Origin of the sequence: Streptomyces prunicolor NBRC 13075, from assembly GCF_000367365.1 — a bacterium.
Classification (GTDB): Bacteria; Actinomycetota; Actinomycetes; order Streptomycetales; family Streptomycetaceae; genus Streptomyces; species Streptomyces prunicolor.
The window spans coordinates 57672-113765 of record NZ_BARF01000091.1; the positions used below are offsets into that span (position 1 = coordinate 57672).

Below are 56094 nucleotides of genomic sequence, written 5' to 3' on the forward strand. Positions count from 1 at the left end.
GCCGCCTGGATCCCGCTTGTCTGCGCGGGACCGGTGGGGAAGAGCCGCGCGAGTCGGGCAGCCCTGCCCCTCAGTTCAGGTTTCCTACTCACTCACGCCCCCGAGTTGGATTTCCAAACCCACCCACATGCGCACCACACTCGTTCGCACCACACTCATGCGCACCACACTCAAGCGATACGCCCTCACGCGAGACGCCCTCACCCCGTGCTCAATCAACGACGTCCTCCCTGATGCGCTGAGCCCCCCGCAGCCGCGCGGGTGCTGCCCGCCGGTTCTCGGCGACCTCTTCCTCGGTGGGAAGTTCGGCACCGCGCGTCAGGAGCTTGAGCCGGGGCTGGTACTGCTCGGGCACGACAGGCAGCCCAGGAGGCGCAGTGTTGGCGGCGCCGACCGCGAACACCTGCTTGACCAGGCGGTCTTCGAGCGAGTGGTACGACAGGACGGCGATCCGGCCGCCCACGGCAAGGGACTTCACGGCGGCGGGGATCGCGCTCTCCAGGACGGACAGTTCGCCGTTGACCTCGATGCGCAGCGCCTGGAAGGTGCGCTTGGCCGGGTTGCCGCCGGTGCGCTTGGCGGCCTGGGGCAGCGAGTCGCGGATCAGCTCGACGAGTCGCGCGCTGTTGCTGAACGGCTCCTTGTCGCGCTCCCGTACGACCGCGGAGACGATCCGCTTGGCCTGCTTCTCCTCGCCGTACGCCCGCAGGATGCGGACGAGTTCACCGGGCGCGTAGGTGTTGAGGACCTCGGCGGCGCTGATGCCGGTCGTCTGGTCCATGCGCATGTCGAGGGGCGCGTCCTGGGCGTAGGCGAAGCCGCGGTCGGCCTCGTCGAGTTGCATGGAGGAGACGCCGAGGTCGAACAGAACGCCCTCCACGCGCGCGAGGCCGAGCCGCTCCAGCACGTCGGGCAACTCGTCGTAGACGGCGTGCACAAGGGTGGCGCGGTCGCCGAAGGGGGCGAGGCGCTCGCCGGAGAGGCGCAGGGCCTCCTTGTCGCGGTCGAGGGCGACGAGACGGGCCTCGGGGAACTGGGTCAGCAGGGCCTCACTGTGCCCGCCGAGGCCGAGCGTGCAGTCGACGACCACCGCGCCCGGCCGCTCCAGCGCGGGGGCCAACATGTCCAGGCACCGCTGGAGCATCACCGGGACGTGTCGACTCTGGCTCAAGGGGCCCTCTCAGATCCGGCACGGACCCTACGCACCGCCGGGTTCCCGCCCGCTGGTGAAAGGGAAGCCTGCCGGCGCCGAAAGCGTCAGCCGACCGGGAGCGGGAGGAGGCCGAGCCGTACGTACGCGCCGCGCACGTGTCGTTCAAGCTGGGGGAGAATCCGGAAAGTCGCCGGGGTCTCCGCGAAAAGTCCAGCAGGGAGAGCCTCGCCTCCCGCTCCGCGCAACTTTAGTCCACGCTGCCTCACGGTCAATCAACCGGCCTGCGCGTCGCGGGCCCGGGTGCGTGTGAAGCGTCAAAACGGGAAGAATCACCCGGACGGGTGCACCCCCGCCACCCGTGTGGGTTACCTCACAAGAGGACGCAATGACGCTCTTTTTCCCATCCCGCACCAAGACCGCACCGCCGGTGACCAGTACCGTCATAGGTATGACGACCTCCGCATCCGTACCCACAGAGTCCGAAGGCGCCATAGCCGACGGCGGGACCGTGACGGACCGCCTCGTCGAGGCCAACGCGCGATACGCCGCCGCCTTCACCGATCCCGGGATGGACGCCCATCCCGTCCTGCAGGTGGCCGTGGTGGCCTGCATGGACGCCCGCCTCGACCTGCACGCCGCGCTCGGCCTGGAGCTCGGCGACTGCCACACGATCCGCAACGCGGGCGGTGTGGTCACCGACGACGTGATCCGCTCCCTCACCATCAGCCAGCGGGCGCTCGGCACCCGCAGTGTCGTGCTCATCCACCACACCGGCTGCGGTCTGGAGTCCCTCACCGAGGAGTTCCGGCACGACCTGGAGATGGAGGTCGGCCAGCGCCCCGCCTGGGCGGTGGAGGCCTTCCGGGACGTGGAACAGGACGTACGGCAGTCCATGCAGCGTGTGCGCACCTCGCCGTTCCTGCTGCACACTGATGATGTGCGCGGCTTCGTCTTCGACGTGAAGTCGGGTCTGCTGCGCGAGATCGACCCCGCCTGACGCACCCGCCCGCCCCGAAACTTCGAAAAGTTCGCCCCTCGGACCGCGCAAAAGGTCGTAAGACCCGACAAAGCGAAGGCAGTTGTCCACAGGCGAGTGACACGAACCGGTAACGGCAACAAGAATGCGGGTGTGGCGTCACGCGGAACTTTTCCCGCGTGCCGTCCGTGTTTCGGGGTGGGCCGGTCCGCAGTGCGCGCGTCGGCCCATGGAAAGAACGGGCCGAGGAGGGCCGGGTGACGACCTATGACGATCGAGCGAGCCTTACAGATCTGACCGCCACTGTGGAGCGTGTCCGCAGTTCGGTGGAAGGAGTGATCGAGGGCAAGCCCGAGGTCGTACGGCTTTCGCTGACCGTGCTGCTCGCCGAGGGACATCTTCTGATCGAGGACGTTCCGGGTGTGGGCAAGACAATGCTGGCCAAGGCGCTGGCCCGGTCGATCGACTGTTCGGTGCGGCGAATCCAGTTCACGCCCGACCTGCTGCCCTCGGACATCACCGGTGTGTCCATCTGGGACCAGCAGCAGCGGGACTTCGAGTTCAAACCGGGCGCCATCTTCGCCCAGATCGTGATCGGCGACGAGATCAACCGCGCCTCGCCGAAGACCCAGTCCGCGCTCCTGGAGTCCATGGAGGAGCGGCAGGTCACCATCGACGGCCAGACCTACGAGCTGCCCAGCCCTTTCATGGTGGTCGCCACGCAGAACCCGGTCGAGATGGAGGGCACCTATCCGCTGCCCGAGGCCCAGCGCGACCGCTTCATGGCCCGGGTCTCCATCGGCTATCCCAGCGCGGAGGCCGAGCTCCAGATGCTGGACATCCACGGCGGGGCGAGCCCGCTGGACGACCTCCAGCCGGTGGCGCACGCGCACGACATCGTCAAGCTGGTCGAGGCGGTCCGCGGCGTCCACGTCGCCGACCCGGTGCGCAGGTACGCGGTGGAGCTGGTCTCCGCCACGCGCAACCACCCCGACCTCAGACTCGGCGCCTCCCCGCGCGCGACGCTGCACCTGCTGCGCGCGGCGAAGGCATCCGCAGCCCTGAGCGGCCGTGAGTACGCGCTGCCGGACGACATCCAGGCGCTCGCGGTCGCGATCCTCGCGCACCGCCTGCTGCCCACCGCCCAGGCCCAGCTGAACCGTCGTACGGCGGAGCAGGTCGTCCAGGAGATCCTCCAGCGCACCCCCGTGCCCGCGGCGCCGGCCCCGCAGAGCGGCCTGGGCCTCGGTGGGTACGGCCAGCAGCCGCCCCGGAGGCTGTGATGACCACCGGGGAGGCGGAGACCGACCGGGACGAGAAGGGCGGTGTCCGTACGGCCCTGGCCGGGCTGACGACCCGTGGACGCTCCTTCCTGGCCGCCGGTATCGCCGCCGCGGTCTGCGCGTACGTCCTGGGGCAGAGCGATCTGCTCCGGGTCGGGCTGCTGCTGGCCGTGCTGCCCCTGGTCTGCGCGACCGTGCTCTACCGCACCCGCTACCGAGTGGCCGGCAGCCGTCGGCTCTCCCCCGCGCGCGTGCCCGCCGGCAGCGAGGCCCGCGTCCATCTGCGGATGGACAACGTCTCGCGGCTGCCCACGGGCCTGCTGATGCTCCAGGACCGGGTGCCGTACGTGCTCGGCCCGCGTCCCCGGTTCGTCCTGGACCGGGTCGAGGCGGGCGGCCGACGCGAGGTGTCCTACCGGGTCCGCTCGGACCTGCGCGGCCGCTACCCCCTGGGCCCGCTCCAGCTCCGCCTGACGGACCCCTTCGGGATGTGCGAACTGACCCGCTCCTTCTCGACCTTCGACACCCTCACCGTCATCCCGCGCGTGGAGGCCCTCCCCCCGGTCCGCCTCAGCGGCGAGGCCAAGGGCTACGGCGACGGCCGCAACCGCTCGCTGGCCCTGGCGGGCGAGGACGACGTGATCCCGCGCGGGTACCGCTACGGCGACGACCTGCGCCGCGTGCACTGGCGCTCCACCGCGCGCTACGGCGAGCTGATGGTGCGCCGCGAGGAGCAGCCCCAGCGCGCCCGCTGCACGGTCCTGCTCGACACCCGGGGCATCGCCTTCGCGGGCCAAGGGCCGGACTCGGCCTTCGAGTGGGCAGTCTCCGGCGCCGCCTCCGTACTGGTGCACATGTTGGAACGGGGCTTCTCCGTACGGCTGTTGAGCGACACCGGCAACTCGGTGCCGGGCCAGGACGCCGATGGGTTCGCGGGTGCGAGCCAGGAGTCGGCGGACGCGGCCGGGCTGATGATGGACACCCTCGCGGTGATCGACCACTCGGACGGCGCGGGCCTGTCCCGGGCCTACGACGTCCTGCGCAGCGGGAACGAAGGGCTTCTGGTGGCCTTCTTCGGCGACCTCGACGAGGAACAGGCGGCGATCGTCGCCCGGATGCGGCAGCGCAGCGGGGGCGCCCTCGCCTTCGTACTGGACAGCGAGGGCTGGGCGCGCGAGTCGACCGACGTGGCCGGTCCCGGTGACGAGCGCGAGGAGCGGCTGCGGTTGCTGCGCGACGCGGGCTGGACCGCCGTGGGCGTACCGCGCGGCGCGTCCCTGACGGAGCTGTGGCAAATGGCGGACCGGGAGCGCAACGGCATCACCGCGACCGGCCTCGGGGAGGGATGGGCATGAGCGGGCGGGCACGACTGGCGATCTGCGCCTGGGTGGCCACACTGCTGGCGTCCTGCGCCCTGCTGCCGCTGGTCTCCCCGGCGACCTGGATCGTCCAGGCCGCCTTCATGCTGGCGATCCAGACCGGCGTGGGCGCGGCGACCCGGCGGGTGCCGCTGGCCCGGCCGCTGACCGTCGCCGCGCAGGCGCTGGTCACGCTGCTGATGCTGACCCTGGTCTTCGCGCACACGCAGGCCCTCGCCGGGTTCGTCCCCGGCCCCGAGGCCTTCCAGCACTTCGCCGACCTGCTGCAGCAGGGCTCCGACGATGTCTCCCGGTACGCGATCCCGGCCCCGCTGCACGACGGCATCCGGCTGATGCTCATCGGCGGTGTCCTGGTGATCGGCCTCGCGGTGGACACGCTCGCGGTCACCTTCCGCAGCGCGGCGCCGGCCGGACTGCCGCTGCTCGCGCTGTACTCGGTCGCCGCCGGACTGTCCGAGAGCAGCGTCAGCTGGCTGTGGTTCCTGCTCGCCGCCGCCGGTTATCTGATGCTGCTGCTGGCCGAGGGCCGGGACCGGCTCGCCCAGTGGGGCCGGGTCTTCGGCGGGGCGCCCCGTACGACCGGGGGCCCGGAGTCCGCGGGACCGCTCGCCCCGGTGCGCACCGGGCGGCGGATCGGCGCGGTCGCGATGGCCATCGCCCTGTTGCCGCTGCCCACCATCTCGGGCGGCCTGCTGGACGCCGCCGGGACGGGCGTGGGCGCGGGCACCGGAGGCGGCGGCACGATCTCCGCGGTCAACCCGCTGGTCTCGCTGCGCGACAGCCTGAACGTGGACGAGAACCGCCAGGTCCTGTCTGTGCGAACCTCCCCGAACGACGACGTCTCGGACCTGTATCTGCGGATCGTGTCCCTGGACGACTTCGACGGCACCACCTGGAAGCCGTCCCAGCGGCACATCCAGAGTGTGCCGAGCAAGTTCCCCACCCCGACCGGCCTCGGCGAGGACGTCAAGCGCTCGGAGATCACGACCCGGATCTCGGCCGCCGACTGGTACGCCCAGGACTGGCTGCCGATGCCGTATCCGCCCAGCGGCGTGAACATCGACGGCAGTTGGCGCTACGAGCCCGTGGGCATGACGGTCGTGGGCGACCACGGCCAGAACACGCGTGGGGCGAGCTACACGGTCACCAGCCTGGACGTACAGCCGACCGCGGAGCAGCTGGCCGCCGCACCGCAGGCGTCGTCGGCCATGCGGAACCAGTACACGAAGGTGCCCAAGTCGCTGCCCGCGGTGGTGGCCGACACCGCCCGCAAGGTCACCGCGGGCTCGACCAGTCACTACGAGCAGGCGGTCAAGCTCCAGGACTACTTCGCGGTGTCCGGCGGCTTCCAGTACGACACCCAGGTGGACGTCGGCACCGGCCGCGACGCGATCGCCAAGTTCCTGCGGGACAAGCAGGGCTTCTGCGTCCACTTCTCCTTCGCGATGGCGGCGATGGCCCGCACCCTGGGCATTCCGGCCCGGGTCGCGGTGGGCTTCGCGCCCGGCACCCCGGAGGCGGACGGCACGGTGTCGGTGGGCCTGAAGGACGCGCACGCCTGGCCCGAGCTGTACTTCGAGGGCGTGGGCTGGACCCGCTTCGAGCCGACCCCCAACCGGGGCTCGGTGCCGTCGTACACCCAGTCGACCACGCCCGGCAGTGACGTCCCGGACCCGGCCGTCCCCTCGACCTCGACGAGCACGGCGCCCTCCACGGCCCCCTCGGCGAGCGAGAGCTGCACGGCCCAGCAGCGGAAGCTGGACGGCTGCACGAGCCAGGCCCCGGCACTCGCCACGGGCGGTGGGCCGCGGGGTCCCTGGTGGTACGCGCAGATGGTGGCGCTGGGCCTGGGCGCACTTCTGCTGCTGACGATCCCGTTCGCGCCGATGCTGTGGCGGACCCGGATGCGTTCCGTACGGCTGGGAGCGCACGGTCGTACGGAGGCGGACGCGGCCATCCACACGCTGGCCGTGTGGGAGGAACTGACCGATACCGCCTGGGACTTCGGGATCTCGCCCGACGAGTCGCTGACCCCGCGCAAGGCGGCGGCCCGGATCGTGAGACTCGGGCATCTCGACCCACCGTCCGCCGCTTCGGTGCACCGCGTGGCGGACGCCGTGGAGCAGGTCCTGTACGCCCCTCGGCCGCAGCTGGCGGCGGGGCTCGCGAAGGACGTCCGGCGGGTCGTCGTCGGGTTCCAGGACACGGCCGGCCGCTCCACGCGGCTGCGCGCACTGGTCGCCCCGCGCTCGACCGTCCGGGTGGTGTGGGCGCTGTCGGCCTGGTGGATGTCGGTGACGACACGGGCGGCGGAGCTGCGGCCGACCCTGCGCAAGCCGTCCGGACAGCAGGGCTAGCGGGCACGGCCCGGAGAGCACAGCAGGCATACGGGAGGGGGTGACCACCGAATCGGTGGTCACCCCCTCACTCGTGTCTTGAGGAGCGCCGCGTGTTCTGCTTCCGCGGGGCCGGTGCTGCTACTGGCCGCCGCCCTGTTGCTCGTCGCGGCGGCGCTGCCAGCGCTGCTCGATACGATCCATCACCGAGCGCCGCTGCCGTCCCTGATGGCGGGCGTGCGGTGCGCCCGCGGCGGGCTGTTCGCCAGGCTTGGGGGCTTTGCGCCAGCCGGTCACGACGAGCACCGCACAGCCCAGCATGACGAGGAACCCCATCACGCTGACCCAAATCTGCTTGGCGACCATTCCTGTCATGAGGAGCGCAATACCCACGAGGAAGCCGGCCATCGCCTGGTAGACCCGTCGCCGGGTGTACGTGCGCAGCCCGCTTCCCTCAAGCGCTGTCGCGAACTTGGGATCTTCGGCGTACAGCGCTCGCTCCATCTGCTCGAGCATTCGCTGCTCGTGCTCCGAGAGCGGCACGGAGTCCTCCTCATCGTGCAGTCGCCGGGGCGACCCGGGGGGTCCCTTCAGGATAGGCAGGGAATCGCCCCCGTGAAACCCGCCCCTCTACGCCAATTGACCAACCGGAATCCGCCATGGCCGTTCCGGCTCGCTGAAGCTTCCATTCCCCAGCGGCCGTCCCGTCATGCCGACCGGTCTCCCTCGATCATACGGCGCCGGGCCCCCGATCGGGGGGCCTGTGGCGTACTCCATGTGCTGTCGAGCCCCTGATCAGGGGTCCGGCACGGGAGGTCACTCACGCCTCGCCGGCACCCCGCGTCTCGCCGAGCACATGAAGCTGCGTGGCCACGGAGTGGAACGCCGTGAGCTCGGCCACCGCGGCCTCCAGTTTCAGCAGCGCGTCCAGGGCGCCGGGCTCGGTGTCCACGAGCACTCCGGGGACCAGGTCGGCGAAGACCCGCACCCCGTGCACGGCGCCGACGTCCAGGCCGGCGCCCTCGACGAACCCGGCGAGCTGCTCGGCGGTGAAACGGTGCGGGACGGGGTCGGCGGCGCCCCAGCGGCCGTTCGGGTCGTCGAGGGCCTGCCTGGCCTCCTTGAAGTGCCCGGCGAGGGCGCGCGCGAGCACCGCACCGCCGAGCCCGGCGGCGAGCAGGCTGAGGACGCCCTCGGGGCGCAGCGCGGCCACCACGGTGCGGACGCCCTCGGCGGGGTCGTCCACGTACTCCAGGACGCCGTGGCACAGCACCGCGTCGTAGCCGCCGCGCTCGACCACGTCGAAGAGGCCGTGCGCGTCGCCCTGGACGCCCTGCACGCGGTCGGCGACACCGGCCTCGGCGGCGCGGCGCTCCAGCGCGAACAGCGCGTTCGGGCTGGGGTCGACGACGGTGACGCGGTGCCCGAGGCGGGCGACGGGCACCGCGAAGTTGCCGCTGCCGCCTCCGGTGTCGAGGACGTCCAGCGCGTCTCGACCCGTGGCCTTGACCCGGCGGTCGAGGGCGTCCTGAAGGACGTCCCAGACCACGGCGGTACGGAGGGAGGCGCGGGGGCGGCTCGGGTCCGACACGGCAGTTGACTCCTCGGCGCGGCACCGCCTGTGCACGGCGGAGCGAACGGGCTGCCTCCCCGGCCCGGGTGCGGGCGGAGGGAAGGCTTCAGGCGCCCTCCACCCTATTGCCTCCGGTGCCGTACCTGGTCATGTGTCGCGCGCGGCGACCACCGGGGGCTCACCCGGCGCGGTCCCCCGGCCGCTCCGGGTCCTGGCGGGGCTGGGGCAGGACCGGCTGGAGGACGAGCATCCGCTCGACCAGGCGCAGGAACATCGCCACGTCGCGTATGAGGTCGTCGGCGTCCCGGCGGGTCGCCGCGCCCTGGATGCCCGCCTCGGCCCGCGCGCGGCGCCGGGCGCCGGAGGCGAACAGGGCGCTCCACTCGGTGAGTTCGGGCGCGATCTCGGGGAGCACTTCCCAGGCGCTGCGGATACGGCCGCGACGCCGGGCCGTGGGCTCCGGCTGGACCCGCGCGGCGAGTACCGCGGCGGCGGTGCGCAGGGCGGCCAGGTGGGCCGTCGCGTAGCGCTCGTTCGACGTTTCGAGGACTGCTGCCTCGTCCAGTCCCGCACGGGCCTGGGCGAGGAGGTCGAGGGCGGCTGGCGGGGCCGTGGCCCGGCGGAGCACGGGGTGCACGTCGCTCGCCGGGCCGGTCAGTGAGGGGGCAGGGCCGGCGGCGCGGCGCCGGCGGGCGGCGGCTGCGGACGGGTGGGCCATGACGAACCTCCTGTCGTCGTGTGACGGCACGCCCAGTCAGGTAGTGCCGTATGTGCCCATCGTGAGGTATGGCACTGACAATCCGTTCTGACCTGCGCTTTTGCTTCGATCGAAGGTTCGGGTTACTTTTTGCACTGACCAGTCAGTTCAAAAGAATCCGGCAACAGGGGATGGGGAACCGTGGGTGGGGTCGGTGTCACGGCCGAGGACTTCGGGGTCGAGGGGCCGCGCGGCTGGGCGTTCCGGGGGATCTCCCTGGACGCCGGGCCCGGCTCGCTGATCGCCGTCGAGGGGCCGTCCGGGTCCGGGCGTACGAGCCTGCTGCTCGCGCTCACCGGGCGGATGAAGGCGTCCGAAGGAACCGCCTCCGTGGGCGAGTTCACGCTGCCGAAGCAGTCGGCGGCCGTACGCCGGGTCAGCGCCCTGGCGAATGTCGCCGGGGTCACCGACCTCGAACCGGCGCTGACCGTCGGCGAGCATCTGCGCGAACGGGCGCTGCTGCAACGGCGGTTCGGGGGCTCCGTGCGCGGGCTGCTGCGGCCGAGGACAGAGCGGGCCGTCGAGGCGGGGCTGCGCATCGAGCGGGCCCTGACCGCGGCCGGTCTCGACCGCGAGGCGCTGCCCAAGGGGTCCCGCACCGCCGTACGGGATCTGGAACGGTCGCAGGAGGTGCGGCTGTCCATCGCGCTGGCGCTCGTCGGGCGGCCCGCGCTGCTCGGCGTGGACGACGTCGACCTCAAGCTCTCGGATGCCGAACGGGCCGAGATCTGGGGCCTGTTGAGGTTCCTCGCCGATTCCGGAACGACTGTCGTAGCGGTGTCCACCGAGGGGACGGAGAAGGCCGATGCACGCGCCACGACTGGCCGCGCTTGAGCTCAGGCGCTTCGGCAGGGGGAAGCTGCCGCGCGCCGCGCTCGTCGCCCTCCTGCTGCTGCCACTGCTGTACGGCGCCCTGTACCTGTGGTCCTTCTGGGACCCGTACGGCCGCCTGGACCGCATCCCCGTGGCGCTTGTCAACGACGACAAGGGGGCCACCGCCGACGGGAAGAAGCTCACCGCGGGCGCGAGCATCACCGAGGGGCTGCGGGACAGCAAGACGTTCGACTGGCACGAGGTGAGCGCGGCCACCGCGCGGAAGGGCGTCGAGGACGGCACGTACTACCTGTCGTTGACGATGCCGGCCGACTTCAGTGCGCGGATCGCCTCCAGTGCGGGCGACTCCCCGGAGACGGGCGCGCTCCAGGTGCGGACGAACGACGCGAACAACTACATCGTCGGGCAGATCTCCCGGACGGTGTTCAGCGAGGTGCGGACGGCCGCGTCCACCAAGGCCTCGCGGAGCTTCCTGGACCGGATCTTCGTCTCGTTCTCCGACATCCACGGCCAGACCGTGAAGGCGGCCGACGGCGCCGACAAGCTCACGGGTGGCATCGGGACGGCCGAGGAGGGCTCCAAGGATCTCGCCGACGGTCTGAAGGACGCCAAGAAGGGCAGCGGCAAGCTCTCCAAGGGCCTCAAGAAGCTCGACACGGGCGCGGGTGACCTGGCGGACGGCTCGGCGCGGGTCGCGGCCGGGACGCAGACCCTCGCGGACACGGTCGACGGGGTCGCCGACAAGGTGGGGCCCTTCCTGAAGGACAACGAGAAGACCATCGGGGACACGGCCCAGTTGGTCGCCGACTCGGCCAAGACCATCCGCGCCAACCTGGGCACCCTGGTGAAGACGGCTCCGGTCGCCGCCAAGGGCGCGCACGCGGCCTCGAACACCCTGGACGAGGTCTACAAGGCGCGCTGCGAAACCGTCGTCCTGAAGGATGACGCCTGCCCCGACCTGAAGAAGGCCGCTCAGGCCGCCTCGGACGTCGCGAAGGTCGCCGACGACGTGAACAGCCTGGTCGCCGACCAGAACGGCGACCTGAAGAAGCTCGACGCCAACCTCGGCACGCTCCAGACACAGGCCCAGGCACTCGCCGACCATGCCCCGCACCTCTCCGAGGACCTCGACGACGCGGTGGCCAGGATCGACAGGCTGAACGACGGCGCCGGGAAGGTCGCCGCGGGCGCCAAGACCCTGCACACCGGGCTCGGCACGGCGAAGACCGGCGCCGCCGCCCTGGACACCGGCGTCGGCAAGCTGACGACGGGTGCCGTGGACCTCAACGGCGGCCTGTACAAGCTCGTCGACGGCTCCGGGAAGCTCGCCGGCGGTCTGCACGACGGCGCCGCGCAGATCCCGGACTACGACAAGCAGGACCGCGACCAGCGCACAGGGGTCATGGCCGACCCGGTCCAACTCGCCACCCAGGACCTGCACAAGGCGCCCAACTACGGCACCGGATTCGCCCCGTACTTCATCCCGCTGTCCCTGTGGGTGGGCGCGATGGTGGCCTACATGCTGATCGCGCCCATGAACCGGCGCGCACTCGCCGCCGGTGCCTCGGCCTGGCGGATCGCGCTCGCGGGCTGGCTGCCGGTGGTCGCGGTCGGGGTGCTCCAGACGGTGGCCCTGATGGCCGTACTGCACTGGGCGATCGGCCTGGAGATGGCACGCGCGGCCGGCACGATCGGCTTCCTGTTCCTGGTGACGGCGTGCTTCGCGGCCATCGTGCAGTGGCTGAACGCACGCTTCGGGGCAGCCGGCCGGATCCTCGTACTCGCCCTGCTGATGCTCCAGTTGACGTCGGCGGGCGGCACCTATCCGGTGCAGACCAGCCCGGGCTTCTTCAACGCGATCCACCCCTTCCTGCCGATGAGTTACGTCGTCGAGGCGCTACGGAGGCTCATCACCGGCGGTGGCCTCGGACCCGTGTGGCACGCGTGCGTGGTGCTCGTCGCCTTCACCGCGGGGGCGCTCGCGCTGACCGCGCTGTCGGCCCGCCGCCGCCAGGTGTGGACGCTGGACCGGCTGCACCCGGAGCTGAGCCTGTGACCGCGCCCAGGACCCGGGCACCCGTGCCCGCGACGGAAGCCGGGCCTGTGACAATCAGGCCCATGGAAAGCAGCAGCACCCCGTCGGGCGGCAGCACGCGCCGCGAGGCCACCCGGCAGAAGCTCTACGAGGCGGCCGTCACGCTCATCGCCGAACAGGGCTTCTCCGCCACCACGGTGGACGAGATCGCCGAGCGTGCCGGAGTGGCGAAGGGCACCGTCTACTACAACTTCGCCAGCAAGTCCGTCCTCTTCGAGGAGCTGCTGCGGCACGGCGTGGGCCTCCTCACCGCCTCCCTCAGGGAGGCCGCCGAGCAGACGGAGCGGGACGGCGGCAGCAAGGTCGACGCCCTGGACGCGATGATCCGCGCGGGCCTCGGCTTCATCGCCCGCTACCCGTCCTTCACCCAGCTCTACGTGGCCGAGCTGTATCGCACCAACCGCGCCTGGCAGTCCACGCTCATGGTGGTGCGGCAGCAGGTGAACGCGGCCATCGAGGACGTGCTGCACGCGGGCGTGGCGAACGGCGAGTTCAGCCCCGAGATCGATGTCCGGCTGACGGCGGCGGCGCTGGTCGGGATGGTCCTGGTGGCCGCCCTGGACTGGCAGTCGTTCCAGCCTGAGCGCTCCCTGGACGACGTCCACTCGGCGCTGTCCCGGCTGCTCCAGGGCCGGGTGAGCGGAGACCGCTGAGCACACACAGAAGCGCCGGTCCGTTGTGGCCGCGTCCCCCGCGGGCCACCTCGAACCGGCGCTCCCTTGTGCTCCCCCGTACGTTCCCCCTGTTGGAACCCCCGTTGGTCGGTCCAGGGTTCCCCCGTGCCTCGCTTCCGCCGAAGGTTCGGCGGAAGGAGCGGCCAAGGGCGCGGGCTCCGTTCCGCCGCCCCGTGTCGGCGGTACCGGAGCCGCGCCCCTTTCCGTGCCCCTACTCTCTCGTTCGCGCAGGTCGCACCCCATCCGCGCGCGTACTCATCTCACTCCCTAGGTACGGATACTCAGCCGTACGCACTCAGGCCCAGGACGCCGTGTTGCCGAGTGGTTACTATCGCCTCCGTGTCCGTACTCCCCCTGGTCTTCACCAGCGGCTGGGCCAGCGGCGTCAACGCGTACGCGGTGGTGCTGCTGCTCGGGATCTTCGGCGCGACCGGAGTGACCGACGCGGTCCCCGAGTCGCTGCAACGCCCTGAGGTCCTCATCACAGCGGGCGTCCTGTTCCTGTGCGAGGCGGTCGCCGACAAGATCCCCTACGTCGACTCGGTGTGGGACTCCGTGCACACGGTGATCCGGCCGGCCGCCGGGGCGTGGGTCGGGGCGGTGCTCGCCGGGCACAGCGGTTCGATGAACGATGTGGTGGCGGGCCTGATCGGCGGTTCGTCGGCGCTGGCCAGCCATACCGTCAAGGCCGGGACGCGGATGGCGATCAACACCTCGCCGGAGCCGTTCAGCAACGTGATCATGAGCTTCGCGGAGGATCTCGGGGTCGGCGGGATCGTCTCGTTCGCGATGTTCCATCCCCAGGCGGCGGCGATCATCGCGGCCGTGCTGCTGGTGGCCGGGCTCACGGTCCTGTTCTTCCTGATCTCGCGGATCCGGCGCTTCCTGCGCCGCCGGGCCCGGCGCCGGGAGGAGAAACGGCTCGCCGCGCAGGTGGGACACCCGCCCGGCCGGCCACCGGACCCGCCACCGTGGTGACAGCCCGTGGCCGGACTGTCAGTGGCGGCCGATAAAGTCGCAGGCATGGCACGGATTGCGGTGATCGGCGCCGGCATGGGCGCGATGGCGGCCGCTGCCCGGCTGGCCGTCGCGGGCCACCGGGTGGCGGTGTACGAGCGTACGGAGACGTACGGCGGTGCGGTGCGCCGCTTCGAGCGGGACGGGTTCTCCTTCGACACCGGCCCCGGACTGCTGCCCGTGCCCGCGGTCCACCGCGACCTGTTCATCAAGACCGGCAAGGAGCCGCTGGAGGACCTGGTCGAGCTGGTCCAGGTCGACCCCTCCTCCCGGCACGTCTTCGCGGACGGCACTGCGGTGTCGTTGCCGAACGCCTCCCGCGCGGGCGTCGTCACGGCCCTGGACGAGGCCCTGGGCGGCGGCGCGGGCCAGCGCTGGGGCGACTTCCTGATCCGGGCCCGCGAGGCCTGGGACCGCACCCGCAGGCCCCTCCTGGAGGAGCCCCTGTGGCCGAACTGGTCGGTGCTGGCCGACCAGGAGCCGTATCCGGCGGTCCCGCACAAGAAGCTGCTGCGCACGCGGAGGGCGAGCACCCTCGCCGAGATCGGCGCCTGGGAGCTGCGCGACGAGCGCCTGACGGCCCTCCTGGAGAGCCACGCGCTGGCGTACGGCCTCCACCCCCGGACCGCTCCGGCGAGCGCGGCCGTGCTGCCGTACATGGAGCATGCCTTCGGCACCTGGTATGTGCGGGGCGGCATGCGGGAGTTGGCGCGCGCGGTGTACGAGCGGTGCGTGGCAAGGAGGGTCGAGTTCGTCTTCGGGGCCGAGGTCACCCGGGTCCTGGAGAAGGACGGGCGGGCGGCCGGGGTGGAGCTCGCCGACGGGACGATGGTCGACGCGGACCATGTCGTGGCGGACGTCGACCCCGCGCGGCTACGGGCCCTGACGGACCGTCCACTGGACGAGGACGGCGATGTGCGGGCCGACCCGGAGGCACCCCGGCCGGTGCGCTTCACGCTCCTGCTGGCCCTGCGCGGCCCGCGCGAGGACGGGGCCGTTCACCGGACGGTGGTCCACGGCCCGGACCGCGAGGCCGAGTTGGACCTCCTGACCTCCCCCGGCGGCGACGAGCCCCGCTGCCCCACGGTGACGGTGCTGCGCCCCGACGACCCCGCGCTCGCGCCGGACGGCGAGCACGAGTCGGTGGTGGTGTCCGCCGTGCTGTCGAGCGAGGCGGGTTGGGAGGAGGAGCGCACGGTCCGGAGCTACACCGACTTCCTCCTCGGAGCCGCCGAGTCCGCCGTACCCGGGCTGCGGGAGCGCCTGTTGTGGCACGAGGGGCGCACACCCGGGGACACGGAGGACGAGACGGGCGCCCGCTCCGGAGCCGTGCCCGCGCCCTCGCTCGCCGCCGGGCGGGGCCGTTTCCTGCACCCGGCGAACACCACACGCGTGCCCGGGCTCTACCGGGTCGGCGGCTGGTCCCACCCCGGCGGCGGGCTTGCGCACGCCGGGATGTCGGGGGCGCTGGTGGCCGGACTGATCGTGGAGGGACCCCAGTTCAGAGGGTCCCAGTAAGCAGATCTCAGTAGGAGGGTCTCAGGAGGCTTCAGAAACGGTACTGCTCGTCGTAGCCGGGGCCCGACTGCGGCTGCTGCTGCGGCTGTTGCTGGCCGTCGCCCTGGTACGGGTACTGCTGCTCCGGCGGCATCTCACCGCCGTAGGTCTCGTCGTTGCGCTGCTGCGGGACCCAGACCCCGCCGGCCGGGGTCTCGCCGCCGTAGCCGGCGTTGCCGTACTGGTCCTGCGTGTAGCCCTGTTGGGGATACTGCTGCTGACCGTCGTACCCCGTGTCGTAGCCGGTGCCGCCGTAGGTCTGCGTGCCGATGTACGGGTCGGAGTAGGCCGCGTACTGCTGCTGGCCGGTCGTGTCGTAGCCGTACTGCTGCTGGTCGTAGCCCGAGTAGTTGTCGTAGCCGTACTGCTGCTGGTCGGCCGCCGCGTAGGCCTGGTCCTGGGTCTGGCCCGCGGCCGCCGCGGCGTACGCCTGGTCGGCACCCTCGTAGTTGGGGTCCGTGGCGTTCGCGTACGCGGTGGCGCTGTACACGCCGTAGGAACCGGTGTCGTCCGGGAGGGGCTGTGGCTCGTAGACCGAGGTGGTCTCGGCGGCCGTGGGGGCGACGGGGCGATTCGGGGTGAACACGTCGTCGCGGTCGTAGTCGTCGTCCTGGCCGAAGGCGGCCTTGTTCTGGCCGTACTCCTGGAAGCCGCTCTCCGCACCTGCGGGGCCGGAGGCGTCCAGGTTCGGGTCCTGCTCGTCCGGCTCGCCGCGGCGGCGCTTGATGCCGCCCGCGCCCGGCCGGCCGGAGACCGCCCAGCCGGCTTCGAAGCCGCGGCGGAACGACAGCGTGACGTAGGTCTGACCGACGGCGAAGGCCACCGCGCCCAGGCCGATCACGATGACGGAAGGAATCAGCACCCCGAGCACGACGCCCAGGAAGCCGACGAAAGCGAGCAGCCGCCAGCGCAGGCGTGCCTTGTACTGCAGCAGCACCTCACCGAGCAACCACAGTGCGACGACGCCGAACGCGATGTAGAGGACCGTCCAGCCCATGTACGCCCCTCTCCCAGTGGCCGCTACGCAGTGTGTCCTATTCCGGAGCGACCGGTCTAGGCCCGCGATGGGTGGTGCAGGCCCAAGTTCTCGTGGATTTCAAGTGACGCCGTGGAGCTGTTGAGCGTGATGAAGTGCAGTCCGGGGACTCCCTCGGCCAGCAGCCGGGCGCAGAACTCGGTGGCGAACTCGATTCCGATCGAGCGTACAGCGGCCGGATCGTCTTTGGCTGTGAGGATTCGCTCTTTCAGGGCGGCCGGGATGTCGGCGTTGCTGAGCTGGGGCAACCGCTCCAGCATCCGCACGCTGGTCACCGGCATGACCTCGGGGATGACCGGGGTGCCGCAGCCCGCGGCCTCGACGCGGTCGCGCAGCCGCAGATACGACTCGGGTTCGAAGAACATCTGGGTGATCGCGTAGTCGGCGCCGGCCCGGCACTTGTCGACGAAGTGCGCGACGTCCGTGTCCCAGTCCGGGGAGCGCGGGTGCATCTCCGGGAAGGCCGCGACGCCGACGCAGAAATCGCCCGACTCCTTGATGAGGCGCACCAGTTCGGCCGCGTACGTCAGCCCCTGCGGGTGCGCCACCCAGTCGGCCATGGGGTCGCCGGGCGGGTCGCCGCGTACGGCCAGGATGTTGCGGATCCCGGCGTCGGCGTACTGGCCGATGATGTTGCGCAGTTCGGCGACGGAGTGGTTGACCGCGGTGAGGTGGGCGACCGGGGTGAGCGTCGTGTCGGCGACGATCTGCTCGGTCTCCTTGACGGTGCCCGCGCGCGTGGAGCCGCCGGCGCCGTAGGTCACGGAGACGAAGTCGGGGGCGACCGCCTCGACCCTCCGCAGCGCACTCCACAGGTTCCGCTCGCCTTTGGGGGTTTTCGGCGCGGAGAACTCGAACGAGTACGTCCCCTTGCCGGTCGCGAGCATGTCGCGCACGGTCCGTGCGCGATCAGTCCTGGTCGATGCGGTCCCGAAAGCCATACCCGCAGGTTAGTCAGGGGGCGGCGGTCACCCAACCGGAAGCGCGAATTTGCCCGGTTTGTCGCCCTCTTGTCCACCCATCGGACAACAGCGCGACTTCCTGGACGCCCGTCAGAGCCCGCGCAGCCGCTTCGCGAACTCCGCCGCCGCCGCGCCCGGGTCGTCGGCCTCCGTGATCGCCCGTACGACGACGACACGGCGGGCGCCCGCTTCGAGGACCTCGTCGAGGTTGCCGAGGTCGATGCCACCGATGGCGAACCAGGGGCGGTCGGTGCCCAGGGCGGCCGTGTACCGGACCAGGTCGAGGCCGGGGGCGTGGCGGCCGGGCTTGGTGGGGGTGGGCCAGCACGGGCCCGTGCAGAAGTAGTCCACGCCCTCCTGGACGGCGGCCGCCGCCGCTTCGGACTCGGCGTGCGTGGAGCGGCCGATCAGAACGTCCTCGCCGAGGATCGCGCGGGCCGCGGGGACCGGAAGGTCGCCCTGGCCCAGGTGCAGTACGTCGGCACCGGCGGCGTGGGCGACGTCCGCGCGGTCGTTGACCGCGAGGAGTCTGCCGTGCCGGGCGCAGGCGTCGGCGAACACCTGGAGGTGGTCCAGTTCCTCGGCGGCCTCCAGGCCCTTGTCGCGCAGCTGCACGATGTCGACCCCGCCGGCCAGGACCGCGTCCAGGAACTCCGGGAGGTCGCCCTGGCGTCGGCGGGCGTCCGTGCAGAGGTAGACCCGGGCGTCGGCAAGTTCCGCGCGGGCGGCGGCTGCGGCGGTGTCGGGCATGGCTGTGTCCCCCGTTGTCCTGCTCGTCGTGTGGTGGTGTCGCGCACGGGCCGCGGGCGGGGCCTGTTCAGGCAGGCCCTCGCGTCGCCGCGGCCCGTGCACCGGTCGGTCGTGCGGGTCAGACGGCGAGCGCCTGGGCGCGGCGCTTCACCTCCGTGCCGCGGTTCTCGCTCAGGGCCTGCGCGGGGGTGCCGGGCAGGCTGGGGTCGGGGGTGAAGAGCCACTCGAGCATCTCTTCGTCGGAGAAGCCGTCGTCCCGCAGGAGCGTCAGGGTCCCCGCGAGGCCCTTGACGACCTTCTGCTCGGCCCCGTCGATGAAGGCGGCGGGGACGTGCAGCGCGCGGTTCTCACCACGGCGTACGGCGATGACTTGGCCGTCCTTGACCAGCTGCCGCACGCGCGTCACCTCGACATCGAGCAACTCTGCGATGTCGGGCAGCGTGAGCCAGGCGGGGACGAGAGCATCGATCTTTGCGTCAATCTCGGTCACGTAAACAGCGTGCCATCCCGGACTGACAGTCGGAAGTCGGGCCGGTCCGACCCGGGGGGACGAACTAGGCGATAGCCGCCTTCATCGGCAGAGAAGCATCGGCCAGCAGCGCGGGATCCACCGGCGTGGCCGACTCGATCAGCCGACGGCCCTGAGCCAGGTCACGGGGGCGGCCGACCGCCAGGAGGGCCACCAGACGGTCCCCGCGCAGCCAGCAGACGCTCCACGCCGGGGTGGCCGGGTCGCCCCGCCACAGGGTGGTGTCGGCGGACGCGTGGTGACCGGCGTACTGGACGAACCGGCCGAACTGCTCCGACCAGAAGTACGGCACCGGGTCGTAGACCGCCGGGGTCTCCCCCACGATGTTCGCGGCGACCGTGCGCGGCCCCTGGAGGGCGTTGTCCCAGTGGTGGACCAGAAGGCGCTCGCCATACCTTCCCGAAGGGAAGGAGGCGCAGTCGCCGACCGCGTACACGTCCGGCACCGAGGTGCGCAGGCCGTCGTCGGCGAGGACCTCGCGGTGGGCGCCCAGTTCGATGCCGGAGCCGGTCAGCCAGGCGGTGGCGGGGCGGGCGCCGATGCCGACCACGACGGCGCCCGCGGGCAGCCGTGAGCCGTCGTCGAGCACGACTTCGCCGGGCTCGATGTGCTTCACGCGTGCGTGCGTCCGCAGTGTGGCTCCGGCGGCGGCGTACCAGGCGGCCATCGGCGCGGCCACCTCGGCGGGCAGCGCGCCCGCGAGCGGCCGGTCGGCTGCTTCCACGACGGTCACCGCGCAGCCCGCCTCGCGCGCGGCCGTGGCGAACTCCGCGCCGATCCAGCCCGCGCCGACCACCACGATGTCATGCTGCCGGGCGAGCACCGGCCGCAGCCGCTCGGCGTCGTCCAGGGTGCGCAGCAGATGTACCCCGGGGATGCCGTCGGCGCCCGGCAGCCGGATCGGTTCGGCACCGGTGGCGAGCACGAGGACGTCGTAGGGCACCGGGCCCTCGGCGGTGTCCAGTTCGTGGTCGGCGGGGCGCAGGCCCACCACCTCGCGCCCCAGCTGCACCTCAATGCCGAGCGCCTCGAAGTCGACGTCGAAGGCGGAGCCCTCGGCCTTGCCGAGCAGGACGGCCTTGGACAGCGGGGGCCGGTCGTACGGCTGATGGGGTTCCGCGCCGATCAGCGTGACGGTGCCGGTGAAGCCCTGCTCCCGTAGCGCGACCGCGGTCTGCACCCCGGCCATGCCCGCGCCGACGACGACCACGCGCCGTCCTGTCACCGTGCCCTGGTCCCGCGTCTGCTCGCTCACTCGATCACCATAGACACCTGACAATTTGTCAGGCAGTGGGCGCGTCAGGTGACCTGTTCCACAATGCTGGTCCCGTTTCCCGGCTGGGACTCCCACTCCCAGGTCTCGTCGAGGCGCACGCGACCGTCGGACAACTCGACCACTTCGGACACGCAGTGCCCGCTGGACGTCGTCCCGTCCGTCTTCAACTGCACGTACCGGAAGTCCAATCGATCCCCCGCGCGCGTGCCGACGAGTTGCCCGCGCACGACATCGCCGCCCGCGTACTCGGCCCAGATCTCGCCGTCCTTCTCGTGGTACGCGAACCGGGTGCGGGTGCCGACCTGCCCCGGTGCCTGGTCCGCTACGGGGGCGAACACGAGGCCGTCGAGCGAGCGGGTCATGGACGGAGGCTCCCTTACTGGGACATGGGGTACGGGCTAGGGTGGCCAACGTACAAGCACTCGCGGGAGTCCGGACGCACCGGGCTGAGAGGGAGGCTGGCCGGCCTCCGACCGTACGAACCTGATCCGGGTCATGCCGGCGAAGGGAGGGGCTGGACGCCCATGCCTACACGTACGTCAGACGTCCTCGTCGTCGGGGGCGGAATCATCGGCCTGGTCACAGCCTGGCGCGCGGCCCAACGCGGCTTCTCCACGGCCGTGTTGGACCCGGAGCCGGGCGGCGGGGCCGCCCAGGTGGCCGCCGGGATGCTGGCCGCCGTCACCGAGCTCCACTACGGCGAACAGACCCTGCTCGCCCTCAACCTCGCCTCGGCGCAGCGCTACCCGGACTTCGCGGCCGAGCTGACCGACCTCACCGGCCTCGACCTCGGCTACCGGCGCTGCGGCACGCTCGCCGTCGCCCTGGACGCCGACGACCGCGCCCATCTGCGCGAACTGCACGCCCTGCAGCACCAGTCGGGGCTCGACTCCGAGTGGCTGTCCGGGCGCGAGTGCCGGCGCCTGGAGCCGATGCTCGCGCCGGGTGTGCGCGGGGGGCTCAGGGTCGACGGGGACCATCAGGTGGACCCGAGGCGGCTTGCGGGGGCGCTGGTGGCCGCCTGCGAGCGCGCCGGGGTCGTCCTCCACCGGACGTGGGCCGAGCGGCTCACGGTCGAGCGGGACCGCGCCACGGGGGTCCTCACGCGCGAGGGCGAGGTGCTGGGCGCGGGCCAGGTCGTCCTCGCGGGCGGCAGCCTCAGCGGGCAGCTGAAGGGCGTCCCTGACGACGTCCTGCCGCCCGTACGGCCCGTGAAGGGCCAGGTGTTGCGGCTGACCGTGCCGGAGCGTCACGCGCCGTTCCTGAACCGGACCGTGCGGGCCGTGGTGCGCGGCAGCCACGTCTACCTGGTGCCGCGCGAGAACGGCGAACTGGTCGTCGGCGCGACCAGTGAGGAACTGGGCTGGGACACGACCGTGACGGCCGGCGGTGTCTACGAACTCCTCCGCGACGCCCACGAGTTGGTCCCCGGGATCACCGAACTCCCGCTCACCGAGACCCGGGCCGGACTGCGCCCCGGGTCCCCCGACAACGCGCCGCTGCTCGGCCCGACCGCCCTGCCGGGCCTGCTGCTGGCCACCGGGCACTACCGCAACGGCGTGCTGCTCACTCCGGTCACCGGCGATGCCCTGGCGCACGCGCTCAGCACCGGTGAACTCCCGGACGAGGCACGCCCGTTCACGCCGAAGCGGTTCGGCGCCGGAGCACTCGTGGAGCAGTCCGTATGAACGTCTCCGTCAACGGGGAGCCCCGGGAGATCGCTCCCGGCACGGCTCTCGACACCCTGGTGCGTGCCCTGACCCCGGCCCCCTCCGGTGTGGCCGCCGCCCTCAACGAAACCGTCGTCCCGCGCGCGGAGTGGCCGTCGACCTCCCTCTCCGAGGGAGACCGCGTCGAGGTCCTCACCGCCGTCCAAGGAGGCTGACCCATGGCCGACGACCCCTTCGTCCTCGGTGGTACGTCCTTCACGTCCCGGCTGATCATGGGCACCGGTGGTGCGCCCAGCCTCGACGTCCTGGAGCGCGCGCTGGTGGCCTCCGGGACGGAACTCACGACGGTCGCGATGCGGCGCGTAAACGCTTCCGTGCACGGTTCGGTGCTGTCCGTCCTGGAGCGGCTCGGTATCCGGGTGCTGCCCAACACCGCGGGGTGCTTCACGGCGGGCGAGGCGGTGCTGACGGCGCGACTGGCGCGAGAGGCTCTGGGGACCCCACTGATCAAACTTGAAGTGATCGCGGACGAGCGCACGTTGCTGCCCGATCCGATCGAGCTGCTCGATGCCGCAGAGACGTTGGTCGACGACGGATTCACGGTGCTGCCTTACACGAACGACGATCCTGTGCTGGCGCGGAAGCTGGAGGACGTCGGGTGTGCGGCGATCATGCCGCTCGGGTCGCCGATCGGATCCGGGCTCGGGATTCGCAACCCGCACAACTTCCAGCTGATCACCGAGCACGCGCGTGTGCCGGTGATTCTGGACGCGGGGGCCGGTACGGCTTCCGACGCCGCGTTCGCGATGGAGCTGGGGTGTGCCGGTGTGATGCTTGCCTCAGCGGTGACGCGGGCGCAGGAACCGGTGTTGATGGCGTCGGCGATGCGGAGCGCGGTGGAAGCGGGGAGGTTGGCGTTCCGGGCGGGGCGTATCCCCCGTAGGTACTTCGCCGAGGCGTCTTCCCCGACAACCGGCGTGGCCTGCCTGGACCCGGAACGCCCCGCCTTCTGAATCTCCCGCCCACGCACCACCCGCCGAACCGCACAGCCCGGCCCCGGATACCCGCCCCACCATGAGGTATCCGTCACAGGTCGGCTTCAGTACCGCCCCGAAACCGGCCGAAAACGCCGTGCTGTCAGCCTTGGCTCGTACACTCACCTGCGTGGATACGACCCTTCATGACCCTCTCGTCGGGCAGTTGCTCGACGGCCGCTATCGCGTCGACGCGCGGATCGCCGTCGGCGGGATGGCCACGGTCTACCGGGCCGTGGACACCCGCCTGGACCGGGTTCTCGCGCTCAAGGTGATGCACCCGACGCTGGCGGCCGACGCCCACTTCGTGGACCGGTTCATCCGCGAGGCGAAGTCCGTGGCGCGGCTGGCGCATCCGAACGTGGTGCAGGTCTTCGACCAGGGCGCCGACCGGTCGTACGTCTATCTGGCCATGGAGTACGTCGCCGGCTGCACCCTGCGGGACGTGCTGCGCGAGCGCGGGGCGCTCCAGCCGCGGGCCGCCCTCGACATCATGGAGCCGGTGCTGGCCGCGCTCGGTGCCGCGCACCGGGCCGGGTTCGTGCACCGGGACATGAAGCCGGAGAACGTGCTCATAGGGGACGACGGCCGGGTCAAGGTCGCCGACTTCGGGCTGGTCAGGTCCGTCGACACGAACACCAGCACCACGGGAGCCGTGCTCGGCACGGTGTCGTATCTCGCGCCGGAGCAGATCGAGGGCAGCACCGCCGACCCCCGGGTCGACGTGTACGCGTGCGGTGTCGTCCTCTACGAGATGCTCACCGGCCAGAAGCCGCACGACGGCGACTCCGCCGCGATCGTGCTCTACAAGCACCTGCACGAGGACGTCCCGCCGCCCTCGGCGCTCGTGCCGGGGCTGGCGTACGAGCTGGACGAGCTGGTCGCCACCGCCACCGCGCGCACCCCGGACCTGCGGCCGTACGACGCGGTCGCGCTGTTCGGGATGGTCCGCGAGGCGCGGTCGGGGCTGAGCACCGAGCAGCTGGACGCGGTGCCGCCGCAGGCGCTGACCTCGGAGTATCCCAACGCCGAGAACCGTACGAGTGTGATCCCGCGCTCGCTGACCGTGCCGCGTCCGCTGCCGGTCAGCGAGGACGACGAGCCCGGCGCCCCGTTCAACCGGACCAGCCGGTTCGAGAGCGGGCCGCCGCTGCCGCCCCGGCGGCGCGAGGCGCGGCGGCCCCGGCGCGGGCTGCTGGCGATCGTCGCCGCCCTGCTGCTGATCGTCGGGGTCGGGGCGGGCGTCTGGTACATCAACTCCGGCCAGTTCACCAAGGTCCCGCCGCTGCTGGCGAAGACCGAGGCGCAGGCGAAGGAGCGGCTGAAGGATGCCGGTCTCGACGTCAAGAAGGTCGACCACGCGTACAGCGACACCGTGAAGCGCGGCACGGTCATCAGCACCGACCCGGTGTCCGGCGCCCGCATCCGGGACAACGACTCGGTGGCCCTGACCATCTCGGACGGCCCGGAGACCGTGAAGGTCCCCGACCTGACGGGCACCCGCCTGGCCAAGGCGCAGACCCTGCTGAAGCAGGACGGGCTGGCGGCCGGCATGGTCACCAGGGAGTTCAGCGACGACGTCCCCAAGGGCTTCGTGATCAGCACCGACCCCGAGGCGGGCACCGAGCGCCACGCGGGCTCGGCGATCGCCATGACCGTCAGCAAGGGCAGCGCGGTCGACGTGCCCGACGTCACCGGTGAGGACCTGGACGACGCGAAGTCCGACCTCCAGGAGGCCGGCCTCAAGGTCACGGTGTCGGACACCGAGATCACCTCGGAGTACGACGCGGGTCAGGTCGCCCAGCAGACCCCGGCCGGCGACAGCCAGGCCGCCGAGGGCGACACGGTGACGCTGACGCTGTCCAAGGGCCCGGAGCTGGTCGAGGTCCCGAGCGTGGTCGGCGCGAGCGTCGACGCCGCGACGAAGCTCCTTGAGCAGTCCGGCTTCAAGGTCAAGGAGGACCGGGGCATCCTGGGTCTGTTCGGCGACACCGTGAAGAGCCAGTCCGTGGACGCGGGCGAACAGGCCGCCAAGGGGTCGACGATCACGATCACCATCCGGTGACGGGGGCGGCACGCGCGCGTGACACCCTGGACGGGTGAGCAGCGAGTCCCCTTCCAGCGCCCCCGGATTCCCTTCCGGCGCCCCTGAGTTCCCTTCCCGCAACCCCGTCGGCGGCCATGTCCCGGTCGCCGGCGGTCTCCACTCCGTGGGCCTGTCCTACGCCCGTGAGCTGGCCGCCGAGACCGTGCAGGTCTTCGTCGCCAACCCGCGGGGCTGGGCCACACCGGTCGGGAACCCGCGTCAGGACGAGGAGTTCCGCGCGGTCTGCGAGGCCGAGTCGATCCCGGCGTACGTGCACGCCCCGTACCTGATCAACTTCGGCTCGCACACCGAGGCCACCGTGGAGAAGTCCGTTGATTCGCTACGGCACTCGCTGCGGCGCGGGCGGGAGATCGGCGCGCTCGGTGTCGTCGTGCACACCGGGAGCGCGACGGGCGGTCGGGAACGGGCCGTGGCGCTGGCCCAGGTGCGGGAGCATCTGCTGCCGCTGCTGGACGAGTTGACCCACGACGACGACCCGTTCCTGCTCCTGGAGTCGACGGCCGGGCAGGGCTCGTCCCTGTGCTCCCGGACCTGGGACTTCGGGCCGTACTTCGAGGCGCTGGACGCCCATCCGAAGCTGGGCGTGTGCCTGGACACCTGCCACATCTTCGCCGCGGGGCACGACCTGACCGGCCCGAGCGGTATGCACCAGACCCTCGATCTGCTGGTGGACACGGTCGGCGAGGGACGGCTGAAACTGATCCACGCCAACGACTCCAAGGACGTCGTCGGCGCCCACAAGGACCGGCACGAGAACATCGGCTCCGGCCATATCGGCGAGGACCCGTTCCGTGCCCTGATGACCCACCCGGCGACCGCGGGCGTACCGCTGATCATCGAGACGCCCGGCGGCAAGGAAGGGCACGCGGCGGATGTGGAGCGGCTGAAGAAGCTCAGGGACGCGTAGCCCTCAGAGACTCACAGCTCGGGACCCTCGCCGGACCCTTCCTGGTACGAGTACCGCTGCTCCTGCCAGGGATCACCCACGTTGTGATACCCGCGCTCCTCCCAGAATCCCCGCCGGTCCGCCGTCATGTACTCGACGCCCCGGACCCACTTCGGGCCCTTCCAGGCGTACAGGTGGGGGACGACCAGGCGGAGCGGGAAGCCGTGTTCCGCGGTGAGGAGTTCGCCGTCCTTGTGGGTGGCGAAGATGGTGCCGTCGGCCGCGAAGTCGGCGAGCCGGAGGTTGGCGCTGAAGCCGTACTCCGCCCAGACCATGACATGGGTGACGGCGGGTGCGGGCGGGGCGGTCTCCAGGATCGTGCGGGCGGGGATGCCGCCCCATTCGGCGCCGAGCATGCTGAACTTCGTGACGCAGTGCAGATCGGCCACTACGGAGTCGTAGGGCAGGGCCGTGAACTCTTCGTGGTTCCAGCAGTGCTTGTCGCCGTCGGCGGTGGCGCCGAAGACCCTGAACTCCCAGCGTTCGGGGCGGAACTTGGGCACGGGGCCGTAGTGCGTGACCGGCCAGCCGCGCTGGAGCCGCTGGCCCGGTGGCAGCTCGGACTGTTCGACCCCTCTCTGACCCATGACTCCATCCTGACAGACCGGGGGTGGTGCACATGACCGGCTCTGGACGGATTCGGGCAACTCCTACTAAGCATGCACTTACTGGACGACGTCTTCGCGCCGGTGCAATCATGCGGCGCACCCGCCAGTTCCCCCGTTTTTGGAAGGAGCCTCTGCGATGCAGGGCGACCCCGAGGTCCTCGAGTTCCTGAACGAGCAGCTCACCGGTGAGCTGACCGCGATCAACCAGTACTGGCTGCACTACCGCATCCAGGACAACAACGGTTGGACCAAGCTCGCCAAGTACACGCGTGAAGAGTCCATCGATGAGATGAAGCACGCGGACAAGATCACCGAGCGCATCCTGATGCTCGACGGTCTGCCGAACTACCAGCGGCTGTTCCACGTCCGGGTCGGCCAGACGGTCACCGAGATGTTCCAGGCGGACCGGCAGGTGGAGGTCGAGGCGATCGACCGCCTCAAGCGCGGTATCGAGGTGATGCGCACGAAGGGCGACATCACGTCGGCCAACATCTTCGAGGACATCCTCGAGGACGAGGAGCACCACATCGACTACCTCGACACGCAGCTGCAGCTGATCGAGCAGCTCGGCGAGGCGCTCTACATCGCGCAGCAGATCGAGCAGCCCAGCTAGAGCCCCGGCCGGAGCCCGCTAGGCAGCGTCTTCCAGATCGGCCATCGCGGCCACTCCGGTCAGCTCGGTGAGTATCGACTCGCCCTGGTCGGCCGCCTCGCGGCGCGGGCAGGCGCCCCGGCCCAGCAGGGCCTGGATACGGCGTACGCACGACCCGCAGTCGGTGCCCGCCTTGCAGGCCGACGCTATCTGCCGGGGGGTGCAGGCACCGCCCTCAGCGTGCTTCGCGACCTGCGCCTCGGTCACACCGAAGCAGTTGCAGACATACACGCGGGTCACCTCCCGGGCGGGATCGAAGGTCGTCGCGCCATCCCGATAATCGGTGAGGCTAACCTAACCTTACCCGCCGCGCAGGAGCTGTAAAAGTGCCGTGGGGCGGGGATCGTATGTGATCCCCGCCCCACGGCACACTGCTGTAACAGGTGAAACGGTTACTGGTCCCTGTACATCTCGGCGACGAGGAAGGCCAGGTCAAGCGACTGACTGCGGTTGAGGCGCGGGTCGCAGGCCGTCTCGTAGCGCTGGTGCAGATCGTCGACGAAGATCTCGTCGCCGCCGCCCACGCACTCGGTGACATCGTCGCCGGTGAGCTCGACGTGGATGCCGCCCGGGTGGGTGCCGAGGCCCTTGTGGACCTCGAAGAAGCCCTTCACCTCATCCAGCACGTCGTCGAAGCGGCGGGTCTTGTGACCGGAGGCCGCCTCGTACGTGTTGCCGTGCATCGGGTCGGTGATCCATGCCACGGTCGCACCGGACGCGGTGACCTTCTCGACCAGCTCGGGCAGCTTGTCGCGGACCTTGTCCGCGCCCATCCGCACGATGAAGGTGAGGCGGCCGGGCTCGCGGTCCGGGTCGAGGCGCTCGATGTACTGGAGCGCGTCCTCGGCGGTCGTCGTCGGGCCCAGCTTGATGCCGATCGGGTTGCGGATCCGGGAGGCGAACTCGATGTGCGCGCCGTCCAGTTGACGGGTGCGCTCGCCGATCCACACCATGTGCGCGGAGACGTCGTAGAGCCTGCCGGTGCGGGAGTCGACCCGGGTCAGGGCCGACTCGTAGTCCAGCAGCAGCGCCTCGTGCGAGGAGTAGAACTCGACGGTCTTGAACTCCTCCGGGTCCGTCCCGCAGGCCCGCATGAAGTTCAGCGCGCTGTCGATCTCGCGCGCGAGCTGCTCGTAGCGCTGGCCGGAGGGGGACGACTTCACGAAGTCCTGGTTCCAGGCGTGCACCTGGCGCAGGTCCGCGTAACCGCCGGTGGTGAAGGCGCGGACCAGGTTGAGCGTGGACGCGGACGCGTTGTACATCCGCTTCAGGCGCTCGGGGTCCGGGATGCGGGACTTCTCGTCGAAGGCGAAGCCGTTGACCGAGTCGCCGCGGTACGTCGGCAGGGTCACGCCGTCACGGGTCTCGGTGCCCTTGGAGCGCGGCTTGGAGTACTGGCCGGCGATACGGCCGACCTTCACCACCGGCACCGAGGCGGCGTACGTCAGCACGGCGCCCATCTGGAGCAGGGTCTTCAGCTTGTTGCGGATGTGGTCGGCGGACACCGCGTCGAAGGCCTCGGCGCAGTCGCCGCCCTGGAGGAGGAACGCCTCTCCCTTGGCGACGGCCGCCAACCGGGCGCGCAGCTGGTCGCACTCGCCCGCGAAGACGAGCGGCGGATACGACTCGAGGTCCGCGATCACTGCGCGCAGAGCCTCGGTGTCGGGGTACTCGGGCTGCTGCGCCGCGGGCAGGTCTCGCCAGGTGTTGCCAGCGCTGGCGCTGGTCTTAGCGTTCACGGTCACGCCCTCAACATTACGGGGTCGTGTCGAGCTATTTTCGCGCGGCTCGACAGGTGAGACACCCACACGCTCAGGTGTGCGTGGGGTAGGGTGCCCTCCATGTTCGCGCATTCGACCCGTAACTGGTGGTGGACCGCTCATCCGGCGGCCCACTGACTGCGCGTACTCCCAGTACTCCGCGAAGGCCGCCCGAGGGGCGGCCTTCGGTGTGTCCGGGGTCCGTTCCTCTCCACGAGAAGGAACCAAGGACCCATGCATCTGGACGACCTGCTCCGCGATCCCCGCCCGTTCGCCCTGCTGCGCCGTCGCACCCCGGGCCACGACCACGACGTGATCGAGGTCATGCTCGGCCCGGTCGCCTCCTACGACCGCCTCGCCGACCTCCCGGCCGAGGGCCTGGCCCTGATCCCCTACCGCCAGATCCGCGAACGCGGCTTCGACGTCCGCGACGACGGCACCCCGCTGACCTTCCTCACCCCCGAGGAGTCGTACGAGATCCCGCTCGCCGACGCCCTGGAACAGCTGCCCGCGCACGAGGTCCGGGTCGAGGGCGGTGGCTTCGACGTGGACGACGAGGCCTACGGCGAGATCGTCGGGCGCGTGCTGCGGGAGGAGATCGGGCGGGGCGAGGGCGCCAACTTCGTCATCCGGCGGACGTACGAGGGGGAGATCCCGGGGTACGGCAGGGCCGAGGCGCTGGCGTTGTTCCGGCGGCTGCTGGTCGGGGAGCGGGGCGCGTACTGGACGTTCGTCGTGCACACGGGCGAGCGGACGCTCGTGGGCGCGAGCCCCGAGGTACACGTCCGGATGTCCGGCGGGACCGTCGTGATGAACCCGATCAGCGGGACGTACCGCTATCCCGCCGAAGGGCCGACGCCCGAGCACCTCCTGACCTTCCTCGCCGACGGCAAGGAGATCGAGGAGCTGTCGATGGTCGTCGACGAGGAGCTCAAGATGATGTGCACGGTCGGCGACATGGGCGGGGTCGTGATCGGACCGCGGCTGAGCGAGATGGCCCATCTCGCGCACACCGAGTACGAGTTGCGCGGCCGTTCCTCGCTGGACGTGCGCGAGGTCCTGAAGGAGACGATGTTCGCGGCGACCGTCACCGGCTCGCCCGTGCAGAACGCCTGCCGGGTCATCGAGCGGCACGAGGTCGGCGGGCGCGGCTACTACGCCGGTGCGCTGGCGCTGCTCGGCCGCGACTCCGGCGGCGCCCAGACCCTCGACTCCCCCATCCTCATCCGCACCGCCGACATCGACCCGTCCGGCCGGCTGCGGGTACCGGTCGGTGCCACCCTGGTCCGCGGTTCGAACCCGGCGAGCGAGGTCGCGGAGACCCACGCGAAGGCGGCGGGGGTCCTGGCGGCTCTCGGCGTACGACCGTCCCGGCCGCGTGACGAGAGCACGCGCCCCCGGCTGGCCGACGACCCGCGTGTGCGTGCCGCGCTCGACGGGCGCCGGTCCTCGCTCGCCCCGTTCTGGCTGCGGATGCAGGAGCGGTCCGAGGAACTGACCGGGCACGCGCTGGTCGTCGACGGGGAGGACACCTTCACGGCGATGCTGGCGCATGTGCTGCGGTCGAGCGGCCTTGAGGTGACCGTGCGGCGGTACGACGAGGAGGGGCTGCGGGAGGCGGCGCTCGCGCACGAGGGCCCGGTGGTGCTGGGACCGGGGCCGGGCGACCCCTCCGACGCGGCCGACCCGAAGATGCGCTTCCTGCGAACGCTGACCACCGAGCTCGTCCGGGCGAACCGGCACGGTGTCCTCGGCGTGTGCCTCGGGCACGAGCTGATCGCGGCGGAGCTGGGGCTGGAGATCGTACGGAAGGAGGTTCCGTACCAGGGGGCGCAGACGGCGATCGACCTGTTCGGGAGGGAGGAGATCGTCGGCTTCTACAACAGCTTCGTGGCGCGGTGTGACGACGAGGCCGCCGCTGAACTGGCCGCCCATGGTGTGGAGTTGAGCCGGAGCGCGAGTGGGGAAGTGCACGCACTGCGGGGGCCCGGGTTCGCCGGGGTCCAGTTCCACCCGGAGTCCGTCCTGACGCTCAACGGGGCAGTTGTCGTACGGGAGTTGGTGGGTCAGTTGCGCGGGACGAGCGCAAGGTCGGTGTTGTCGAAGCCGGTGGAGCGCCGGACGGGCTGAGCTGCCCGGCCGACGCCCGGAGTGCGGCCACGGCTCAGCCGAAGAACACCCCGACCTCCTCGTACAACTTCGGGTCGACCGTCTTCAGTTGGGCCGTGGCCTCCGCGATCGGTACCCGGATGATGTCCGTGCCGCGCAGGGCGACCATCTTGCCGAAGTCGCCGTCGCGGACGGCCTCGATGGCGTGCAGGCCGAAGCGGGTGGCGAGCCAGCGGTCGAAGGCGCTGGGTGTGCCGCCGCGCTGGATGTGGCCGAGGACGGTGGTGCGGGCCTCCTTGCCGGTGCGCTTCTCGATCTCCTTGGCCAGCCACTCGCCGACGCCGGACAGCCGGACGTGCCCGTAGGAGTCGAGGGTCCCGTCCTTCAGCACGACGTCGCCGTCCTTGGGCATGGCCCCCTCCGCGACGACCACGATCGGGGCGTACGACGCCTTGAAGCGCGAGGTGATCCAGCCGCACACCTGCTCGACGTCGAAGCGCTGCTCGGGGATGAGGATGACGTTGGCGCCGCCCGCGAGTCCGGAGTGGATGGCGATCCAGCCCGCGTGCCGGCCCATCACCTCGCAGACGAGGACCCGCATGTGCGACTCGGCCGTGGTGTGCAGCCGGTCGATCGCCTCGGTGGCGATGCCCACGGCGGTGTCGAAGCCGAAGGTGTAGTCGGTGGCGGACAGGTCGTTGTCGATGGTCTTCGGTACGCCGACGCATGGCACGCCGTACTCGTCCGAGAGCCGCGCGGCCACGCCCAGGGTGTCCTCGCCGCCGATCACGATGAGCGCGTCGACCTCCTGCGCGGCGAGGTTGGCCTTGATCCGGCTGATGCCGTTCTCCAGCTTCAGCGGGTTGGTGCGGGAGGAGCCGAGGATGGTGCCGCCGCGGGGCAGGATGCCGCGCACCGCGGGGATGTCGAGCCGGACGGTGTCGCCTTCGAGTGGGCCTCGCCAGCCGTCCCGGTAGCCGACGAAGCCGTAGCCGTACTCCTGCACGCCCTTGCGGACGATGCCCCGGATGACGGCGTTGAGTCCGGGGCAGTCGCCGCCTCCGGTCAGTACTCCGACGCGCATGGAAATATCCCTTCGCCGCGGTTTCCTGTGAGAGCCACGCTAATGGTGATCCAGGTCACAGAGGGATGGGCGGGAAGGTCAATTCCGAGATCAATTCCGTTGAATTGTCCGGGAGTTGATCTACGCATCGGATCAACTCGTGCGTCTACGCGTCGTCGAGGCCGCGCTCTATGGCGTACCGGACCAGCTCCACCCGGTTGTGCAACTGGAGCTTGCCCAGGGTGTTTTGGACGTGGTTCTGGACCGTGCGGTGCGAGATGACCAGGCGTTCGGCGATCTGCTTGTAGCTCAGGCCCTTGGCGACCAGGCGCAGCACTTCGGTCTCGCGGTCGGTGAGTTGGGGTGCCTTGGGCCGGTCGCCGTCGGTGACCGGTGCCGGGTCGGAGGCCAGGCGGCGGTACTCACCGAGGACCAGTCCGGCGAGGCCCGGGGTGAACACCGGGTCGCCGACCGCCGTGCGCCGCACCGCGTCCAACAGCTCTTCCGTGGAAGCCGACTTGAGCAGATAGCCGGTCGCGCCGGACTTCACCGCCTCCAGGACGTCGGCGTGCTCGCCGCTCGCGGAGAGGACGAGGACACGCAACGCCGGGTTGGCGCCCACCAGTTCCTTGCAGACCTGGACGCCGGGCATCTGCGGCAGGTTCAGGTCCAGGACGAGGACGTCCGGGGCGGCGGCCTTCGCTCGACGTACCGCCTGCTCGCCGTCACCGGCGGTGGCGACCACGTCGAAGCCGGACTCGGCCAGGTCGCGGGCGACCGCGTCGCGCCACATCGGGTGGTCGTCGACCACCATGACCCTGATCGGGCCCCGCTGCTCACTCATCGTGTTCCCGCCTTCCCCCGCGCTTTCGGTACTTTCAACTCAACTTCCGTGCCCTGCCCGGGAATCGAGACCAGCTCCGCGCTGCCCCCGAGGTCCCGCAACCGCCCCCGGATCGACAGCGCGACCCCGAGCCGCCCCTCCCCCTCGGCCTGCGCGAGCCGCCCCTCGGGAATCCCGGGCCCGTCGTCCCGCACGGTCACCACGACCTCCCGGGGTTCGTCCTCGACCAGGATCCACGCCCGCGCGTCCGCACCGGCATGCCTGCGCACATTGTCCAGGGCGGCACCGACAGCGGCGGCCAACTCCTTCGCGGCAGGCGCGGGCAACGGCACCGGAGCCCCCGGCTCGGCGAAACTCACCTTGGCGGCGGCATACGGCGCGAGCAACGCCCGCAGATCGACCGGCCCGTCGTCGGCCTCGTCCACTTCCACTTCTACGGCTCTCACGACCGCGCCCTCCGCCGCGTCCAGCGAGACCCGGGACACGGGCACCAGGGCGCCGGAGACCAGGGTGCGCAGCGCGATCTCCTGTTCGCCCGCCATCCGGCCCAGCTCGCCCGCCTCGCCGCCGAGCACGGCACCGCGCCGCTGGACCATCGCCAGTACCTGGAGGACACCGTCGTGGATGTCCCGGGCGAGCCGCTCCCGTTCCCGGGTGGTGGCCTCGATCTCCAGGGCGCGGGCAAGGGTGCGCTCGGAGGCCCGGGCGACCTCCACGACGTAGCCGATGGCGATGGAGGCGACCCAGACGAGGACCACGTTGTGGACGGTGTCGCGGGCCGGGGAGCCGCGCTCGATCAGGTTGGCGGCGGCGACCGGTGTGGAGGCGAACGCGGCCCAGCGCCAGCCGCCCTTGATGGCGTAGGCGAGGACCGAACCGGCGGTCCATATCGACGGCAGGGTGGGGCCGCCGCCCGAGATGTGGTGGTCGTCGGCCGCGAGCGGGGTGAGGACGATGCCGGTCAGCGCGATCGCGAGGTCGACGGCGAGGAAGCGCTTGGTGCAGGCGACCGCGCTCTGCACCCGAGGCAGGGTGGCGAGCGTCCACACGAACAGGACGACGTAGAAGGCGATGGCGATGCCCGGACGGTCGAACTCGTCGTAGGCGGAGGCGAAGAGCCCGATCGCGTACAGCATGGTCAGCACGCGGTAGCCGCTCAGGGCACGCCACAGCGGCTGTTCCACGGACATTCTGACGACGCGCACCTGCTTGGCCATGGCCCCCTACCCCCGACACAGACCGGCCCACCTAGGGGCTCGTCTGCTCCTTCTCCGTCTGTGCGAGTGCGGCCTTCGCCGCCTTGTCCGCTTCCTTGTCGGCCTTCGCCGCTTCCGCGATCTGCCGCTTGGCGGCGGTCGCGTAGATGTCGACGTACTCCTGGCCGGAGAGCTTCATGATCTCGTACATGACCTCGTCGGTCACCGCGCGGAGGACGAAACGGTCGTGCTCCATGCCGTTGTACCGGCTGAAGTCGAGCGGCTTGCCGATCCGGATGCCGGGCCGCATCAGCTTCGGCATGACCTTGCCGGGCGGCTGGATCTTCTCCGTGTCGATCATCGCGACCGGGATCACCGGAGCGCCGGTGGCGAGCGCCACGCGCGCGAGGCCGCCGGGCTTGCCACGGTACAGACGCCCGTCCGGGGAGCGCGTGCCCTCCGGATAGATACCGAACAGCTCACCGCGCTCCAGGACGTCGATCCCGGCCTTGATCGCGGCCTCGCCCGCCCCACGCGCACCGGAGCGGTCCACCGGAAGCTGGCCGGCGCCTTTGAAGAACGCGGCCGTCAGCTTGCCCTTCACCCCGGGGGTCGTGAAGTACTCGGCCTTCGCGATGAAGGTCACCTTGCGGTCCAGGACCGCGGGCAGGAAGAACGAGTCCGAGAACGAGAGGTGGTTGCTCGCCAGGATGGCGGCACCCTCGTCCGGAATGTTCTCCATGCCCTCCACCCAGGGTCGGAAGGCGACCTTCAGCGGTCCCCCGATGGCGACCTTCATCGTGCCGTACAACAACCGAGTGCCTCCCGTTTCCGTCGATCAGACCTTAACCCGGAGCACTGTCAAAGGACCCGACGACCCTGGTCGGTGTCAGTGCGGTCGCGTACGGTTAACCGCACCTGGACTTGTTCAGACCCCTCTCATGAACACGCGTCTCACCACCACGCCCTTCTCATGAACAGGAGACCGAAGGTGCCGGTCCTCCCCGGAGCCGAGCCGTACCGCCACGAGGGCGGGGAGGTCGGAGTGCTCCTCTGCCACGGCTTCACCGGTTCCCCGCAGTCGCTGCGCCCCTGGGCGGAGCATCTGGCCGAGCGCGGCCTCACCGTGTCGCTGCCGCTGCTGCCCGGGCACGGCACCCGCTGGGAGGACATGCAGCTCACCGGCTGGCAGGACTGGTACGCGGAGGTGGACCGCGAGCTGCGCGCCCTGCGCGGGCGCTGCTCACAGGTCTTCGTCGCGGGCCTGTCCATGGGCGGCGCGCTGGCGCTGCGGCTGGCCGCGAAGCACGGCGACGAGATCAGCGGTGTCGTGGTCGTCAACCCCGGTATCAAGGTGCACGGCCTCGCGGCGTACGCCCTTCCGGTGGCCCGCCACTTGGTGCGTACGGCGCCCGGTATCGCCAGCGACATCGCGAAGGAGGGCAGCGAGGAGGTCGGGTACGACAAGGTGCCGCTGCACTCCGCGCACTCCCTGCGTAACTTCTTCCGGCTGGTCGACCGTGAGCTTCCGCAGGTCACCCAGCCGCTCCTGCTGCTGCACAGCGCCCAGGACCATGTGGTTCCGCCGGCCGACTCGGCTCGTGTCCTCAGTCGGGTTTCCTCGACCGACGTGACGGAGATCCTGCTGGAACAGAGCTACCACGTCGCGACGTTGGACCACGACGCGGACCGGATTTTCGAGGAGAGCTTCGCGTTCATCGGCCGGCTCGCACCCAGTGCCGGCAAGCAGGTGTCCGACACGGGCCGGGTGAGCGAGCAGGAAGGGACGGCCACAGGTGGCTGAGCACGACTCCGACCGCGAGGGCCTCGAACCGGACGAGCAGGGCGTCCCGTTCGACGAGGAGGCCGCGTGGGCCGCGATCGTCGCCGGGTACGGCGAGGAGCCCAAGGATCCGCCGGGCGCCAAGCCGTTCAAGTCGATCGAGGACCTGGCGCTGCTCGATCCCGAGAAGAACGACGAGCAGCCGAAGGCCAAGGATCCGGACAAGGGCAACAAGGCCAAGGACAAAGGCGCGGGCAAGGACAAGGGTGCCGAGGAACCGCCGGCGCCCGCGAAGCCGTTGGGCAGTTCGGTGTCCTTCGCGCCCGGTGTCGGCGGTCCCCGTGACTTCACCTCGCCGGACTCCTCCGAGGAGGACTTCGACGAGGACGACGAGGGCCACTTCGTACCGCCGGAGCCGCCGCCGCTGCCGGACGCCGACACGACCGCCAAGTTCGCCTGGCTCGGGGTGATCGGCGGGCCGATCCTGCTGCTGCTGGCGGTGCTGCTCAGCTGGGACATGACCTGGTGGCTGGCGACCATCGGGATCGGCGGGTTCCTGGGCGGGTTCGGCACGTTGGTGATGCGGATGCGGACGGATGAGGAGGACGGGGACGATCCGGGGCGGGGCGCGGTCGTCTGACCTAGCGAACTGCCGGGATCTTGAGGGCGGCCAGCACCGGGAAGTGGTCGGTGGCCGCCCTCACGTCTGCCTCCGTGACGCCGGGCAGCCCGAGCGGCACCCCGCAGCCCAGTACCTCGATGCCCTGCGTCGCGAAGATCGCGTCGATGCGCTGGAAGGGGTTGCCTGGGGTCCAGGTGTTCTCGTCGCCCCAGGGGGCGGTGGCCCAGCAGTCCTGGAGTTTCTTGGCCAGGCGCTCGAAAGTCCGGCCGTCGGGGCGGTCGTTGAGGTCGCCGCCCGCGATCACGTGGTCCACGCCCATGCCGGCCAGCCGGTCGAGGAGCATGCCGCCCTGTTCGTAGCGTTCGTCCTGGCGGAGGCTGAGGTGACAGCTGAGGACGCCCAGGCGAGTGCCGCCGATCCGTACGACCGCGGTGGCGAAGCCGCGTCGGTGTTGGCCGGGGGTCAGTGGCAGGAGTACGTCCTCCGTGCGCTCGACCGTTGCCCGGAGTGAGCACAACAGCGCCGGGCCCGCTGCGGTGCCTCCGCCGGAGAGGACCACCAGGCCTGAGGCCAGGGCGAGGCGGGCCAGCTTCTTGCGCCAGCGGAAGAAGAGGGGGGCCTCTTGGATCAGGACGAGGTCGGGGGCGCAGGCCTTGATGACTCGGGCCAGGGCGGCTGTGTCGTCGCGCATCGAGCGGATGTTGTAGCTCAGGACGCGGATGATCGCTGAACCGTCGGGTTCGGTGCGGGAGTTGGGGAGCGGCGCCATGTGGATCAATCTACGCCTGACAGCTCGGGGCGCGAGGTACGTGGGCGACTGCCGGTCGTGCGTGGCTGGTCGCGCAGTTCCCCGCGCCCCTTAAAAGCAGAAAGCAAGGTGGGTTACATGATCGGGTCCGGCTCCCTCGCCAGGTCCGCTGCCCCCACCATGCCCGCCTTGTTGCCCAGTTGGGCGGCGATCACGTCGGCGACCGGGCGCCAGTTGCCGCCCACCAGCCAGCGTTTGTAGGACTTGCGGATGGGGTCGAGGACCAGTTCGCCCTCGTCGGAGAGGCCGCCGCCGACGATGAAGGCGGAGGGGTCGAAGAGGGAGGCGAGGTCGGCGAGGCCGGCGCCGGCCCAGCGGGCCAGTTCGCGGTAGGAGTCGACGGCGACCGGGTCGCCCTGGCGGGCGGCCATGGAGATGTGCTTGCCCTCGATGCCCTCGGGGCTGCCGTCGCCGAGGGAGAGCAGGACCTCCGCGGCCTCGGGGGTGGCGTTGGCGCGCTGCTTGGCGTAGCGGACGAGGGCGCGGCCGGAGGCGTACTGCTCCCAGCAGCCCTGTGAGCCGCAGCCGCACAGCAGGCCGTCCGGCACCATGCGGATGTGGCCGAACTCGGCGGCCACGCCGAAGTGTCCGCGGCGCAGCTTGTTGCCGATGATGATGCCGCCGCCGAGGCCGGTGCCGAGCGTGATGCAGATGACGTTGCGGTGGCCCTTGCCGGCGCCGAACTTGTACTCGCCCCAGGCCGCGGCGTTCGCGTCGTTCTCCACGACGACGGGGAGGCCCACGCGGGCCTCGACCTTCTCCTTCAGCGGCTCCTGGCGCCAGTCGATGTTCGGCGCGAAGTAGACCGTGGAGCGCTGACGGTTGACGTATCCGGCCGCACCGATGCCCACGCCGACGATCTCGTGCCCGGCGCGTGCTCCGTCGACCGCGGCGGCGATGGCGTCCACGATGCCCTCGGCCGTACCCGGGGTCGGCACCTTGTGGGTCGAGAGGATGTTGCCTTCCTCGTCGACAACCCCGGCCGCGATCTTGGTGCCGCCGATATCGACGCCGATGGTGAGTCCCATGAATCCCTCAGTTTCGGTCGAGCCCCGCTACGGCCCACCGTACCCGAGGGGCTTCTAGTCCAGGTCGATGCGCTCCCCCGGACCAGGGTCCTCGCCCCGGTCACGGCGGTCCTTCAACTCGGTGTCCCGTGCTGTCCAGCGTTGTTCCTGGGCCTGGACCGCTGAGCGGTACGCGGCGAGGAGTTCGTTTCCGGCCGCCGCGAGGTGGTCGAAGACGTCCGGGTTGCGTTCGATGACGGGCTCGACGGCTGCCTTGGCCTGCTGGACGACCTGCTTCACCACCTGCTGGGCGGCCGGTCCCGCGACCTGGCCGAGCAGCGGGGACTGGAGGCCGGACAGCTTGTCCGCGACGGTGTCGACGAGCTTGCGCAGTTCCTCGGCGGCCGAGCCCGGGGGCGGGCCGTACTGGGTGCGGCGGCGGGCCTTCTCCGCCGCGAGATCTTCGGCGGCCGCCGTCGCCCAGGCGTCGGCGTCGGTCGCCCGCACCTCGTCGAGCGCCTCTTCCTTGCCGGCCTCTGACGGGGGGAGCTCTTCGCTCATGACGGACTCCTGACTACGGTTCGTCTCTACGACGTTACCCGAATGGGCGTACGTGCTTCATCGTCTCCGCGTCCACAAATACCGACACGGTCACCTTCCCTGCGGCCACAGGTCCGGGTCGGGGGCGAAACGGATGCGCAGTTCGCCCTCGCGCAGGGCCGCGCCGGCCACGGTGCAGCGGCGCAGGGCCGACGGCAGCGGCACGATACGGCGGAACCGGCCGACGGTGACAACGAGTTCGTCGCCCCGGCGGACCAGGTCCAGTTCGTCCCGTATCGCGCCGGGCAGGGCAATGCTCCAGACCAGGACGCCGTCCTCGGCCAGCCGGTCGGTGACGGGCCACTCCACCGTGGAACCCGCCGCGTTGACACCGGGCACCGCGAGCGCGGTGAGGTCGTCGGTGCCGCGCGGGTCGTGGCCGAGGTGCGGGACGTGCCGGACCTCGTACGTCCCCTGCCACTCGTCCAGGGTCTTGCGCTGCTGGGCATTGAGGCCGGCCAGCCAGGTGTCCTCGACGGACTCGGGCAGCACCCGGTTGGCGACCAGCGCGTCGGGGCGCAGACCGCGCAGGGCGAGTGCGAGGCCGGCCTCGCGAACGGCGTCGGCGCCGGCCGGTCCGGGCTCGGCGACCAGTCGTACGGAGGTGTGGCGGTCGGCGAGAACCGCTTCCACGGCGGCCAGTTCGACGTCCCAGCGGCCGGCCGTGTCGTAGAGCCACTCCGAGGGCATCGGGACGCCGGCGAGGCGACCGAGAACCGGGCGGAGGGCGCGGGCCGCTTGCCGCTCGGCTGGGAGGAGGCGGCGCAGGTAGCGGCGGAGCTCTTCGGGGAGGGCGAGGAGGGCGAGCGCGTGGGGGGTGGGCGGGAGGTCCACGACCAGGAGGTCGTAGGCCTCGGACAGGGCCGCGTCCCTGAGGGCTCGGAGGAGGGCCAGTTCCTCGGCGCCGGGGAGGGGGGTCACCTCTTCCGCGTCCAGGCGGGCCGCGCCGAGGAGTTCGAGGGCGGTGGAGGCGCGGTCCTGGAAGGCGGTGAGGTCTGCGCGGAAGGATTCCGTGGCGTCGGGGCGCCAGGCCGTGAGGTTCTCGGCGGCTTCGACGGGGGCCGCTCCCGTGACCACGCCCAGGGCGGCGCCGAGGGTGTCGCTGCGGTCGGCACCGAGGAGGAGAGTGCGGGTGCCGGTGCCTGCGGCGGCTTGTGCGGTGGCTGCGGCGATGGTGCTTCGGCCGCTGCCGCCTGGGCCGGTGATCAGGAGGGTGCGCATATGAGTGAACGGTAGTCGCTCGGTGGGGGTTGGGCGCCGTTGCCGGAGGCTCCGCCCCCGGACCCCCGTCGGCCCTGAAGGGGCCTCGTCCTCAAACGCCGGACGGGCTGAGTAATGCCGGTCGTCGTTCGAAAGGCACCGGACGGGGTGGATGGTGCCGGCCCGTCTCGGAAACCCGCCGCAAGGACCGGGAGAGAATGCCCGCCGGCGCCGAAAAGGCCCGCCTACTTCTCGCCCGTCTCCACCGGCGGCTCCCCCGACTCCACCCGCTTCTTCAACCCCGCCAACGCCCGGTCGATGATGACCTTCTCGGCCTTGCGCTTGATCATGCCCAGCATCGGGATCTTGACATCGACCGTGAGGAGGTAGGTGACCTCCGTGGCGCCCGCGCCTGAAGGCTTGAGGAGGTAGGAGCCGTCCAGGGAGCGCAGCATCTGGGACTTGACGAGGGTCCAGGAGACCTCGTTGTCGCCGGTCCAGGTGTACGCGAGGACCTGGTCGTCCTTGATCGCGCCGGCGTCCATGACGAGCCGGACCTGTTCGGCGCGGCCCCGCTCGTCGGTCTTGAGGACGTCCGCCTCCTTCACCTCACCGGTCCAGTCCGGGTAGCGGGCGAAGTCGGCGATCACTTCCATCACTTCGGCCGGTGCCGCCTCGATCGTGATGCTCGAACTGGTGTGTTCCGCCATCGCTGTGGCTCCTCCAGATGCGGACCGGCAGGGCGTCGTCGTCGTGCGCTTGTGCGTGCAGCGTGAAGGCTACCTCCCCGCCAACCCCCTTACCGCACCCCCTACCTGCGGACATCAGGAGGAGGTCGGGAGGAAGTCAGGAGGAGGTCACCACTCCAGTACCCACGGCTTGCCGCTGCCCGCGAAGTGCCCCACGTTCACGCACTCGGTCGCGCCGATCCGCATCCGGCGCACCAGTGGCTGGTGGACGTGGCCGAACAGTGCATAGCGGGGTCTGGTGCGGCGGATGGCGTCCAGGAGGGCGCGGCTGCCGCGTTCGAAGCGGCGCGCGACAGTGTCGTAGACCAGCTCGGGGACCTCGGGTGGGATGTGGGTGCAGAGGACGTCGACCTCGCCGACCGCCTCGATCTTCGCGGCGTACTCCTCGTCGCTGATCTCGTACGGGGTGCGCATGGGGGTGCGGAGGCCGCCGCCGACGAAGCCGAACGTCCAGCCGCCGATCTCCACGCGTTCGCCGTCGAGCACGGTCGTTCCGGGGGCGGCGTACTCGGGCCACAGGGTCGGCATGTCTACGTTGCCGTAGGTGGCGTACGTCGGGGTGGGGAAGGCGGCGAACATCTCTGCGTACTGTTTGCGGACCGCCTTCTCGATCAGGGCCGCTCGGTCCCCGCCGACGCCGGCGCACAGCCGGGCGCCCAGTTCGCGGGCCTCCTCGAAGCGGCGGGCGGTGCGCAGCTCGACCAGGCGGTCGGCGTTCTCCTCGCCGAAGAGCTCGGGGAAGATCCCGCGCGAGTGGTCGGCGTAGTCGAGGAAGAGGACCAGGTCGCCCAGGCAGATCAGGGCGTCGGCACCCTCGCCGGATCTGGCCAGGTCACGGGCGTTGCCGTGCACGTCGCTGACCACATGGATGCGCGTCCCGGAGTTACCGGCCGGTGTGGGTGCCATGACGATCAAGCGTAGGCGTGTGCGGCAAACGTGAACAGTGGCGGCGGAGCTTGCGGTTACTGGCCAGTCAAGAAAGGCGTGGACTACTGTGCGCCAGGAAACACCAATCTGTGTGACGCAGCGAACATCTCGCCGGGACCCCCTGTCGTAGAAGCCATACCGACGGGTAACGTCCGGGCAGTCCAGTCGTGCTCAGGATTTCAACCACCGGGTCCTGACGCACCTGCCCGAGTCTTGGACCGGACCGTCGCATCACACAACGTCGTGGCGCCGGCGCCCTATGAGGAGCAGCAGTCTTGCGCGAGTTCAGCCTTCCGGCTTTGTACGAGGTCCCCGCGGACGGCAATCTGACCGACATCGTCCGCAGAAACGCCGCGCAGCACCCAGAGGTCGCCGTGATCGCCCGCAAGGCGAACGGCGGCTGGCAGGACGTGACCGCCACGGTCTTCCTCGCCGAGGTGCACGCCGCCGCCAAGGGGCTCATCGCCTCCGGCGTCGAGCCCGGCGACCGCGTGGGTCTGATGTCCCGCACGCGGTACGAGTGGACGCTGCTCGACTTCGCGATCTGGTGTGCGGGCGCGATCACCGTGCCGGTGTACGAGACCAGCTCGCCGGAGCAGGTGCAGTGGATCCTGAGCGACTCGGGGGCCACCGCCCTCGTCGTGGAGCAGGACGGGCACGCCGCCGCCGTCGAGTCGGTGCGCGCGCAGCTGCCCGCGCTCAAGCACGTCTGGCAGATCGACGCCGGCGCGATCGACGAGCTGGACCGCGCGGGCAAGGACGTCACCGACGCGACCGTCGAGGAGCGCAGCTCGCAGGCGAAGGCCGACGACCCGGCGACCATCGTCTACACGAGCGGCACCACCGGCCGGCCCAAGGGCTGTGTACTCACCCACCGCAGCTTCTTCGCGGAGTGCGGCAACATCGTGGAGCGGCTGCGCCCGCTGTTCCGCACCGGCGAGTGCTCGGTGCTGCTGTTCCTGCCGCTCGCGCACGTCTTCGGGCGGCTGGTGCAGATCGCGCCGATGATGGCACCGATCAAGCTGGGCCTGGTCCCGGACATCAAGAACCTCACCGACGAACTCGCCTCGTTCCGGCCGACGTTGATCCTCGGCGTGCCGCGTGTCTTCGAGAAGGTCTACAACTCGGCGCGTGCCAAGGCGCAGGCGGACGGCAAGGGCAAGATCTTCGACAAGGCGGCCGACACCGCGATCCTGTACAGCCGCGCGCTGGACACCCCGGCGGGTCCGTCCCTCGGTCTGAAGATCAAGTACAAGACCTTCGACAAGCTCGTCTACAGCAAGCTGCGCGCGGTGCTCGGCGGCAAGGGCGAGTACGCGATCTCCGGCGGCGCCCCGCTGGGCGAGCGCCTCGGTCACTTCTTCCGGGGGATCGGCTTCACGGTTCTGGAGGGCTACGGGCTCACCGAGTCCTGTGCCGCCACCGCCTTCAACCCCTGGGACCGGACGAAGATCGGCACGGTCGGCCAGCCGCTGCCCGGCTCGGTCGTCCGCATCGCGGACGACGGCGAGGTGCTGCTGCACGGCGAGCACCTGTTCAAGGGCTACTGGAACAACGAGGCCGCTACGGCCGAGGCGCTGGCCGACGGCTGGTTCCACACCGGGGACATCGGCACCCTCGACGAGGACGGCTACCTCAGGATCACCGGTCGCAAGAAGGAGATCATCGTCACCGCGGGCGGCAAGAACGTCGCCCCGGCCGTGATCGAGGACCGCATCCGCGCGCACGCGCTGGTCGCGGAGTGCATGGTGGTCGGCGACGGTCGGCCTTTCGTGGGCGCGCTGGTCACGATCGACGACGAGTTCCTGGGCCGCTGGGCCGCCGAGCACGGCAAGCCCGCGGGTGCCACCGCGGCGTCACTGCGAGACGACCCGGATCTCTTGCAGGCGATCCAGGACGCGGTCGACGACGGCAACGCCGCGGTGTCGAAGGCGGAATCGGTGCGGAAGTTCCGCATTCTGTCCTCCCAGTTCACGGAGGAGTCGGGCCACCTGACGCCGTCCCTGAAGCTCAAGCGCAATGTGGTGGCGAAGGACTACGCGGACGAGATCGAGGCCATCTACCAGAAGTAGACGGGTAGTTGGGGTAGTTGGGGCATCTCTTGGGGGTTCCCTTGGAGGTTCCCTTGAGGTCTCAGAAGTCCTCGGCGAGGACCCGTTCCAGCGTGCGCTCGGCGAGCGCGGTGATGGTGACGAACGGGTTCACGCCGATGTTGCCCGGCACCAGTGAGCCGTCCGTGACGTACAGCTTCGAATACCCCTTCACCCGGCCGTAGTTGTCGGTCGCGCTGCCCAACACGCAGCCGCCCAGCGGGTGGTAGCAGAAGTCGTCCGCGAACACCTTGCTGGTCGAGCCGAACAGGTCGTACCGGTAGAGCGTCGCGTTGGCCGAGTTGATCCGGTCGAACAGCTTCTTGGCCATCGCGACCGAGACCGCGCTCTGGGCCGCGGTCCAGCCCAGCTTCACCGTGCCGCTCGCCGAGTCGTAGGCGAACGAGGCTCGTTGGGGGTTCTTGGTGATCGCCAGATAGAGGCTCACCCAGGTCTCGAACCCGATGGGCAGCGGGGCGATCTCCGCGAAGACCGGGTTGTCGGTGTTGGCCCAGTCGTCGATGCCCATGACCGGCATCGTCGACTGGTTGGCGCCGGTGGTGTCCCAGATGTGGTTGGCGCGGCCCACCATGGTGTTGCCGTTGGGCCCCCAGCCCGCCCCGACCGAGGAGTTGAGCGCGGGCAGGGTGCCCGTTTCCCGTGCGCGGACGAGGAGCTCGGTGGTGCCGAGGCTGCCGCCGCCGAGGAACAGATAGGTGCAGCTGTACTGCTTGGTCTCGACGACCGTGCCGGTGTCGTCGATCCGGTCGACGGTCAGGACGTACGACCCGTCGCTCGCCCGCGTGACCGCCTTGACCTTCTCCATGGTGTGGATGGTGACCTTGCCGGTGCCGAGCGCCGAGGCGAGGTAGGTCTTGTCGAGGCTCTTCTTGCCGTAGTTGTTGCCGTAGATGACCTCCTGGGCGAGCGCGGACTTGGTGGCGGTGCCCGCCGCCTCCTGCTGCATGTAGCCGAAGTCGTAGACGTTGGGCACGAAGGTGGTCTTCAGGCCGGTGTTCGTGGCGGCCTTCCGTGAGGTGCGGGTGAACTGGTACCACTCCGTCGACTCGAACCAGGTCGGGTCGACGGTGTTGACGCCGAGCATCGTGCGGGCCCGCGGGAAGTACGTGCCGTACATCGCGGTGGCGTCCACGGTGGGGAACTGCTCGGCGAAGTACGACTGGAGCGGGGTGACCGCCATGCCGCCGTTGACCAGCGAGCCGCCGCCGACGCCCCGGCCGACGTAGACGGACATGTTGTCGTAGTGCACGCGGTCCAGGGCACCCGGGTACGCGGTGATGTCCTTGTTGACGACGTCCAGCCACAGGAAGCTGGCGAGCGGTGCCTCGGTGCGGGTCTTGAACCACATCGAGCGCTTGTCCGGGGCGGCGGTGGAGCAGAAGATCTTGCCGTCCGTGCCCGGGGTGTTCCAGAGCCTGCCCATCTCCAGGACGAGGGTGGTGATGCCGGCCTGGCCGAGGCGGAGGGCGGCGACCGCACCGCCGTAGCCGGAGCCGACGACGATCGCGGGGGCGGTTTCGACGGCGGCGGGTTCGACGGCCTGCGCGGACTGCAGGCCGATACGGGTGAGACCGGCGGTGGCGGCGGTCTGGAGGGCGATCATGCCCAGGATTTGACGTCTCGTCAGCTGATGCTGCGTCAGTTTTGCTGTCATGCGCGCAGCATGTGCGGATTATTCGGTTCCGCCAAGGGGCTGCGCCGGTTTTGGGGCGGGGTGGGGGGAGGCGGGGTGCGGTGCAGGGTGCGGTGGTCGGGCGGGTGCGGGTTGGGGGCTTGGGGCGCCAGCCGGGGTGCCGGGTGAGGCGATCGGGCGGGTGCGGGTTGTCTGTGGCTGGTCGCGCAGTTCCCCGCGCCCCTGAAAAGAGCAGGGTTGCCCGGGGCGCGGATCGATGGGCCCCGGGCGCCCCACCCGTCTTTAGGGGCGCGGGGAACTGCGCGACCAGCCCCCACGCACCCGCACCCGCCCGACCACCTCACCCGGCACCCCGGATGGCGCCCCTACAACAACCCCCGCAACTTCTCCGCGAGGAGGTCCCAGCGCCAGCGCTCCTCGACCCACTGCCGCCCCCGCTCGCCCATGTTCCGGCGGAGCTCCGGGTCGGCGAGCAGGGCGACGATCCGGTCGGCGGCCTCCTCCGGGGAACCGCCCCGCACGACCCACCCGGTCTCACCGTCGAGCACGGCGTCGGGCGCCCCGCCGGAGTCACCGGCGACCACGGGCAGCCCGGTCGCGGACGCCTCCAGGTAGACGATCCCGAGCCCCTCGACGTCGAGCCCGCCCCGCCGGGTCCGGCACGGCATCGCGAAGACGTCACCGGCGCCGTAGTGCGCGGGCAGTTCGGCCCAGGGCACGGCGCCCGTGAAGCGCACGGAGTCGGTGACCCCGGTCTCCCGCGCGAGCCGCCGCAACTCCTTCTCGTACGGCCCGCCGCCCACGATCAGCAGCACGGCGTCGGGCTGCCGGGCCAGGATGCGCGGCATGGCGAGGATCAGCGTGTCCTGCCCCTTGCGCGGTACGAGCCGCGAGACGCACACGACGACGGGCCGGTCGGCGAGCCCGAGCCGCTCCCGCACCTCGGCACCACCCGAACCCGGATGGAAGACCTTCTCGTCGACGCCGGGCGGCAGTTGGACCATCCGCGCCGCCGCCTCCGGACTCAGCGCACCGGCGATCCTCGACCGCGTGTACTCCCCGAGGTAGGTGATCGTGTCCGTCGACTCCCCGATCCTGCGCAGGAGTTGACGCGAGGCGGGCAGCTGGGCCCACCCGGCCTCGTGCCCGTGCGTGGTCGCCACCAGCCGCTCGGCACCGGCCTTCCGCAACGCCGGCGCCATCAGCCCGAGCGGCGCCGCCGCCCCGAACCACACCGCCGTACACCCGTGTTCCCGCAGCAGCCCCACGGCCCTGCGGGTCGCGGCGGGCGTCGGCAGCAGCATGGTCGTGGCGTCCCGTACAACGGTGAAGGGCTGCTCGGCGTCGAAGGCGGCCGTCGCCTCCGCGCCCTCCCGGCCGCGCTTCCAGGCGGAGGCGTAGACGACGAGCCGCTCGGGCTCCAGGCGCAGCGCCATGTTGTGCAGAAAAGCCTGGATGCCACCGGGCCGGGGCGGAAAGTCATTGGTCACGATCAGGGTCTTGCGCACGCGGCAGACCCTACCGGCCCTACCGGACGAGCCCGCACAGCCCGGTTCGGCCGCGCTTCATGGCCATCGCACAGCAGATCGGGAGAACATGTGCCCCACATCGGCAGGCACGGCATGGAACAGGGGCTCAGGTGGAGATCGCGGGCGCGGGACGGCGGCTGGCGCCGCTGCTGGGAACCTGGGGCCTGACCAGAGTCGTACTCCTGCTGTTCGTCTTCAAGGTGCTGGTGTTCCCCAGCTTCGACGTCACCACCGACGTGTCGGTGATCTACCAGGGCTGGTACGAGACGCTCCGCCACGGCAGCTTCCCGCTGGACGACGTCACCTGGCAGTACCCGCCCGCCGCCGCCCTCCCGATCCTCTCCCCCGCCCTGCTGGGCTTCCTGGACTACGCGTCGGCGTTCTTCGTCCTGGCCTTCCTGGCCGACCTGACCGTCCTGGCCCTGCTCCTCTACACGGGCCTGCGCCCGGGCCGCACCCTGCGCGGCGCCTGGGTCTGGGTGGCGGGCGTCCCGCTCCTCGGCCCGACCGTGTACGCGCGCTACGACGTGATGGTGACCGCGGTCGCCGTGGCCGCGCTGCTCGCGGGCGCCCGGCATCCGCGTGTGATGGGCGCGCTGGTCGGCTTCGGAGCACTCCTCAAGGTCTGGCCGGCGCTGCTCCTCCTCGGCGCCGTCAAGCGCCGCGCGTGGGGAGCGGCGGCGGTGACGGTCGCGGCGATCGCTGCCCTGTTCGCGGTGTCGATGCCGGGCGCGTTCGCCTTCCTGACCTTCCAGCGCAACCGGGGCACGGAGGTGGAGTCGCTCGGCTCGCTCGTCTTCCACGTGGCCCGGCACTTCGGCTGGCAGGGCCAAGTCCTCCTGAACTACGGCTCGGTGGAGTTCGTCGGCCCCTACGTCAACTGGGTCAGCACGGCCGCCCTGGGCCTCACCGCGCTGGCCTTCGGCTGGATCGTGCTCTGGCGCCTGATGGCGGCCCGCTTCCTCCCCCACACCCTCGCGGACGCGGCCTTCGTGGCGGTCCTGATGTTCACGGTGACCAGCCGGGTGATCAGCCCCCAGTACGTCGTCTGGCTGATCGGCCTCGCGTCCGTCTGCTCCTGCTTCCGCGCCAGCCGCATGCGCCTCCCGGTCGCCCTGGTCCTGGCGGCGGCCTTCGTCACGGTCCTGGAATTCCCGATCTGGTTCGCCCACGTGGTCGCCGGCGACACCCTGGGCATCACCCTGCTGCTCCTTCGCAACGGCCTCCTGGTGGCCGCGGCGATCACCGGCGCACGGGAGTTGTGGCAAGCGTCGGTGACGTGGGCGGACGTACCGCCGCTGCCGAGTCAGGCGACCCGCTCGAAGGCCCCTTCGACGTCCTCCTGAACCGTGCGTACTCGGAGCCCCCGGCCGCGCCCACCGCATCCCGCCCACCCCTCATGAGCAACGGCACCCCCAACAGCCCATACGCCGAACAGAGTTGGGCCACTGCCGCGAGGCTCGGCCACCCGGGCGGACGTGCCGCCACTCCCCGCTCAGGCGACCCGCTCGAAAGCACCCTCGACCTCCTCCTGACGCCGGGCACGCCGGAAGAGCACGGCGACGACCCCGCACTGCACCCCCATCGCGAGCGCCAAGGCCAGGCACACCCCGGGCAGACCTAGCCCCGACAGGCCGTACGCCAACGGGGGTTGGATCGTCGTGCCGAGCAGTGTCACGCGGAGCAGTGCCGGTGCTCCGCCGCTGCCCTCGAAGACTCCACCGAGGGCGATGAAGCAGGCCATCAGGAGGAGGTAGGGGCCGACGCAGCGGAGGAACAGGGCGCCCTCGTGGGCGACTTGGGGGCCGGCGCCGAAGGCGGCCATGATCCAGGGGGCGGTGCCGGCGAGCAGGACGGCCGCCGTCACGCCCACCGTGCCGGACACCAGCAGCGCCTCCCGGCCGATCTCACGCCGTTCGTCCCGGCCCGCGCCGCGCAGCTGCGAGGTGTGGATGGCGGCGGCCTGGCGCACGGCGTAGAAGGCCATCGTCGCGACGTACAGGACCTTGTAGGCGATGGCGTACGCGGCCACCGCCGGCACCCCGAGCCGCGCCACGATCGCGATCAGCACCAGCGTTCCGGTCTGCCGGACGGTGAAGTCGGCGGACATGGGCAGGCCGGTCGTGACGGTGCGGCGCAGCGCGGCGGGGAGTGACTCGGCGGGGGCAACCTCCGTACGCAGCAAGGCATTTCGGCGCAGCGCCCGCAGCCCCACCCCCAACGCGACCACCCGGCACAGCACGGTGGAGACGGCGGCGCCCCGGACGCCGTAGAGGTGGATGAGGAATGGGTCGCAGACGAGGATCAGGCCGTTGGCCAGGAGGGCCAGGCGCAGGGGGGTGCGGGTGTCGCCCGTGCCCTTGAGGATGCCGTCGACGAGTTGCTGGGCGTAGAAGACGGCGATGCCCGGGAGGGAGATGGTGAAGTAGGCGACCGCCAGCGGGAGTTCGGGGCCCGCGGCGCCGAGGAGCAGGCGGGCCAGTGGTTCCCGGAGCAGGAAGCCGGACGCGACGACCACCGGGGTGACCAGCGCGCACAGGGCCCAGCCGCCGCGTACCGCGGAGCGCAGCGCGGCCGGGTCGCGGGCTCCCCTCGCGTGGGCGACCAGCACCGTCGTACCGGAGGCGAAGACCAGGGCGACACCCAGGAGCACGTTCTCGGTGTTGGTCGCGACGGCCACGGCGGCGACGGCCGGTCCGCCGAGCCGGGAGACCCAGACGGTGTTGATGATCCCGGCGGCAACGGAGGCGAGGAGCGAGAGGTAGACGGGGTGGGCGAGCGAGACGAGCTGCTTGCGATGGCTGTTCACGGCGATCGGATCCCCCTCGACGCGAGCTGAATACCTCTAATCGAGGTAGCTCGATAAGAGGTACCATGGCCTCAACGAGCCCGCAAGGAGAAACATGCTGGAGCTGTCGATCCTCGGCTTCCTGGCCGAACAGCCGTTGCACGGCTACGAGTTGAAGGAGCGCATCAAGGCGCTGAGCGGCCATGTCCGCCCGGTCAGCGACGGCGCGCTCTACCCCGCGATCACCCGCCTGGTCACCGCCGGCAAGCTCGACCAGCACACGGAGGAGGGCACGAGCGCGGCCCCGCGCCGGGTCCTGTCCCTCACCGGGAAGGGTCGCGAGGACCTCCTGGAGCGGCTCAGACACCCCAAGCCGGCCGAGATCACGGACCACGTCCGCTTCAACACGGTCCTGGCCTTCCTACGGCACCTGCCCGACCCCCACGAGCAGTCCGCCGTGCTCCGCCGCCGCCTGGACTTCCTCCAGACCCCGGCGAGTTTCTTCTACCGGGACGGCGAGCCCGTACGGGCGGAGGAGACCCAAGACCTGTTCCGGCAGGGCATGTTGCGCGTCGCGCGGGCGACGGGCGCGGCCGAGCGGGAGTGGCTGACCGAGGCCATTTCCCTTTTGGCTCAGGCGAGTTGAGCCCGAAGATAGTCCCGCCACTGCTCCGTGAACTCCTCCAAGGTCACCCCGAGAACGCTCTTCATCGCGCCCTCCACCGCCCCCGCCCGCTTCTGATGCGAGCCAACCGCCCTGTAGAACCTGCCGAGTTGGTCGACTCCCCACCGGTCCTGGATCATCCGGCAGGCCATCCACCCACCCTCGTACGCCCGCGCGAGCTCGGTCGCCTCGCTGCTGAAGCCGAAGTCCTTGTCGGTGGGGAGCGCGGTCGGGAGGTCGCCGTCCTGAACCGCGCGGGAGAGCTCCGGGGCGGCCTGGGTCGGGGTGCGGCCGGTGCCCCGGTAGCCGATCCAGTCGGCGTAGCCCTCCGAGAGCCACAGGGGAGTGGCGGGGGTGGTGTGGGCCCGGGTGGCCACGTGGGTCGTCTCGTGGGTCAGGACCACCTGCTTGCCCACCGAGCCCAACACCGCGTACGCGTCCGGGTTGACGATGATCCGGTCCGCCGGCGCGCTGCCCGAACCGCCCGCCTCCCCCGTCGTCACCGCGGCGATGCCCCGGTAGGAGGCCGCAGGTGAGCCCAGGAGCCCCGCCATGCCGTCCAGGGAGCCGGGGACGAGCACGACGACGTGCCGGGTCCAGTCCGTGCCCCAGGCGGCCGACACGGCCGGTACGGCGTGGTCCGCGAGGGCGCGGAAGTCACGCAGGCTGTCGACGGACCGGCCGACCCCCATCACCAGGCTGTGCGCGCCCTTGACGACGCTCACCTTCCCCTGGTCCCACAGCTGTTGGCCGGACTTCTTCGCGGGCTTGTCGGAGGCGACGTACCACTGCCCGTCGGCGGTGAGCCGGAGGGTGAGCGCGCGGCCGACCGTGACGGGTGCGGTGTCGTAGCCCTTGACGCGGTAGCTCAGCTGGGCGTCGGCGGTCGCGGTGGCGCCGGCGCGGTGCAGCGAGGTGAGCCGGTAGGACCAGGACGCCAGCGGTACGGCGCTCAGGTTCTCGTACGCGGTGCGCGCGCCGGTCCGCGCGTACGCCGCCCCGTCGTGGTGCAGGACGGCCGCGGACTGCCGGTCGAGGACGCTCTGGACCGCCGCCTTCGCGCTGTTCGCCGCCGGCTGTCCGCCGCACCCCACCAGCGAGCCGAGCAGCAGACACAGCGCGAGCACTCCGGAGCGCGACGCCCGCCTACGACCAGTCACTTCCCGATCGTACGACCCTTTCGCGCCGGTTCAGACCCTCGTGACCGACGAGACCGGCATCATGCCGACCGGGTCGTAGCGCACCGGCGCGCCGGGGTAGGGGGCGTGGATGACCTGGCCGTTGCCGACGTACATGCCGACATGGCTGGCGTCGGAGCGGTAGGTGACCAGGTCGCCGGGCTGGGCCTGGGAGAGCGGGATCTGGTGGCCGGCGTAGCGCTGCTCCTGCGAGGTGCGCGGGAGATGGACGCCCGCGTGGGCGTACGACCACTGCATCAGGCCGGAGCAGTCGAAGCCGCCGGGGCCGGTGGCGCCCCAGACGTACGGCTTGCCGAGGGCGGACTGGGCGGCGGCCACGGCCGCGGCGGCGCGGCCCGAGGAGGGGACGCCGGCGCCGAGGTCGGGGATGTCCTCGCGGGAGGAGCGGGAGGCCCGGTCGAAGGAGGCGCGGTCGGCGAGCGGCATCCGGTTGAGGAGTTGCCTGGCCTTCGCCAGCTTCCGCTCTACGGTCTTCTTGTGGGTGGCGACGGCCTTGCGGCTGCGCTCCAGTTCGGCGAGGTGTCCGGAGGCCTCGGTGCGCTCCTGGGCGAGTTCGCGCATGGCCTCCTGGAGGTCCTTGAGCTGGCCCGCCTGCTGGGTGGTGATGCGGTCGAGGACGGAGGCCTTGTCGAGGTAGTCGGCCGGGTCGTCGGAGAACAGCAGCGCGACGGTGGGGTCGATGCCCCCGGAGCGGTACTGGGCGCCGGCGAGTGAACCCAGCGCCTCCCGCATGGTGTTGATGCGCTGCTGCTGCCGGGCGATCCGGTCCTGGGCGTCGCTCACCTGCCGGTGCAGTTCCCCGGTGCTCTCGTCGGCCTTGTCGTAGGCCTGGGTCGCCTGCTCGGCCTCCTGATAGAGCCGGTCCACCTCGGCCCGGGAGTCGTCGTGCGGCGCGGCCACGGCGGAAGTGGCCGGCAGGGCGCCGAGGGCGGCTGCGGCGGCGGACAGGACACAGACCGCGGCACTGGCGCCTCGGTCGAACCCGGACGGTGCAAGGCGACGACGGGATCCCACGGGAAGCCGCACTTCCTTCCGCTGGCGGACACGGACCGCTCCCCCGGTGCGGGGAAACGCGCCAGACAGTAGCTCTGTGAAGGGGTGCGGGCCAAAGACCGGCGCGGGCACACAACGTGACGCCCCGCCTATGACGCAGGTCATCGGCGGGGCGTGCAGTCAGCCTGGTGTGTCGTAATTCGCCCGTTCGGGCGGTGCGCAAGGGCCGGAGAACGACCGGAGAGGAACCGGACGAGCTCGGATCAGATCCGGACGCCGAACTCGAACGTCATGTTGCCGATCGCCTCGTAGCGCACCACGGCACCGGTGTGCGGAGCGTGCAGCACCTGGCCGTTGCCCGCGTAGAGGCCGACGTGGTGGAAGTCGCCGTAGAAGATGACCAGGTCGCCGACCTTGAGGTCGCTCTGGCTGTAGATCCGGGTGCCGGCGTTCGCCTGCGCCTCGGACGTGCGGGGTATGGAGACGCCCGCCTGCGCGTAGGCCCACGAGGTGAGGCCGGAGCAGTCGAAGGAGGACGGTCCGGAGGCGCCGTAGACGTACGGCGAGCCGATCACGGACTGGGCGGCGGCGAAGGCGGCGGCGGCGCGGCTCGAGGCGGAGCCGGTGCTGCCGAGGTTCACGCGTGAGCTGGAGCGGTTGGCGGCCTGCGCCTGCTGCGCGTCGAGGGCCGCCTTCTCCTTGGCGGTCAGGGTGTTGAGCAGCTTCTGGGCCGCGGCCAGCTTGCTCTTGACCTCGTCCTTCTTCTTCTTGAGCTCGGTGCGGGTGGCGGAGAGGTCCTTGAGCTTGCTGCTCGCCTCCGCGCGCTCCTGGGCGAGTTCGCGCTGCTTGCCCTGGATCTTCGTGAGCGCCTCGACCTGCTGGGCGCTCAACTGGTCCATCGTGGACGCCTTGTCGAGATAGCTGTCCGGGTCCGAGGACAGGAACAGCTGGATCGACGGGTCGATGCCCCCGGTGCGGTACTGGGCGCTCGCCATCGTGCCGAGGCCGTCCCGGAGCTTGTTGAGCTCCTCCTGGCCGCGGGCGACGTTGTCCTGGATGGTGGAGATCTCCTTCTGGAGCTTCTCCTGCTTCTCCTGGGCCCCGTCGAGCTTCTCGGTGGCCTGCTCGGCCTGCTCGTAGAGGGCGTCGACCTTCGACTTGACCTCGTCCTTGCTGGGCTTCTCGCTCGGCGCGGCGTTGGCGGCCTGAGCGCTGAAGGCAACGGCGGCTGCGGCTGCGGTGGTCAGCACAGTGACGCGCGTGCGGCTCGGCTGCTTCGGTCGACGATGGGACGCCACGGAGTCGAGCTCCTTCTATTGAGTGATCACCCGTTCGGAGGTTCGAGGCCTGACCCTAGTGACGTTCCTGTGATCAGTTCAAATCCTCACACGAAAAAATGCCGTCACTCAAAGCATTCTTTGCACATAACCAACATGCAGTGATGGTCGATTGACGCTACGTTGCGTGACGGTTCGGTCAATTCCGGCATTAAACCTGTACGTTGACCTTCACGACAGTCGCTTGAGGAGTACCGCAGAAGCGACGGGCCGGGCGCCCGCCTTCGCGATGCCGTCGGCCACCTCGCGGTCCGTCGACGCGACGATGACGGGCCTCCCCGGCGGCTCGGCGCGCACCAGCTGGCGGATCAACTCGTCGGCGGTGACGCCCGGTTTGGAGAACAGCACCCGCACTCCGCGCGGCGGCGCGAGCAGCACGGGCGCGGCCAGCTCGGCCCCGTCGAAGACACAGGTGACCTCGGCGCCGGTCTGCGCGGCGAGCTGCGAGAGCTGCCCGAGCAGCCTCAACCGCTGCTTCTCCAGGGGCATTTGGGGATAGCCGGTCTTGGTGACGTTGTACCCGTCGACGACCAGGTGGGCCTGCGGCAGCGCGAGCAACTGGTCGAGGATCGCCGGGTCGTTCTCCGACAGCGCCCGCGCGGCGATGTCCTTCGGCGTCATCCGTCCCGGTTCGACCGCGTCGACGGTCTCGGCGGGCCGTACGGAGACAGGCGGCAGAGCCAGCTCTCTCCGCAGCCCCTGGGCCGACTCCAGCACGGTGTCGAGCAGCAGCCGTACCCGCATGTCCTCGACGCTGCGCCCCTCGCGGGCGGCCTTACGGGTGGCCTCAAGGGCCGCCTCCGCCTCGCCGAGCCGGGCCTTGAGGCGGCGGCTCTCACTCTCGGCGGCGGACACCTGGGTCTGCGCCTCGGCGCGCGCGGTGTCCGTCTCGGCGCGCAGCTTGCGCAGGGCGGCCTCGCCGCGCTTGACGTCGCTGTGGGCGGCACGCAGCTTGCGGTGCAGCGAGTCCGCTTCCTTCTTCGCCGCGTCCAGCTCGGTGCGCAGCCGCTCGGTGTCCGCCCGGGTCGCGTCCCGCGCCTGCGCCAACTCCTCGCGCAGCCGCTCCAGTTCGGCCCGGCTCTCCTCGTCGGCGCGCTCGGCGTCGGCGCGCAGCGCCTCCTCACCGGCGGCGGTGACGAGCTTCACCCAGCCGGTGGGGCGCAGAACATAGGCCGCGGCCGCCACGTCGAGCGGATCCGCGGCCGGGGGCGGCGAGCCGGAGTCGAGAGCTCCGGCGAGCTCCGACTGGGCCTCTCTGAGCTTCTCCCCGATCCGCTGCCGGAACAGCGGATCGGTCTCCAGCGCGGCGGCCATGGCATTGCCCGCGAACTTGGCGCGCCGGTTGGGGGCGAAGCGGGCGTACTGTCGTAGCTGCGCGGGCAGTTCGGCGACAGTGAGCCCACCGAAAGCGTCCGACACGATCTGTACGACTCGTCTCCGCACGCCGTCGGGCAGCGGACGGTCGAGCACCTCGGCGGCGCCGTCGCCCGGCCCCCCGCCTGAGTTCTCCACCATCCTCACACCCCAAATGTCTGTGCGGGGCCTCTCCCTCTCAGGAGCCGGCGCCCGGCCTGTCCACGAGTTCCACCTGATCCACGGCGTTGCACCAGCGGCAGCGCACCGACTCGATGGTCTCACTGACCACCTCGCGCTCCTCCACGTTCGGCTCTCCGGCCAGGTCCAGGTGGAGGTACTCCACGACCTTCGACGAACGCGTCACGTCGAAGCGCGTGAGGTTGCCGCAGAGGGTGCAGCGCCACCGCGTGGAGGCAGTCGGCAGGGGAACCGTCATCGTGGCTGTCCGCTTCCTTCTTGTTCCAGTTTCCGTGATCGCCGGTTTCCCCGGCGAGTGTGGCTCGTAACCCTACGGCCTGGCGGGTACTCGCCGCTCGGCCGTCCACAGCGGCGAGGCACTCTGTGCCGCTACGCCCCGTTACGTCATGCTCTGTAACCATGATCAGCAACTGG

Annotated in this window: 55 protein-coding genes and 1 riboswitch (2 of these 56 running past the window's edge); of the genes, 23 read left to right on the forward strand and 32 right to left on the reverse strand. The window is 70.9% G+C overall.

Going from position 1 to position 56094, the window contains the following annotated elements:
* Both ftsL and rsmH read right to left on the reverse strand, forming a co-directional pair.
* Nucleotides 1-92: the 5' end (the start) of a cell division protein FtsL gene (gene ftsL, locus SPR02S_RS38345; protein ID WP_019062329.1), read on the reverse strand. 559 nt of this gene lie to the left of the window's left edge; only the first 92 of its 651 coding nucleotides appear in the window; it begins with the start codon at nucleotides 90-92; the stop codon falls past the left edge of the window.
* 119 nt (nucleotides 93-211) lie between these two features.
* The gene (gene rsmH / locus SPR02S_RS38350; protein ID WP_078623125.1) at nucleotides 212-1171 is read right to left on the reverse strand and encodes a 16S rRNA (cytosine(1402)-N(4))-methyltransferase RsmH; all 960 of its coding nucleotides are present in this window, start codon (nucleotides 1169-1171) and stop codon (nucleotides 212-214) included.
* A gap of 430 nt (nucleotides 1172-1601) precedes the next feature.
* Between rsmH and SPR02S_RS38355 the strand changes: the two genes are divergently transcribed.
* The 4 genes from SPR02S_RS38355 (at nucleotide 1602) to SPR02S_RS38370 (ending at nucleotide 7148) form a co-directional block, all read left to right on the forward strand.
* The gene (locus tag SPR02S_RS38355) at nucleotides 1602-2150 is read left to right on the forward strand and encodes a beta-class carbonic anhydrase (RefSeq protein WP_026151231.1); all 549 of its coding nucleotides are present in this window, start codon (nucleotides 1602-1604) and stop codon (nucleotides 2148-2150) included.
* Nucleotides 2151-2386: 236 nt separating this feature from the next.
* Entirely contained in the window at nucleotides 2387-3412 is a 1026-nt protein-coding gene (locus SPR02S_RS38360; protein WP_026151232.1) for an AAA family ATPase, read from the forward strand.
* Entirely contained in the window at nucleotides 3412-4767 is a 1356-nt protein-coding gene (locus SPR02S_RS38365) for a DUF58 domain-containing protein (protein WP_019062333.1), read from the forward strand. The genes SPR02S_RS38360 and SPR02S_RS38365 overlap by 1 nt, the downstream gene beginning before the upstream one ends.
* The gene (locus SPR02S_RS38370) at nucleotides 4764-7148 is read left to right on the forward strand and encodes a transglutaminase TgpA family protein (RefSeq protein ID WP_019062334.1); all 2385 of its coding nucleotides are present in this window, start codon (nucleotides 4764-4766) and stop codon (nucleotides 7146-7148) included. Before SPR02S_RS38365 ends, SPR02S_RS38370 begins: the two co-directional genes overlap by 4 nt.
* Nucleotides 7149-7268: 120 nt before the next feature.
* Here SPR02S_RS38370 and SPR02S_RS38375 read toward each other — a convergent pair whose 3' ends face one another.
* The 3 genes from SPR02S_RS38375 to SPR02S_RS38385 all read right to left on the reverse strand — a co-directional run bounded on the left by SPR02S_RS38375 (nucleotide 7269) and on the right by SPR02S_RS38385 (nucleotide 9418).
* Complete coding sequence (locus SPR02S_RS38375; RefSeq protein WP_019062335.1) at nucleotides 7269-7670, reverse strand: SCO2097 family morphological protein; 402 nt, start codon at nucleotides 7668-7670, stop codon at nucleotides 7269-7271.
* 277 nt (nucleotides 7671-7947) lie between these two features.
* On the reverse strand, nucleotides 7948-8718 hold the full coding sequence (locus tag SPR02S_RS38380) for a methyltransferase (RefSeq protein ID WP_019062336.1): 771 nt from the start codon (nucleotides 8716-8718) through the stop codon (nucleotides 7948-7950).
* Between the two features lie 160 nt (nucleotides 8719-8878).
* On the reverse strand, nucleotides 8879-9418 hold the full coding sequence (locus tag SPR02S_RS38385) for an SAV_6107 family HEPN domain-containing protein (RefSeq protein WP_019062337.1): 540 nt from the start codon (nucleotides 9416-9418) through the stop codon (nucleotides 8879-8881).
* Nucleotides 9419-9598: 180 nt separating this feature from the next.
* Here SPR02S_RS38385 and SPR02S_RS38390 point away from each other — a divergent pair, with 180 nt between their 5' ends.
* The 5 genes from SPR02S_RS38390 to SPR02S_RS38410 all read left to right on the forward strand — a co-directional run bounded on the left by SPR02S_RS38390 (nucleotide 9599) and on the right by SPR02S_RS38410 (nucleotide 15595).
* A complete protein-coding gene (locus tag SPR02S_RS38390; RefSeq protein ID WP_019062338.1) occupies nucleotides 9599-10291 on the forward strand; it encodes an ABC transporter ATP-binding protein in 693 nt (230 codons plus the stop codon).
* Nucleotides 10263-12347, forward strand: coding sequence for a YhgE/Pip domain-containing protein (locus SPR02S_RS38395; RefSeq protein ID WP_019062339.1), 2085 nt, complete (start codon nucleotides 10263-10265; stop codon nucleotides 12345-12347). Before SPR02S_RS38390 ends, SPR02S_RS38395 begins: the two co-directional genes overlap by 29 nt.
* Before the next feature lie 62 nt (nucleotides 12348-12409).
* A complete protein-coding gene (locus tag SPR02S_RS38400) occupies nucleotides 12410-13039 on the forward strand; it encodes a TetR/AcrR family transcriptional regulator (RefSeq protein WP_019062340.1) in 630 nt (209 codons plus the stop codon).
* A 360-nt stretch (nucleotides 13040-13399) separates the two neighbouring features.
* Nucleotides 13400-14038: a DUF4126 domain-containing protein gene (locus SPR02S_RS38405; protein ID WP_019062341.1), complete on the forward strand. Its 639-nt coding sequence runs from the start codon at nucleotides 13400-13402 to the stop codon at nucleotides 14036-14038.
* A gap of 45 nt (nucleotides 14039-14083) precedes the next feature.
* The gene (locus tag SPR02S_RS38410) at nucleotides 14084-15595 is read left to right on the forward strand and encodes a phytoene desaturase family protein (protein WP_174447589.1); all 1512 of its coding nucleotides are present in this window, start codon (nucleotides 14084-14086) and stop codon (nucleotides 15593-15595) included.
* A 31-nt stretch (nucleotides 15596-15626) separates the two neighbouring features.
* On the opposite strand, the gene SPR02S_RS38415 is transcribed toward SPR02S_RS38410, so the two are convergent.
* The 6 genes from SPR02S_RS38415 to SPR02S_RS38440 all read right to left on the reverse strand — a co-directional run bounded on the left by SPR02S_RS38415 (nucleotide 15627) and on the right by SPR02S_RS38440 (nucleotide 20549).
* Nucleotides 15627-16631 carry an SCO2102 family sporulation regulator gene (locus SPR02S_RS38415; RefSeq protein WP_019062343.1) on the reverse strand — a complete coding sequence of 335 codons (1005 nt, stop codon included), beginning with the start codon at nucleotides 16629-16631 and terminating at the stop codon, nucleotides 15627-15629.
* A gap of 56 nt (nucleotides 16632-16687) precedes the next feature.
* The gene (metF, locus tag SPR02S_RS38420) at nucleotides 16688-17611 is read right to left on the reverse strand and encodes a methylenetetrahydrofolate reductase [NAD(P)H] (RefSeq protein WP_026151234.1); all 924 of its coding nucleotides are present in this window, start codon (nucleotides 17609-17611) and stop codon (nucleotides 16688-16690) included.
* Nucleotides 17612-17722: 111 nt separating this feature from the next.
* The gene (thiE, locus tag SPR02S_RS38425; protein ID WP_019062345.1) at nucleotides 17723-18382 is read right to left on the reverse strand and encodes a thiamine phosphate synthase; all 660 of its coding nucleotides are present in this window, start codon (nucleotides 18380-18382) and stop codon (nucleotides 17723-17725) included.
* Between the two features lie 118 nt (nucleotides 18383-18500).
* Complete coding sequence (locus SPR02S_RS38430) at nucleotides 18501-18872, reverse strand: Rv2175c family DNA-binding protein (protein WP_019062346.1); 372 nt, start codon at nucleotides 18870-18872, stop codon at nucleotides 18501-18503.
* A gap of 64 nt (nucleotides 18873-18936) precedes the next feature.
* Nucleotides 18937-20166, reverse strand: a complete 1230-nt coding sequence (locus SPR02S_RS38435) for an NAD(P)/FAD-dependent oxidoreductase (protein WP_019062347.1) — start codon at nucleotides 20164-20166, stop codon at nucleotides 18937-18939.
* Nucleotides 20167-20210: 44 nt separating this feature from the next.
* On the reverse strand, nucleotides 20211-20549 hold the full coding sequence (locus SPR02S_RS38440; protein WP_019062348.1) for an avidin-fold protein: 339 nt from the start codon (nucleotides 20547-20549) through the stop codon (nucleotides 20211-20213).
* Between the two features lie 52 nt (nucleotides 20550-20601).
* Nucleotides 20602-20714, forward strand: a riboswitch (TPP riboswitch).
* On the opposite strand from SPR02S_RS38440, the gene thiO reads away from it, so the two are divergent.
* From thiO to SPR02S_RS38465, 5 genes are all read left to right on the forward strand, one after another.
* Nucleotides 20712-21875, forward strand: coding sequence for a glycine oxidase ThiO (gene thiO, locus SPR02S_RS38445; protein WP_019062349.1), 1164 nt, complete (start codon nucleotides 20712-20714; stop codon nucleotides 21873-21875). (Overlaps the previous riboswitch by 3 nt.)
* Nucleotides 21872-22072, forward strand: a complete 201-nt coding sequence (gene thiS, locus SPR02S_RS38450; protein WP_019062350.1) for a sulfur carrier protein ThiS — start codon at nucleotides 21872-21874, stop codon at nucleotides 22070-22072. Before thiO ends, thiS begins: the two co-directional genes overlap by 4 nt.
* Nucleotides 22073-22075: 3 nt before the next feature.
* Nucleotides 22076-22870 (forward strand): thiazole synthase, encoded by a 795-nt coding sequence (locus SPR02S_RS38455; protein ID WP_019062351.1) that lies wholly within the window; start codon nucleotides 22076-22078, stop codon nucleotides 22868-22870.
* A 151-nt stretch (nucleotides 22871-23021) separates the two neighbouring features.
* The gene (gene pknB / locus SPR02S_RS38460; protein WP_026151235.1) at nucleotides 23022-24956 is read left to right on the forward strand and encodes a Stk1 family PASTA domain-containing Ser/Thr kinase; all 1935 of its coding nucleotides are present in this window, start codon (nucleotides 23022-23024) and stop codon (nucleotides 24954-24956) included.
* Between the two features lie 34 nt (nucleotides 24957-24990).
* Nucleotides 24991-25905, forward strand: coding sequence for a deoxyribonuclease IV (locus SPR02S_RS38465; RefSeq protein WP_019062353.1), 915 nt, complete (start codon nucleotides 24991-24993; stop codon nucleotides 25903-25905).
* A gap of 11 nt (nucleotides 25906-25916) precedes the next feature.
* Here SPR02S_RS38465 and SPR02S_RS38470 read toward each other — a convergent pair whose 3' ends face one another.
* Nucleotides 25917-26531, reverse strand: coding sequence for a sulfite oxidase-like oxidoreductase (locus tag SPR02S_RS38470; RefSeq protein ID WP_019062354.1), 615 nt, complete (start codon nucleotides 26529-26531; stop codon nucleotides 25917-25919).
* A 157-nt stretch (nucleotides 26532-26688) separates the two neighbouring features.
* On the opposite strand from SPR02S_RS38470, the gene bfr reads away from it, so the two are divergent.
* A complete protein-coding gene (bfr, locus tag SPR02S_RS38475; RefSeq protein WP_019062355.1) occupies nucleotides 26689-27165 on the forward strand; it encodes a bacterioferritin in 477 nt (158 codons plus the stop codon).
* An 18-nt stretch (nucleotides 27166-27183) separates the two neighbouring features.
* Here the strand turns inward: bfr and SPR02S_RS38480 are convergent, their stop codons facing one another.
* Together SPR02S_RS38480 and SPR02S_RS38485 are read right to left on the reverse strand one after the other, a co-directional pair.
* Entirely contained in the window at nucleotides 27184-27444 is a 261-nt protein-coding gene (locus SPR02S_RS38480) for a (2Fe-2S)-binding protein (protein ID WP_078623126.1), read from the reverse strand.
* A gap of 152 nt (nucleotides 27445-27596) precedes the next feature.
* Nucleotides 27597-28949, reverse strand: a complete 1353-nt coding sequence (locus SPR02S_RS38485) for a class II 3-deoxy-7-phosphoheptulonate synthase (RefSeq protein WP_019062357.1) — start codon at nucleotides 28947-28949, stop codon at nucleotides 27597-27599.
* Nucleotides 28950-29045: 96 nt separating this feature from the next.
* Between SPR02S_RS38485 and SPR02S_RS66290 the strand changes: the two genes are divergently transcribed.
* Complete coding sequence (locus SPR02S_RS66290; protein WP_073735655.1) at nucleotides 29046-29102, forward strand: trp operon leader peptide; 57 nt, start codon at nucleotides 29046-29048, stop codon at nucleotides 29100-29102.
* A gap of 96 nt (nucleotides 29103-29198) precedes the next feature.
* Entirely contained in the window at nucleotides 29199-31094 is a 1896-nt protein-coding gene (locus SPR02S_RS57290; RefSeq protein ID WP_019062358.1) for a phenazine-specific anthranilate synthase component I, read from the forward strand.
* Nucleotides 31095-31128: 34 nt separating this feature from the next.
* Here the strand turns inward: SPR02S_RS57290 and SPR02S_RS38495 are convergent, their stop codons facing one another.
* The 4 genes from SPR02S_RS38495 to SPR02S_RS38510 all read right to left on the reverse strand — a co-directional run bounded on the left by SPR02S_RS38495 (nucleotide 31129) and on the right by SPR02S_RS38510 (nucleotide 34975).
* Entirely contained in the window at nucleotides 31129-32157 is a 1029-nt protein-coding gene (locus SPR02S_RS38495) for a 6-phosphofructokinase (RefSeq protein ID WP_019062359.1), read from the reverse strand.
* A 145-nt stretch (nucleotides 32158-32302) separates the two neighbouring features.
* A complete protein-coding gene (locus SPR02S_RS38500; RefSeq protein WP_019062360.1) occupies nucleotides 32303-32980 on the reverse strand; it encodes a response regulator in 678 nt (225 codons plus the stop codon).
* Nucleotides 32977-34197: a MacS family sensor histidine kinase gene (gene macS / locus SPR02S_RS38505; protein ID WP_019062361.1), complete on the reverse strand. Its 1221-nt coding sequence runs from the start codon at nucleotides 34195-34197 to the stop codon at nucleotides 32977-32979. Before macS ends, SPR02S_RS38500 begins: the two co-directional genes overlap by 4 nt.
* A gap of 31 nt (nucleotides 34198-34228) precedes the next feature.
* The gene (locus SPR02S_RS38510; protein WP_020684254.1) at nucleotides 34229-34975 is read right to left on the reverse strand and encodes a lysophospholipid acyltransferase family protein; all 747 of its coding nucleotides are present in this window, start codon (nucleotides 34973-34975) and stop codon (nucleotides 34229-34231) included.
* Between the two features lie 192 nt (nucleotides 34976-35167).
* On the opposite strand from SPR02S_RS38510, the gene SPR02S_RS38515 reads away from it, so the two are divergent.
* Both SPR02S_RS38515 and SPR02S_RS38520 read left to right on the forward strand, forming a co-directional pair.
* Nucleotides 35168-35980, forward strand: coding sequence for an alpha/beta hydrolase (locus tag SPR02S_RS38515; protein ID WP_019062363.1), 813 nt, complete (start codon nucleotides 35168-35170; stop codon nucleotides 35978-35980).
* Nucleotides 35973-36599: a hypothetical protein gene (locus SPR02S_RS38520; protein WP_019062364.1), complete on the forward strand. Its 627-nt coding sequence runs from the start codon at nucleotides 35973-35975 to the stop codon at nucleotides 36597-36599. Before SPR02S_RS38515 ends, SPR02S_RS38520 begins: the two co-directional genes overlap by 8 nt.
* A 1-nt stretch (nucleotide 36600) precedes the next feature.
* Here SPR02S_RS38520 and SPR02S_RS38525 read toward each other — a convergent pair whose 3' ends face one another.
* From SPR02S_RS38525 to SPR02S_RS38550, 6 genes are all read right to left on the reverse strand, one after another.
* On the reverse strand, nucleotides 36601-37350 hold the full coding sequence (locus SPR02S_RS38525) for an endonuclease/exonuclease/phosphatase family protein (RefSeq protein ID WP_019062365.1): 750 nt from the start codon (nucleotides 37348-37350) through the stop codon (nucleotides 36601-36603).
* Nucleotides 37351-37463: 113 nt separating this feature from the next.
* Nucleotides 37464-38417 (reverse strand): ROK family glucokinase, encoded by a 954-nt coding sequence (locus tag SPR02S_RS38530; protein ID WP_019062366.1) that lies wholly within the window; start codon nucleotides 38415-38417, stop codon nucleotides 37464-37466.
* 54 nt (nucleotides 38418-38471) lie between these two features.
* Entirely contained in the window at nucleotides 38472-38957 is a 486-nt protein-coding gene (locus SPR02S_RS38535; RefSeq protein ID WP_019062367.1) for a DUF5304 domain-containing protein, read from the reverse strand.
* A gap of 90 nt (nucleotides 38958-39047) precedes the next feature.
* Nucleotides 39048-40217: an ArsA family ATPase gene (locus SPR02S_RS38540; protein WP_019062368.1), complete on the reverse strand. Its 1170-nt coding sequence runs from the start codon at nucleotides 40215-40217 to the stop codon at nucleotides 39048-39050.
* 224 nt (nucleotides 40218-40441) lie between these two features.
* Nucleotides 40442-40906, reverse strand: coding sequence for an SRPBCC family protein (locus SPR02S_RS38545; RefSeq protein ID WP_019062369.1), 465 nt, complete (start codon nucleotides 40904-40906; stop codon nucleotides 40442-40444).
* A 147-nt stretch (nucleotides 40907-41053) separates the two neighbouring features.
* The gene (locus tag SPR02S_RS38550) at nucleotides 41054-41809 is read right to left on the reverse strand and encodes a metallophosphoesterase family protein (protein ID WP_019062370.1); all 756 of its coding nucleotides are present in this window, start codon (nucleotides 41807-41809) and stop codon (nucleotides 41054-41056) included.
* A gap of 338 nt (nucleotides 41810-42147) precedes the next feature.
* Between SPR02S_RS38550 and SPR02S_RS38555 the strand changes: the two genes are divergently transcribed.
* The gene (locus SPR02S_RS38555) at nucleotides 42148-43944 is read left to right on the forward strand and encodes an AMP-dependent synthetase/ligase (RefSeq protein ID WP_019062371.1); all 1797 of its coding nucleotides are present in this window, start codon (nucleotides 42148-42150) and stop codon (nucleotides 43942-43944) included.
* A 61-nt stretch (nucleotides 43945-44005) separates the two neighbouring features.
* On the opposite strand, the gene SPR02S_RS38560 is transcribed toward SPR02S_RS38555, so the two are convergent.
* Nucleotides 44006-45637, reverse strand: a complete 1632-nt coding sequence (locus SPR02S_RS38560) for a GMC oxidoreductase (protein ID WP_494518001.1) — start codon at nucleotides 45635-45637, stop codon at nucleotides 44006-44008.
* A gap of 344 nt (nucleotides 45638-45981) precedes the next feature.
* Nucleotides 45982-47124, reverse strand: coding sequence for a glycosyltransferase family 4 protein (locus SPR02S_RS38565; RefSeq protein ID WP_019062373.1), 1143 nt, complete (start codon nucleotides 47122-47124; stop codon nucleotides 45982-45984).
* Nucleotides 47125-47255: 131 nt separating this feature from the next.
* Between SPR02S_RS38565 and SPR02S_RS38570 the strand changes: the two genes are divergently transcribed.
* Entirely contained in the window at nucleotides 47256-48491 is a 1236-nt protein-coding gene (locus SPR02S_RS38570; protein WP_019062374.1) for a glycosyltransferase 87 family protein, read from the forward strand.
* Nucleotides 48492-48640: 149 nt separating this feature from the next.
* Here SPR02S_RS38570 and SPR02S_RS38575 read toward each other — a convergent pair whose 3' ends face one another.
* On the reverse strand, nucleotides 48641-49954 hold the full coding sequence (locus tag SPR02S_RS38575; RefSeq protein WP_019062375.1) for an MATE family efflux transporter: 1314 nt from the start codon (nucleotides 49952-49954) through the stop codon (nucleotides 48641-48643).
* Nucleotides 49955-50048: 94 nt separating this feature from the next.
* On the opposite strand from SPR02S_RS38575, the gene SPR02S_RS38580 reads away from it, so the two are divergent.
* Complete coding sequence (locus SPR02S_RS38580; RefSeq protein ID WP_019062376.1) at nucleotides 50049-50579, forward strand: PadR family transcriptional regulator; 531 nt, start codon at nucleotides 50049-50051, stop codon at nucleotides 50577-50579.
* Here the strand turns inward: SPR02S_RS38580 and SPR02S_RS38585 are convergent.
* The 5 genes from SPR02S_RS38585 to SPR02S_RS38605 all read right to left on the reverse strand — a co-directional run bounded on the left by SPR02S_RS38585 (nucleotide 50567) and on the right by SPR02S_RS38605 (nucleotide 55918).
* Entirely contained in the window at nucleotides 50567-51724 is a 1158-nt protein-coding gene (locus SPR02S_RS38585) for a hypothetical protein (protein ID WP_019062377.1), read from the reverse strand. The two genes, SPR02S_RS38580 and SPR02S_RS38585, sit on opposite strands and share 13 nt — an antisense overlap.
* A 63-nt stretch (nucleotides 51725-51787) precedes the next feature.
* A complete protein-coding gene (locus tag SPR02S_RS38590) occupies nucleotides 51788-52810 on the reverse strand; it encodes a C40 family peptidase (RefSeq protein ID WP_019062378.1) in 1023 nt (340 codons plus the stop codon).
* 242 nt (nucleotides 52811-53052) lie between these two features.
* Nucleotides 53053-54087, reverse strand: a complete 1035-nt coding sequence (locus SPR02S_RS38595; protein WP_019062379.1) for a C40 family peptidase — start codon at nucleotides 54085-54087, stop codon at nucleotides 53053-53055.
* Between the two features lie 210 nt (nucleotides 54088-54297).
* The gene (locus SPR02S_RS38600; protein ID WP_019062380.1) at nucleotides 54298-55641 is read right to left on the reverse strand and encodes an NYN domain-containing protein; all 1344 of its coding nucleotides are present in this window, start codon (nucleotides 55639-55641) and stop codon (nucleotides 54298-54300) included.
* Nucleotides 55642-55678: 37 nt separating this feature from the next.
* On the reverse strand, nucleotides 55679-55918 hold the full coding sequence (locus SPR02S_RS38605; RefSeq protein WP_019062381.1) for a hypothetical protein: 240 nt from the start codon (nucleotides 55916-55918) through the stop codon (nucleotides 55679-55681).
* Between the two features lie 161 nt (nucleotides 55919-56079).
* On the opposite strand from SPR02S_RS38605, the gene SPR02S_RS38610 reads away from it, so the two are divergent.
* Nucleotides 56080-56094 carry the start of a rhomboid family intramembrane serine protease gene (locus tag SPR02S_RS38610; protein WP_019062382.1) on the forward strand. Its footprint extends 720 nt past the window's final position, so the window shows 15 of its 735 coding nt (coding positions 1-15); its start codon is at nucleotides 56080-56082; its stop codon lies off the right edge, out of view.

Coding starts and splice junctions, on each gene's coding strand:
- SPR02S_RS38540 (WP_019062368.1), bottom strand. CDS start 40,217: ATGCGCACCCTCCTGATCACCGGCCCAGGCGGCAGCGGCCGAAGCACC.
- SPR02S_RS38395 (WP_019062339.1), top strand. CDS start 10,263: ATGCACGCGCCACGACTGGCCGCGCTTGAGCTCAGGCGCTTCGGCAGG.
- SPR02S_RS38535 (WP_019062367.1), bottom strand. CDS start 38,957: ATGAGCGAAGAGCTCCCCCCGTCAGAGGCCGGCAAGGAAGAGGCGCTC.
- bfr (WP_019062355.1), top strand. CDS start 26,689: ATGCAGGGCGACCCCGAGGTCCTCGAGTTCCTGAACGAGCAGCTCACC.
- thiS (WP_019062350.1), top strand. CDS start 21,872: ATGAACGTCTCCGTCAACGGGGAGCCCCGGGAGATCGCTCCCGGCACG.
- SPR02S_RS38560 (WP_494518001.1), bottom strand. CDS start 45,637: ATGACAGCAAAACTGACGCAGCATCAGCTGACGAGACGTCAAATCCTG.
- SPR02S_RS38500 (WP_019062360.1), bottom strand. CDS start 32,980: ATGAGTGAGCAGCGGGGCCCGATCAGGGTCATGGTGGTCGACGACCAC.
- SPR02S_RS38355 (WP_026151231.1), top strand. CDS start 1,602: ATGACGACCTCCGCATCCGTACCCACAGAGTCCGAAGGCGCCATAGCC.
- SPR02S_RS38495 (WP_019062359.1), bottom strand. CDS start 32,157: ATGCGCGTCGGAGTACTGACCGGAGGCGGCGACTGCCCCGGACTCAAC.
- SPR02S_RS38525 (WP_019062365.1), bottom strand. CDS start 37,350: ATGGCGCCGCTCCCCAACTCCCGCACCGAACCCGACGGTTCAGCGATC.
- SPR02S_RS38600 (WP_019062380.1), bottom strand. CDS start 55,641: ATGGTGGAGAACTCAGGCGGGGGGCCGGGCGACGGCGCCGCCGAGGTG.
- SPR02S_RS38545 (WP_019062369.1), bottom strand. CDS start 40,906: ATGGCGGAACACACCAGTTCGAGCATCACGATCGAGGCGGCACCGGCC.
- SPR02S_RS38415 (WP_019062343.1), bottom strand. CDS start 16,631: ATGGGCTGGACGGTCCTCTACATCGCGTTCGGCGTCGTCGCACTGTGG.
- SPR02S_RS38370 (WP_019062334.1), top strand. CDS start 4,764: ATGAGCGGGCGGGCACGACTGGCGATCTGCGCCTGGGTGGCCACACTG.
- thiE (WP_019062345.1), bottom strand. CDS start 18,382: ATGCCCGACACCGCCGCAGCCGCCGCCCGCGCGGAACTTGCCGACGCC.
- SPR02S_RS38470 (WP_019062354.1), bottom strand. CDS start 26,531: ATGGGTCAGAGAGGGGTCGAACAGTCCGAGCTGCCACCGGGCCAGCGG.
- SPR02S_RS38410 (WP_174447589.1), top strand. CDS start 14,084: ATGGCACGGATTGCGGTGATCGGCGCCGGCATGGGCGCGATGGCGGCC.
- SPR02S_RS38580 (WP_019062376.1), top strand. CDS start 50,049: ATGCTGGAGCTGTCGATCCTCGGCTTCCTGGCCGAACAGCCGTTGCAC.
- thiO (WP_019062349.1), top strand. CDS start 20,712: ATGCCTACACGTACGTCAGACGTCCTCGTCGTCGGGGGCGGAATCATC.
- SPR02S_RS38385 (WP_019062337.1), bottom strand. CDS start 9,418: ATGGCCCACCCGTCCGCAGCCGCCGCCCGCCGGCGCCGCGCCGCCGGC.
- SPR02S_RS38365 (WP_019062333.1), top strand. CDS start 3,412: ATGACCACCGGGGAGGCGGAGACCGACCGGGACGAGAAGGGCGGTGTC.
- metF (WP_026151234.1), bottom strand. CDS start 17,611: ATGGCTTTCGGGACCGCATCGACCAGGACTGATCGCGCACGGACCGTG.
- SPR02S_RS38530 (WP_019062366.1), bottom strand. CDS start 38,417: ATGGGACTCACCATCGGCGTCGATATCGGCGGCACCAAGATCGCGGCC.
- SPR02S_RS38510 (WP_020684254.1), bottom strand. CDS start 34,975: ATGAAGGTCGCCATCGGGGGACCGCTGAAGGTCGCCTTCCGACCCTGG.
- macS (WP_019062361.1), bottom strand. CDS start 34,197: ATGGCCAAGCAGGTGCGCGTCGTCAGAATGTCCGTGGAACAGCCGCTG.
- SPR02S_RS38455 (WP_019062351.1), top strand. CDS start 22,076: ATGGCCGACGACCCCTTCGTCCTCGGTGGTACGTCCTTCACGTCCCGG.
- SPR02S_RS38605 (WP_019062381.1), bottom strand. CDS start 55,918: ATGACGGTTCCCCTGCCGACTGCCTCCACGCGGTGGCGCTGCACCCTC.
- SPR02S_RS38400 (WP_019062340.1), top strand. CDS start 12,410: ATGGAAAGCAGCAGCACCCCGTCGGGCGGCAGCACGCGCCGCGAGGCC.
- SPR02S_RS38440 (WP_019062348.1), bottom strand. CDS start 20,549: ATGACCCGCTCGCTCGACGGCCTCGTGTTCGCCCCCGTAGCGGACCAG.
- SPR02S_RS57290 (WP_019062358.1), top strand. CDS start 29,199: ATGCATCTGGACGACCTGCTCCGCGATCCCCGCCCGTTCGCCCTGCTG.